The organism is Nocardioides jishulii (assembly GCF_006007965.1).
Lineage (GTDB): Bacteria > Actinomycetota > Actinomycetes > Propionibacteriales > Nocardioidaceae > Nocardioides > Nocardioides jishulii.
Map to the genome: position 1 here is coordinate 1,304,413 of NZ_CP040748.1, position 56,827 is coordinate 1,361,239.

The 56,827-nt window shown below is 71.5% G+C and carries 53 protein-coding genes (2 of these 53 running past the window's edge); 43 read left to right on the forward strand and 10 right to left on the reverse strand.

Annotation, left to right across the window (positions count from 1 at the left end):
• On the forward strand, positions 1-766 hold the 3' portion of the coding sequence (locus tag FCL41_RS06150; protein ID WP_275403767.1) for a threonine aldolase family protein. The gene continues 248 nt to the left of window position 1, outside the view; only the last 766 of its 1,014 coding nucleotides appear in the window; its start codon lies beyond the left edge, outside the window; the stop codon is at positions 764-766.
• 28 nt (positions 767-794) lie between these two features.
• On the opposite strand, the gene FCL41_RS06155 is transcribed toward FCL41_RS06150, so the two are convergent.
• Genes FCL41_RS06155 through pknB form a run of 3 tightly spaced genes read right to left on the reverse strand, consistent with a single transcriptional unit; the run spans position 795 to position 4,799 of the window.
• Positions 795-1,691: a DMT family transporter gene (locus tag FCL41_RS06155; RefSeq protein WP_137066649.1), complete on the reverse strand. Its 897-nt coding sequence runs from the start codon at positions 1,689-1,691 to the stop codon at positions 795-797.
• Positions 1,688-2,602: a deoxyribonuclease IV gene (locus FCL41_RS06160; protein ID WP_239021808.1), complete on the reverse strand. Its 915-nt coding sequence runs from the start codon at positions 2,600-2,602 to the stop codon at positions 1,688-1,690. The genes FCL41_RS06155 and FCL41_RS06160 overlap by 4 nt, the downstream gene beginning before the upstream one ends.
• 58 nt (positions 2,603-2,660) lie before the next feature.
• Complete coding sequence (gene pknB, locus FCL41_RS06165; protein WP_239021809.1) at positions 2,661-4,799, reverse strand: Stk1 family PASTA domain-containing Ser/Thr kinase; 2,139 nt, start codon at positions 4,797-4,799, stop codon at positions 2,661-2,663.
• A gap of 149 nt (positions 4,800-4,948) precedes the next feature.
• Between pknB and FCL41_RS06170 the strand changes: the two genes are divergently transcribed.
• Entirely contained in the window at positions 4,949-5,320 is a 372-nt protein-coding gene (locus tag FCL41_RS06170) for an Rv2175c family DNA-binding protein (protein ID WP_137066650.1), read from the forward strand.
• A 61-nt stretch (positions 5,321-5,381) separates the two neighbouring features.
• Here FCL41_RS06170 and FCL41_RS06175 read toward each other — a convergent pair whose 3' ends face one another.
• Positions 5,382-6,464: a polyprenyl synthetase family protein gene (locus FCL41_RS06175; RefSeq protein ID WP_239021810.1), complete on the reverse strand. Its 1,083-nt coding sequence runs from the start codon at positions 6,462-6,464 to the stop codon at positions 5,382-5,384.
• Positions 6,465-6,598: 134 nt separating this feature from the next.
• Between FCL41_RS06175 and FCL41_RS06180 the strand changes: the two genes are divergently transcribed.
• Complete coding sequence (locus FCL41_RS06180; protein WP_170970300.1) at positions 6,599-7,204, forward strand: SIMPL domain-containing protein; 606 nt, start codon at positions 6,599-6,601, stop codon at positions 7,202-7,204.
• 18 nt (positions 7,205-7,222) lie between these two features.
• On the opposite strand, the gene FCL41_RS06185 is transcribed toward FCL41_RS06180, so the two are convergent.
• From FCL41_RS06185 to FCL41_RS06195, 3 genes are read right to left on the reverse strand one after another with little or no spacing between them, the layout of a single operon-like run.
• Positions 7,223-8,530 (reverse strand): phytoene desaturase family protein, encoded by a 1,308-nt coding sequence (locus FCL41_RS06185; protein ID WP_137066653.1) that lies wholly within the window; start codon positions 8,528-8,530, stop codon positions 7,223-7,225.
• Positions 8,531-8,551: 21 nt separating this feature from the next.
• Positions 8,552-8,905, reverse strand: coding sequence for an ArsC/Spx/MgsR family protein (locus tag FCL41_RS06190; RefSeq protein WP_137066654.1), 354 nt, complete (start codon positions 8,903-8,905; stop codon positions 8,552-8,554).
• Between the two features lie 42 nt (positions 8,906-8,947).
• On the reverse strand, positions 8,948-9,421 hold the full coding sequence (locus tag FCL41_RS06195) for a YbaK/EbsC family protein (RefSeq protein ID WP_137066655.1): 474 nt from the start codon (positions 9,419-9,421) through the stop codon (positions 8,948-8,950).
• A gap of 86 nt (positions 9,422-9,507) precedes the next feature.
• Between FCL41_RS06195 and FCL41_RS06200 the strand changes: the two genes are divergently transcribed.
• The 7 genes from FCL41_RS06200 (at position 9,508) to FCL41_RS06230 (ending at position 17,301) form a co-directional block, all read left to right on the forward strand.
• On the forward strand, positions 9,508-9,972 hold the full coding sequence (locus FCL41_RS06200; RefSeq protein WP_137066656.1) for a hypothetical protein: 465 nt from the start codon (positions 9,508-9,510) through the stop codon (positions 9,970-9,972).
• A gap of 257 nt (positions 9,973-10,229) precedes the next feature.
• Positions 10,230-10,625: a DUF6504 family protein gene (locus FCL41_RS06205; RefSeq protein ID WP_137066657.1), complete on the forward strand. Its 396-nt coding sequence runs from the start codon at positions 10,230-10,232 to the stop codon at positions 10,623-10,625.
• A 23-nt stretch (positions 10,626-10,648) separates the two neighbouring features.
• A complete protein-coding gene (locus FCL41_RS06210) occupies positions 10,649-11,149 on the forward strand; it encodes an SAV_6107 family HEPN domain-containing protein (RefSeq protein WP_137066658.1) in 501 nt (166 codons plus the stop codon).
• Positions 11,139-14,819, forward strand: a complete 3,681-nt coding sequence (locus FCL41_RS06215; RefSeq protein ID WP_137066659.1) for a DNA polymerase III subunit alpha — start codon at positions 11,139-11,141, stop codon at positions 14,817-14,819. The genes FCL41_RS06210 and FCL41_RS06215 overlap by 11 nt, the downstream gene beginning before the upstream one ends.
• A 31-nt stretch (positions 14,820-14,850) precedes the next feature.
• The gene (locus FCL41_RS06220) at positions 14,851-15,573 is read left to right on the forward strand and encodes a methyltransferase domain-containing protein (RefSeq protein ID WP_137066660.1); all 723 of its coding nucleotides are present in this window, start codon (positions 14,851-14,853) and stop codon (positions 15,571-15,573) included.
• Positions 15,574-15,597: 24 nt separating this feature from the next.
• A complete protein-coding gene (dinB, locus tag FCL41_RS06225) occupies positions 15,598-16,779 on the forward strand; it encodes a DNA polymerase IV (RefSeq protein WP_137066661.1) in 1,182 nt (393 codons plus the stop codon).
• Positions 16,780-16,869: 90 nt separating this feature from the next.
• On the forward strand, positions 16,870-17,301 hold the full coding sequence (locus FCL41_RS06230) for a DUF3040 domain-containing protein (RefSeq protein WP_137066662.1): 432 nt from the start codon (positions 16,870-16,872) through the stop codon (positions 17,299-17,301).
• A gap of 43 nt (positions 17,302-17,344) precedes the next feature.
• On the opposite strand, the gene FCL41_RS06235 is transcribed toward FCL41_RS06230, so the two are convergent.
• From FCL41_RS06235 to FCL41_RS06245, 3 genes are read right to left on the reverse strand one after another with little or no spacing between them, the layout of a single operon-like run.
• A complete protein-coding gene (locus tag FCL41_RS06235) occupies positions 17,345-19,624 on the reverse strand; it encodes a transglutaminase TgpA family protein (RefSeq protein WP_137066663.1) in 2,280 nt (759 codons plus the stop codon).
• Complete coding sequence (locus tag FCL41_RS06240; RefSeq protein ID WP_137066664.1) at positions 19,621-20,859, reverse strand: DUF58 domain-containing protein; 1,239 nt, start codon at positions 20,857-20,859, stop codon at positions 19,621-19,623. The genes FCL41_RS06235 and FCL41_RS06240 overlap by 4 nt, the downstream gene beginning before the upstream one ends.
• On the reverse strand, positions 20,852-21,820 hold the full coding sequence (locus FCL41_RS06245; RefSeq protein WP_137066891.1) for an AAA family ATPase: 969 nt from the start codon (positions 21,818-21,820) through the stop codon (positions 20,852-20,854). The genes FCL41_RS06240 and FCL41_RS06245 overlap by 8 nt, the downstream gene beginning before the upstream one ends.
• 466 nt (positions 21,821-22,286) lie before the next feature.
• On the opposite strand from FCL41_RS06245, the gene mraZ reads away from it, so the two are divergent.
• The 33 genes from mraZ to FCL41_RS06405 all read left to right on the forward strand — a co-directional run.
• Entirely contained in the window at positions 22,287-22,715 is a 429-nt protein-coding gene (gene mraZ / locus FCL41_RS06250) for a division/cell wall cluster transcriptional repressor MraZ (protein ID WP_137066665.1), read from the forward strand.
• Positions 22,716-22,956: 241 nt separating this feature from the next.
• A complete protein-coding gene (locus tag FCL41_RS16985; protein WP_170970301.1) occupies positions 22,957-23,109 on the forward strand; it encodes a hypothetical protein in 153 nt (50 codons plus the stop codon).
• A gap of 3 nt (positions 23,110-23,112) precedes the next feature.
• Positions 23,113-24,078 (forward strand): 16S rRNA (cytosine(1402)-N(4))-methyltransferase RsmH, encoded by a 966-nt coding sequence (gene rsmH / locus FCL41_RS06255; protein WP_137066666.1) that lies wholly within the window; start codon positions 23,113-23,115, stop codon positions 24,076-24,078.
• Positions 24,075-24,572 carry a cell division protein FtsL gene (gene ftsL / locus FCL41_RS06260; protein ID WP_137066667.1) on the forward strand — a complete coding sequence of 166 codons (498 nt, stop codon included), beginning with the start codon at positions 24,075-24,077 and terminating at the stop codon, positions 24,570-24,572. The genes rsmH and ftsL overlap by 4 nt, the downstream gene beginning before the upstream one ends.
• Positions 24,573-24,729: 157 nt before the next feature.
• Positions 24,730-26,499: a peptidoglycan D,D-transpeptidase FtsI family protein gene (locus FCL41_RS06265; RefSeq protein WP_239021811.1), complete on the forward strand. Its 1,770-nt coding sequence runs from the start codon at positions 24,730-24,732 to the stop codon at positions 26,497-26,499.
• 44 nt (positions 26,500-26,543) lie between these two features.
• Positions 26,544-28,079 carry a UDP-N-acetylmuramoyl-L-alanyl-D-glutamate--2,6-diaminopimelate ligase gene (locus FCL41_RS06270; RefSeq protein ID WP_137066668.1) on the forward strand — a complete coding sequence of 512 codons (1,536 nt, stop codon included), beginning with the start codon at positions 26,544-26,546 and terminating at the stop codon, positions 28,077-28,079.
• Positions 28,080-28,084: 5 nt separating this feature from the next.
• The gene (locus FCL41_RS06275; protein ID WP_239021855.1) at positions 28,085-29,476 is read left to right on the forward strand and encodes a UDP-N-acetylmuramoyl-tripeptide--D-alanyl-D-alanine ligase; all 1,392 of its coding nucleotides are present in this window, start codon (positions 28,085-28,087) and stop codon (positions 29,474-29,476) included.
• Complete coding sequence (mraY, locus tag FCL41_RS06280) at positions 29,473-30,546, forward strand: phospho-N-acetylmuramoyl-pentapeptide-transferase (RefSeq protein ID WP_137066670.1); 1,074 nt, start codon at positions 29,473-29,475, stop codon at positions 30,544-30,546. The genes FCL41_RS06275 and mraY overlap by 4 nt, the downstream gene beginning before the upstream one ends.
• The gene (locus FCL41_RS06285; protein ID WP_137066671.1) at positions 30,543-31,571 is read left to right on the forward strand and encodes a Mur ligase family protein; all 1,029 of its coding nucleotides are present in this window, start codon (positions 30,543-30,545) and stop codon (positions 31,569-31,571) included. The genes mraY and FCL41_RS06285 overlap by 4 nt, the downstream gene beginning before the upstream one ends.
• Before the next feature lie 114 nt (positions 31,572-31,685).
• The gene (gene ftsW / locus FCL41_RS06290) at positions 31,686-32,936 is read left to right on the forward strand and encodes a putative lipid II flippase FtsW (RefSeq protein WP_137066672.1); all 1,251 of its coding nucleotides are present in this window, start codon (positions 31,686-31,688) and stop codon (positions 32,934-32,936) included.
• Positions 32,937-32,948: 12 nt separating this feature from the next.
• Positions 32,949-34,019 carry an undecaprenyldiphospho-muramoylpentapeptide beta-N-acetylglucosaminyltransferase gene (gene murG / locus FCL41_RS06295; protein WP_137066673.1) on the forward strand — a complete coding sequence of 357 codons (1,071 nt, stop codon included), beginning with the start codon at positions 32,949-32,951 and terminating at the stop codon, positions 34,017-34,019.
• Positions 34,016-35,455: a UDP-N-acetylmuramate--L-alanine ligase gene (gene murC / locus FCL41_RS06300; protein ID WP_137066674.1), complete on the forward strand. Its 1,440-nt coding sequence runs from the start codon at positions 34,016-34,018 to the stop codon at positions 35,453-35,455. Before murG ends, murC begins: the two co-directional genes overlap by 4 nt.
• Before the next feature lie 18 nt (positions 35,456-35,473).
• Entirely contained in the window at positions 35,474-36,247 is a 774-nt protein-coding gene (locus FCL41_RS06305; RefSeq protein WP_137066675.1) for a cell division protein FtsQ/DivIB, read from the forward strand.
• Between the two features lie 231 nt (positions 36,248-36,478).
• Positions 36,479-37,729, forward strand: a complete 1,251-nt coding sequence (ftsZ, locus tag FCL41_RS06310) for a cell division protein FtsZ (RefSeq protein ID WP_137066676.1) — start codon at positions 36,479-36,481, stop codon at positions 37,727-37,729.
• A gap of 8 nt (positions 37,730-37,737) precedes the next feature.
• Positions 37,738-38,439, forward strand: coding sequence for a purine nucleoside phosphorylase YfiH/LACC1 family protein (locus tag FCL41_RS06315; protein WP_137066677.1), 702 nt, complete (start codon positions 37,738-37,740; stop codon positions 38,437-38,439).
• Positions 38,436-39,137 (forward strand): YggS family pyridoxal phosphate-dependent enzyme, encoded by a 702-nt coding sequence (locus FCL41_RS06320; protein ID WP_137066678.1) that lies wholly within the window; start codon positions 38,436-38,438, stop codon positions 39,135-39,137. The genes FCL41_RS06315 and FCL41_RS06320 overlap by 4 nt, the downstream gene beginning before the upstream one ends.
• Before the next feature lie 58 nt (positions 39,138-39,195).
• Positions 39,196-39,678: a cell division protein SepF gene (locus tag FCL41_RS06325; protein ID WP_137066679.1), complete on the forward strand. Its 483-nt coding sequence runs from the start codon at positions 39,196-39,198 to the stop codon at positions 39,676-39,678.
• Between the two features lie 3 nt (positions 39,679-39,681).
• Positions 39,682-39,975, forward strand: coding sequence for a YggT family protein (locus tag FCL41_RS06330; RefSeq protein WP_137066680.1), 294 nt, complete (start codon positions 39,682-39,684; stop codon positions 39,973-39,975).
• Between the two features lie 128 nt (positions 39,976-40,103).
• Positions 40,104-40,877 (forward strand): DivIVA domain-containing protein, encoded by a 774-nt coding sequence (locus FCL41_RS06335; RefSeq protein ID WP_239021812.1) that lies wholly within the window; start codon positions 40,104-40,106, stop codon positions 40,875-40,877.
• A 216-nt stretch (positions 40,878-41,093) separates the two neighbouring features.
• Positions 41,094-41,546, forward strand: a complete 453-nt coding sequence (locus FCL41_RS06340; protein ID WP_137066681.1) for a TraR/DksA family transcriptional regulator — start codon at positions 41,094-41,096, stop codon at positions 41,544-41,546.
• A complete protein-coding gene (locus FCL41_RS06345; protein ID WP_137066682.1) occupies positions 41,519-42,097 on the forward strand; it encodes a signal peptidase II in 579 nt (192 codons plus the stop codon). The genes FCL41_RS06340 and FCL41_RS06345 overlap by 28 nt, the downstream gene beginning before the upstream one ends.
• Positions 42,094-43,026, forward strand: a complete 933-nt coding sequence (locus tag FCL41_RS06350) for an RluA family pseudouridine synthase (protein ID WP_137066683.1) — start codon at positions 42,094-42,096, stop codon at positions 43,024-43,026. The genes FCL41_RS06345 and FCL41_RS06350 overlap by 4 nt, the downstream gene beginning before the upstream one ends.
• 61 nt (positions 43,027-43,087) lie before the next feature.
• The gene (locus FCL41_RS06355) at positions 43,088-43,525 is read left to right on the forward strand and encodes a GNAT family N-acetyltransferase (RefSeq protein ID WP_137066684.1); all 438 of its coding nucleotides are present in this window, start codon (positions 43,088-43,090) and stop codon (positions 43,523-43,525) included.
• A 152-nt stretch (positions 43,526-43,677) separates the two neighbouring features.
• Positions 43,678-47,238: a DNA polymerase III subunit alpha gene (dnaE, locus tag FCL41_RS06360; protein ID WP_137066685.1), complete on the forward strand. Its 3,561-nt coding sequence runs from the start codon at positions 43,678-43,680 to the stop codon at positions 47,236-47,238.
• On the forward strand, positions 47,235-47,804 hold the full coding sequence (locus FCL41_RS06365; protein WP_137066686.1) for a hypothetical protein: 570 nt from the start codon (positions 47,235-47,237) through the stop codon (positions 47,802-47,804). Before dnaE ends, FCL41_RS06365 begins: the two co-directional genes overlap by 4 nt.
• A gap of 70 nt (positions 47,805-47,874) precedes the next feature.
• Positions 47,875-49,182 carry a histidinol dehydrogenase gene (gene hisD, locus FCL41_RS06370; protein WP_137066687.1) on the forward strand — a complete coding sequence of 436 codons (1,308 nt, stop codon included), beginning with the start codon at positions 47,875-47,877 and terminating at the stop codon, positions 49,180-49,182.
• Positions 49,179-50,300 (forward strand): histidinol-phosphate transaminase, encoded by a 1,122-nt coding sequence (locus FCL41_RS06375; RefSeq protein WP_137066688.1) that lies wholly within the window; start codon positions 49,179-49,181, stop codon positions 50,298-50,300. Before hisD ends, FCL41_RS06375 begins: the two co-directional genes overlap by 4 nt.
• Positions 50,297-50,947: an imidazoleglycerol-phosphate dehydratase HisB gene (gene hisB / locus FCL41_RS06380; RefSeq protein WP_137066689.1), complete on the forward strand. Its 651-nt coding sequence runs from the start codon at positions 50,297-50,299 to the stop codon at positions 50,945-50,947. Before FCL41_RS06375 ends, hisB begins: the two co-directional genes overlap by 4 nt.
• 2 nt (positions 50,948-50,949) lie before the next feature.
• Positions 50,950-51,579, forward strand: a complete 630-nt coding sequence (gene hisH, locus FCL41_RS06385) for an imidazole glycerol phosphate synthase subunit HisH (RefSeq protein ID WP_137066894.1) — start codon at positions 50,950-50,952, stop codon at positions 51,577-51,579.
• A 46-nt stretch (positions 51,580-51,625) separates the two neighbouring features.
• Positions 51,626-52,378, forward strand: a complete 753-nt coding sequence (gene priA, locus FCL41_RS06390) for a bifunctional 1-(5-phosphoribosyl)-5-((5-phosphoribosylamino)methylideneamino)imidazole-4-carboxamide isomerase/phosphoribosylanthranilate isomerase PriA (protein ID WP_137066690.1) — start codon at positions 51,626-51,628, stop codon at positions 52,376-52,378.
• On the forward strand, positions 52,375-53,136 hold the full coding sequence (gene hisF, locus FCL41_RS06395) for an imidazole glycerol phosphate synthase subunit HisF (RefSeq protein ID WP_137066691.1): 762 nt from the start codon (positions 52,375-52,377) through the stop codon (positions 53,134-53,136). Before priA ends, hisF begins: the two co-directional genes overlap by 4 nt.
• 298 nt (positions 53,137-53,434) lie before the next feature.
• Positions 53,435-55,171, forward strand: a complete 1,737-nt coding sequence (locus FCL41_RS06400; protein ID WP_239021813.1) for an ABC transporter ATP-binding protein — start codon at positions 53,435-53,437, stop codon at positions 55,169-55,171.
• Positions 55,168-56,827, forward strand: partial view of an ABC transporter ATP-binding protein gene (locus FCL41_RS06405; protein WP_137066693.1) — the 5' portion only. The gene runs 155 nt beyond the window's last position; 1,660 of the gene's 1,815 nt are visible here — the first part of the coding sequence; it begins with the start codon at positions 55,168-55,170; the stop codon falls past the right edge of the window. The genes FCL41_RS06400 and FCL41_RS06405 overlap by 4 nt, the downstream gene beginning before the upstream one ends.

Here is a 56,827-nt window from a genome sequence, read left to right on the forward strand (position 1 = left end):
CTCGGCCCACATCGCGCGCGCCGAGCTCGGGGCCCACGCTGTCTACAACCAGGTGACGATGCGCACCTGGACGCACCCGCGTGGTCAGGTCGACCTCGACGCCGTGCGTCACCTGCACGCACCGGACATGGGGCCGTTCTTCGTGCCGACCGCTGCCGTGTCGGTGGAGAACACCCACAACTTCGCTGGCGGCGCCGTGACCGGGATAGACGACCTTCGGGCACTGCGCGGCTGGGCGGACGAGGTGGGTTGCGCGGTGCACCTCGACGGCGCCCGGATCTGGAACGCCCACGTCGCCACGGGCACGTCCCTGCGCGACTACGGAACGATTGCCGACGTGCTGGCCGTCTGCCTCTCCAAGGGGCTGGGCGCCCCGGTGGGCTCGCTCCTGGTGGGGTCGACCGAGGCGATGACCGAGGCACGGGTGTGGCGCAAGCGGATGGGTGGCGGCATGCGTCAGGTCGGCGTGCTCGCGGCCGCGGGCCTGTACGCCCTCGACCGCCACGTCGAGCGGCTGGCCACCGACCACGCCCACGCCCGGCTGCTCGCGAAGGCCTGCGGCGTCGACCCGACGACCGTGGACACCAACATCGTGGTCCTCGAGCACCACGACGCCCTGGGCTTCGTCGACGCGGCGGCGCGCGAGGGCGTACGCGTCTCGGCCGTCGGTCCGCGCACCGTACGCCTGGTCACGCACCTGGGTGTCGACGAGGCCGGTGCCCGGCGAGCGGCGACGGTGCTGGCGCGCCTGGTCGAGGCCGTCTGACGACCGAGCCTCCGGGCTCTGACCCGACTCACACGGTGAGGTGCGTGACCTCGCCCTCGATCGGGCGTCGGCTCGGGACCAGCTCGACCACCAGCATGGCCGTCAGGACCATCGCACCGCCCAGCAGCAGCCGCGAGGTCAGTGACTCCCCGCCCAGCGCAACCGCGAACGCGGCCGCGAAGACCGGCTCCATGCTCATGATGATCGCGCACCGCGTCGGTGGTAGGTGCGCCTGTGCCCACGTCTGGACGAAGAGGGCAGCGGCGCCCGCGACCAGCGCCATGTAGAGCATCGACGTCCAGTCCTCGGCCGTGGCCGGCAGGACGATGCCGTCGGGGACGGTGGCGACGAAGCAGATGGCGGCAATCACCATCAGCTGGACGATCGACATGCCCATCGCCTCGGAGGGGCGCGACCAGGCGCCCAGGCCGACGATGTGCAGGGCGTAGAGGGCGGCGGCCACCAGGGTGAGGGACTCGCCGTAGCCCAGGGCGAACTCGCCGCGCATCGTGAGCAGCCACAGGCCTGCGGTGGCCAGCGCCACCGCGCCCCAGGTCACCCCGCTGATGCGCGTACGCAGCAGGAGGGCGGCGAAGATCGGGGTCAGCACGACGTACATGCCGGTGACGAAGCCGCTCACGCTGGCGGGGGTGTGGGCCAGCCCGGCGGTCTGGAGGATCTGGGCGACCCCGTAGAGCAGGCCGAGCACCAGGGCGTGGCGCCGGGAGTCGCGCGAGAGGCGGCCCAGTGCGCGGGGCGCGACGAGCAGCATGGCGAGGCTCGCGATGGCGAAGCGCACCGCGAGGAAGTCGAGGGTCGGGACCCGGTCCAGGAGGTCCTTGATGAGGAAGAACGTCGAACCCCACGAAGCCGTCATGGCGACGAGCGCGAGCGTCGCCACCAGCGTGGTGCCCCGACGACTCATCCGTGGGCCTGCTCGCGCAACTTCTTGAGCAGCGGGATGTCGGTGTTGCCCGCGTCCCTCGAGCCCGGGGTCTCCAGGATGAACGGCACGCCCTCCAGCCCCGGGTGGGCGAAGAGCTCGCTGAAGGCGCCCGTGCCGATGTGGCCCTCGCCGATGCGCTGGTGGCGGTCCTTGAAGGCGCCGCGTACGTCCATCGAGTCGTTGGCGTGCACCAGGCGCAGACGTCCCGGACCGCCGATCTCGATGATCCGGTCGACGGTGGCCGTGGCGCCGCCCTCGTCGTCGAGCGGGGCGCCGGCGGCGAAGACGTGGCAGGTGTCGAGGCAGATGCCCGCGCGCGGGTGGTCGTCGACCGCGGCGAGGTAGGGGACGAGGTCCTCGACCCCGGCACAGAGGCTGCGCCCCTGGCCGGCGGTGGGCTCGAGCAGCAGCCACGGCGCGTCCTCGTCACCGAGCGCCTCCAGGAGGGGGAGCAGGCCGTCGCGGACCTGCCGCATGGCGCTGGCGTGCCGCTCCGTGCTCCCGGTCGGGTCGACGAACGACCCCGTGTGCACGACGACGCCCTCGGCGCCGATCTCGGCCGCGCGGCGCAGGTTGTGCGCCAGCACGGCGACGGACTTCTCGTACGTCGCGGGCGTGGGGGAGCCGAGGTTCACGAGGTAGGGGGCGTGCACGAAGACCCGCATGCCCCGTGCGGCGGTGGCCTCGCGGAAGGCCGCGTCCACGCGCGGGTCGCCGGCGGAGTGGGCCCAACCGCGGGGATTGCCGACGAAGACCTGGATGGTCTCCGCCTCGATCTCGACGGCGGACGCGAGGGCTCCGGCGACGAGCCCTTTGCCCACCTGGACGTGGGTACCGACGGGGTTGCGCAGGGCGGAGGGGGAGAGCGAGGGGAAGGACTGCTTCAGCACCGGACAACTCTAGGGCTGACATCCGCCCGTCCGGCGGCCGGGGAGCCGGAGGAGGGGTTCAGATCAGGAAGAGCGTGACCGTGAAGCCCTTGGGCACCATCTCGCCGGCGCCGGGGTCGCTGCTGAGCACGAAGCCGAGGCCGATGTACTGGCCTGAGCGCTCGACCTTCACGGTGAAGCCGAGCGCCTCGAGCCGCTCCTTGGCCGCCTTCTCCCCCTGGGCGATCACCCGCGGCATCTGCACGAGCTCTGGCCCCTTGGAGACGACCAGCTTCACGGTGTCGCCCTTGAAGAGCGTGCCGCTCGTGGGGCTCTGGCTGATCACCACGCCCTCGGCGACGTCGTCGTCGAAGACCCGCTCGGTGTCGACCTCGAGACCGGCGCCGGTGAGTGCTGCGGTCGCCTTGTCGGCCTTCTTGCCGGTCCAGTCGTCGAGCTCGACCGGCTCCCGGCCCTTGCTCACCACCACGTTGACCGCGGTGCCCGGGCGCAGCGTGGCGCCGGCCTTGGGGTTGCTGGAGATGACCTGCCCCTCGGGGACGGTCTCGTGGTAACGGTCGACCTGACGTCCGAACTCGAGCTTCATCCTCTCGAGGGCTGCTTGGGCCTCGTCGACCGACAGGCCGGACAGCTTCGGGACGTCGTAGCGCTCCGGGCCGCGGGAGAGCGAGAGCACCACGGTGTCGCCGGGGAGCACCCGGTCGCCGGGGCCAGGGTCGGTGGAGACGACGTCGTCGACGGGCACGTCCTCGCTGTAGGAGGGGTCACCCACCTCGACCTCCAGACCGGCCGCCTCGAGCGCCTCGACGGCTGCGGCCCGGTCCATGCCCAGCACCGACGGCGTGGTCGTGTAGCGGGCGAACCCGAACCACCACGAGGCGAGGCCGACGGCCACCACGAGGAGCAGGGAGAGCAGCAGCACCAGCGGGCCGCGACGAGAGCGTCGCCTGGTCGACGGCGTACGCGGGAGGTCCGGCTCGGGGACAGGCAGCCGGGCGATGCCTGGCGCGGCGGCCACCGACGACCCCGCGAAGTCGTGCGGGACCTGGATCTGCTGGGTGCGGTCACTGACCGCGACACCGAGGTCGTCGCTGTGCCCCACGACGGTGGTGCGCTCGCTGGGCGCCTCGAAGAACGACTCGAACGTTGTGTCCGAGTCCCTCGTCGCCCTGGCGTCGTCGCCCGTGGTCGAGGGGGACTCGAGGTCGGCGAAGCCGTCGCTGTCGGCCTCCATCTCGACGGGCAACGGGGAGACGACCGGCAGCGGGCGCAGGTCGGTCTCGAGCTCGGGGTCCTCAGTGATCCCGTCACGCAGCGTCTGGGCGACCCGCCGCACCTGGTGCAGGAGGACTCCGGCGTCAGCCGGGCGCTGGTCCTTGTCGCGGGCGGTGGCGCGCGCGACCAGGGCGTCGACGTACGCAGGCAGCCCCGGCACCCGCGCCGAGGGTGCAGGGACGTCCTCGTGCACGTGCTTGTAGGCGACCTGGATCTGGGTCTCGCCCTCGTGGGGCTTCGCGCCGGTGAGGAGCTCGTAGAGGAGCACGCCGGCGGCGTACACGTCGGCGCGGGCATCGGCCTGTCCCTGGACGACCAGCTCGGGGGCGAGGTAGGAGACGGTGCCGATGACGACGCCGGTCGCGGTGTGGTGGGAGGTGGCGCTGACCGCCTTGGCGAGGCCGAAGTCGGCCACCTTGACCGACGTCGACTCCGGGCCTTCGCCGATGAGCACGTTCTCGGGCTTGACGTCACGGTGCACGATCCCGGCGCGGTGGGCTGCCGCGAGGGCTGCCAGCACGGGCTCGATGAGCGCGAGGGCCCGGGCTGCCCCCAACGGCGCCTCGTCGCGGATCACGTCGCGCAGGGTGCGGCCGGGCACGTACTCCATGGCCAGGAAGACGGTGCCGTCGTCCTCGCCCTGGTCGTAGACCGCCACGACGTTGGGGTGGGAGAGCTGGGCAGCCGCGCGGGCCTCGCGCACGAAGCGGTCGGCGAAGTCGTTGCCGTCGCCCAGGCCCTGGTGCATCACCTTGACCGCCACGGTGCGTTCGAGGCGGAGGTCGACGGCTTCGTAGACACCGGCCATGCCGCCCCGAGCGATGCGGCGCACGATGCGGTAACGCCCGTCGAGCACCCGCCCGCGCAGGGGGTCGGGGGGGTCCGCAGCGGCGCGCCGGCGCGTGGACTCGTCTGACTCCACGATCGACCTCCGGGGGAAAACGGGCTGGGACGGACGGCGCCCGGGGCTGGTGGGCGCGGGCCGTGGGGCAATCGTAGTGATCGCCCCACGAATCGCGGTGTCCGCAGTCCAGTTCCGGCGTGGCGCGAGGGGGTGGCACCATGGAGCACATGAACGACGGACCCCTCTCCTCCGCAGACCTCGACGCCCTCGTCCCGACGTGGATCGACTGGGCAGGAGCGGCGGCCCAGCTGGGCGTCTCGGTGGGACGCGTACGCACGATGATCCGTGAGCACGAGCTGGCCGCGGCCGTGCCGCGTCCCGGCGCCGGGCAGCAGATCCCCGCTGACTTCCTCCAGGAGGGCGAGGTCGTGAAGGGACTGCCCGGCCTCCTCACCGTGCTGCACGACGGGGGCTACGACGACCGCGAGTGCATCGCGTGGCTCTACACCGACCTGGACCTGCCGGGCCGTCCGATCGACGCCCTGCGGGAGAACCGCGGCTCCGAGGTCAAGCGTCGCGCCCAGTCGATGGCCTTCTGACCGACTGCCCCCTGCTGGAGTCGCAGCGCCGCCGGGGGCGCAGCCTCGCTGGAGGGTCGCTCTAGAAGACCCGCTGCGTCGCCAGACCGGCGAGCCGGCGCAGGGCCACGGTCGCACCGGCGTCGAACCCGGCGGCATCGAGTCGCTCGACTGCCCGGTCGGAGAGCTCGGTGATCTTCCGTTCCACGGCGTCTGCGGCGCCGGAAGCCTGGATGATCGCCCGCAGCTCGGCCACATGGGTGTCGTCGAGCGGCGTGCCGAGGGCGGCGTCGAGCGTGGCGGCGCCGGCCTCGTCGGATCCGTCGAGGGCCAGTGCCACCAGCACGGTGCGCTTGCCCTCGACCAGGTCGTCACCGGCGGGCTTGCCGGTGGTCGCGGGGTCCCCGAAGACGCCGAGGAGGTCGTCGCGCAGCTGGAACGCCTCACCGAGCGGGAGTCCGAACTCCGTGAGCGTGTCGAGCTGCTGCTCGGTGGCACCGGCCAGCGCGGCGCCGATGTGCAGGGGCCGTTCGATGGAGTACTTGGCCGACTTGTAGCGCAGCACCGTCATGGCGGTCTCGACGTCGGCGTGGGCGCGGGCCTGCACCGAGACGTCCAGGAACTGGCCCGCGATCACCTCGGTGCGACAGAGGGCGAAGACCTCGAGGGCGGGAGCGACCCGCTCGAAGGAGAGGCCGCAGCGGCGCAGGAGCTCGCCCGACCAGGCCAGCAGCAGGTCGCCCAGCAGGATCGCTGCGGCGGCACCGTACTGCTCCGCGTCGCCTCGCCAGCCGGCCGCCACGTGCTCGGCCTCGAGCGCCTTGTGGGTGGCCGGACGGCCCCGACGGGTGTCCGAGGCGTCCATCAGGTCGTCGTGGACCAGGGCGCTGGCCTGCAGCAGCTCCATGGCGGCACAGGCCCGGAGCAGCGCACGCTCGTCCTCCACCTCGGGCTGGATGGCCCGGTAGCCCCACCAGCAGAACGCTGCCCGGAAGCGCTTGCCTCCGTCGAGGGCGACCCTGGCCTCGGTGAGCAGCCGTGCCGCGTCGGGGCCCAGCGGCGCCAGACGGGTCTCCTGCTCGTCGAGGAACTCGTCCAGGGTGGACTGGAGGGCGGTGCGGAACGCCTCGGCGTCCCACTCGGCAGGCTGGGTAGGCGCGGGCACGGCCCCGAGCCTAGCCATGGCCCGCGGGCGCGCCCACCCTGCGTCGCAGGATGTGGGCTCCCGGCAGAGCTGACCGAAACCGGTCACGTGCTGACCGGACCGACCCGGGGTCGGTGCTGACTACGCTGGCCGCCATGCAGAGGACCGTCACCGTCACCGGCCACGGCGTCGCCCACGTGGTCCCCGACCGCGCGGTGCTCCGGGTCACCGCCAGCCATGGCGCCGCCAGCGTCGCCGAGGCCGTCTCCGGCCTGGAGACCGCTGGACGCGCCCTCAGCGAGGTCGCCCATCGGCTCACCGAACCGCGTCACGTCGCGACCACCGGCCTCCAGGTCTGGCCGCGCCACGACCACCAGGGTCGTTCCGACGGCTTCGAGGCACGTCACCAGGTGCGCGTGGTCTGCGCCGACCTCGGGACCGCCGCCGCGCTGGTCACGGCCCTGGCCGAGCGGGTGGGCGATGCCCTGCGCGTCGACTCCCTAGCCCTGGAGGTCGGCGACCCCTCCGACGCCGAGGAGCGGGCGCGCGAGCTGGCGTACGCCGACGCCCGGGGACGCGCCGAGCACCTCGCGGGGCTCGACGGGGCCGGGATCGGTGACCTGGTGGCGGTCGTGGAGGGAGATCCGGCCGGACCCGGACCCGGAGCAGGGGTGCCACATGCCAGGGCTGCCGAGATGGGGCTCGAGCCGGGCGAGCAGGAGGTCCGCGTCCGGGTCACTGGCACCTGGCAGCTGATCTGATCGGCTGGCAGGGCTGGCTCAGGCCGGTCCGACGGCCTGCGCGACGAGGGCGCCCGAGAGACCGGTGAAGGGCAGGCCCGCGCCCGGGGTCGCGTGCGCACCGGCGGCGTACAACCCCGCCACCGGGGTGGTGGGGCCGAGGCGCCGGCGCACCGTGTCGCGTCCCCGCCACTGCGTGCCCAACGGTGAGCCGCCCCACGCCTCGGCCAGGTCCGCGGGTGAGCGCTCCACACGGGTGACCACGCGCCCGCGGAGGTCGACGCCGCGCTCGGCCAGCAGGTCGACGACGTCGACCGACGCCCGTCCGCGGTGCTGCACGGTGAGCACGCTGTGCCCCTCGGGGGCAGCGCCGCCGTGGCGCAGCACCAGGGTGGGGTCCCCGTGGAGCACGGTCTCGCCGGCCACGGCCACCCACTCGGGCAGGTCGCCGGAGACCCCGAGGTGGACCAACGTCGGCAACGAGGTCGACGTCGTACGCCGCACGTAGGGCCGCAGCGCGGGGAAGTGGTGCGGGTCGGTGGCGCAGACCACCGCGTCGGCCTCGACGTCGCCCGCGTCGGTGCGCACGCCACGGACCCGTTTACCCGAGAGGAGCACGTCGCGCACTCCGGTGGCGGTGCGGACGTCGACCTTGCGTGTCGCCAGGCGCTTCGTCATCACCTCGCCGAGCGCGCCGAGCCCGCCCTCGACGGTCCAGGCGCCGAACTTCTGCTCGACGTAGGAGACGGTGCCCAGCCACGCCGGGACCTTGGCGAGGTCGTGCCCGTCGGCGAGGAAGGGGTGGCCGGCGACCAGAGCCAGCCGCTGGTCGCCGAAGGCACGCCTGAAGGTGCGGGCGAGCGTCGCGCGCGAGCGCAGCAGCGCGACGGCGTCGCGGTGCGCGAGGCCCGGGTCCCAGGGCCGCTCGAGGTAGTCCTTGCGCAACCGCTCCCAGACCTCACCCAGCCCGTCGACGTGGTCGACCCACTGCTGGCCGAGGCCGGCGCCGAGGCCCTCGAAGGCCTGCTTCTGCGCGGCGCGGGAACCACCGGTCAGCGAGAGGGAGGTGCCGTCGGCGAAGCGGTGCTCGCGGATGACCTCCACCGGAACGAGGTCGATCTCCCTCTCGAGGGGACGCCCGGACTTGCGGAAGAGGTCGCGGACCACGGCGGGGAGCAGGGTCGTCGACGGCCCGGTGTCGAAGGTGAACCCTTCGTGGCTGAGCTGTCCGAGGGCGCCGCCGAGGGCCGGGGCGCGGTCGAGCAGCGTCACGGCGTGGCCGAGCTTGGCGAGCCGCGCCGCGCTCGCCATGCCACCGAAACCACCACCGACGACCACCACCTGCATGGCCCTGAGGGTAGCGGCGGCCTACTCGGCGGCGATGACCCTGGCCAGTGACTCGGGGTCGCGGCCCACCACGGTGGTCCCGTCGTCGGCGGTGAGGATCGGCCGCTGGATGGTGCGCGGAGAGGCGGCCAGTGCCGTCAGCCACTCCTGGCGGTGCTCCGCGTCCTTCGGCAGGTCGATCCCCGCCTCACGGGTCTCACGGGGGCGGGCCAGGTCCCACGGCTCGAGACCGAGTCGCGCCACGACCTCACCCAGCTCCTCGGCGCTCGGACGGTCGTCGAGGTAGCGGCGCACCGTGTAGGTCACGCCCGCCTCGTCGAGGGTGGCGAGGGCGGTGCGGCACTTGCTGCAGGCGGGGTTGAGCCAGATCTCCATGGCCCCACTGTGCCCCAGCCGGGGTGGCGTCCGATGCGTGGCTCACTCCATGTCGAGGGGCGTGGCGCCGGTCATGGCGAGCAGCTCGTCGTACGTCGTCGAGTAGACCGCCGACGGGTGGCCGGCTGCTGCCCAGAGCACGTCGTGGCGCTGGAGCCAGGGGTCGATCCAGGTCGGCACCGGCGCGGGATGGGCGAAGGGGGAGACGCCGCCGATCACCTGCCCGGTGTGGGTGCGTACGAAGTCGGGGGTGGCGCGCTCGATCCGCGCCACGCCCAGGTCGCGGGCCACCTTGGTGACGTCGACCCGGTGGGCCCCCGAGGTGAGGAGCAGCACGGGGGAGCCGTTCGCGGAGAAGAGCAGGCTGTTGGCGATGGCCCCGACCTCGCAGCCCAGAGCCTCGGCCGCGAGCGCCGCGGTGTGCACCGATGCGGGCAGCACCACCACGTCGCCGGTACCGTTGCGGCGGGCATGTTCGTCGCGGAAGGCCGCGATCGATGCGTGCTCACTCGTCATGCCGGGACCCTAGCCAGCGTCGCGGCCGGCGTGCGGACGCCACGACGAGGTGTGTCCAGATCCGTCTTCGACGTTGGAGGAACCCCATGACCGAACGGCCGTCCTCGGTCGACCACGCACTGCACGTGGTGATGGCCCTGTCGGTGGTGGCGGGCGTGATCACGTTGTTGACGTGGGTCTTCCGCAGTGACCTGGTCATGGCATGGGCCGAGGGCAACGCCGGCGCGCGCGAGATCATGCAGGAGGGTGGCATCGAGGCTGTCGAGGCCAGCCTGTCCGTGCCCGGGTTCGTGCCGGTCGTGGTGACCTCGTTCGTGGTCCTGCTGATGCTGCTCGGGGTCATGGCCGTCTTCTTCCGTGAGGGCTTCACCTGGGCCAGGGTCTGCCTGGGTGTCATCGCCCTCTTCGGCATCTTCCTCGCCGTGCTCTGCATCGCGAGCGGCATCCCAACGCTCTTCTCCGTGCTCTCCGGCGTGATGATCCTGCTCTGCGTCCTGCTCCTCGTCTTCCTGCTGCACCCCAGCACCACGCGCTACTTCCGCGAGGTCTGAGAGCTCCTTCGACGCCCAGAGGCCGACCACCCCGCTCGGGGTGGTCGGCCTCTGTCGTCGCGCCCCGGACCGCTCTGCTCCTCGGGCTGATTTCTGGGGCTGATTTCTGGGGCTGATTTCTGGTGTTGACCAGGTGTCGGTGGCCGGGTGTACCGTTCTCAGTGTTCGAACAGATGTTCGAATCGGCCTCGGTGGTGGTGACCTCGACCCCATCGCCACCGGGGCTGCCCAGGGTCGTGGACTGCGAGGAGGACGTCATGAGGCGTTACGACGACCCGGTGGAGGTCCGTCGGGGACTGGTGGCCGGGCAGGGGAGCGGACAGTCGCTCCAGGGGCCCGAGCAGTTCCTGTGGCACGGACGGTTGTGGAAGGTGCGCAGCGTGGTGGCCCGCTGGGTGGAGACAGGCGCCTGGTGGCAGTCCTCCCGGGCCCGGTCGGTGATCGGGGAGGAGGTCGGGGAGGCCGACCACCTCCCGCGCCAGCGCGACTGGGACGAGTTCGAGGGCGACCTGCTCGCCGAGCGCGAGCTCTGGCGCGTGGAGGCCGCCCGCCCAGCAGCACGTGAGCCCCAGGAGGGGCCGACCAGTGGGGTCTTCGACCTCTCCTACGACGCGATCGACGGGCGCTGGCAGCTCGTGGGTTGCCTGGACTGACCCGAGATCCGGAGGACGACATGATGAACGCTTCACGACCTGCTGCCCCGCCCGCCCACGCGGTGCGCCCCGGCGACCTGCACCTGCTGCCGGCTGCCACCCACTCCTACCTCACCCGCGCGACCACCTCGTTGCGCGAGGCGGTCATGGCCCCCGACGTGCCGACGCGGTACGCGTGCGCCCACGTCGCCGCGCTGCGGGCCGCCGCTGCGCTCCTGGCGGCCCGGGCGCACCCCGCGCCGAGCCGTCGCCGCCAGAAGAACGCCTGGGTGCTGCTGGCCGAGGTGGCTCCGGAGTTCGCCGAGTGGGCCACCTTCTTCGCCGGCGGTGCGAGCAAGCGCGCCGCCGCCGAGGCTGGGTCGTTGCGCGCGGTGACCGAGCGCGAGGCCGACGACCTGGTGCGGGATGCCGACCGCTTCCTGGCGGTGGTGGAGTCGGCGCTCGGCCTGATGCCTCACGCGCCCGAGACGATCCGCCTCGCGGTGGCCGAGCCCGGATGGTCGGAGCGGACCGGTGCCGCGTGACCCCTTCGTCCACCTCCACGTCGCGTCGGGGCACTCCCTGCAGTACGGCGCCTCGCACCCCTCGGCCCTGGTCGAACGGGCCGCCGAGTGGGGGATGGACCTGCTGGCGCTCACCGACCGGGACGGCACCTACGGGGCGGTGAAGTTCGCCAAGGCGGCCTCGCGGGCGGGCATCCGGCCGGTGCTGGGGGTGGACGTCGCCGTCCGGTCCTCCATGCCGGTCCGCCCAGCGTCGGTCCGCCCCGCACGCGGGCGTACGCCGGTGCGGGGTGGCGCCTATCGCGAGGACCGTTGGCCCCGCGTGACGGTGCTGGCCCGCGACCGCCTCGGCTGGGCCGCCCTGTGCCGACTCGTCTCCGACGTGCACCTCGGCGGCGAGCGGGGCGTACCCGTGGCCGACGTCGAGACGTTGCTGCCGCACGTGGCCGGTGGACACCTGGTGGTGCTCCTGGGGCCGACCTCGGAGGTCGGTGCGGCGGTGGCCGCCCGACGTGACGACCTGGCCCGGGAACACCTCTCGCGATGGTCCCGGGCGGTGGGTCGGGAGAACCTGCGCGTCGAGCTGGTCTCCCACCTGCTCGGAGCCACCGACCAGGGCTGGGGGCCCGGAAGCACGCCCCACGCCGCCCGGATGGCGGGTGTGGCGGGGGAGTCGGGGGTGGAGACGGTGCTGAGCAACGCCGTGCGCCACGCCCGGCGCAGCGACGCGCCCACGGTCGACGTGCTCGACGCGGCACGCCGCCTGGTGGCGCTCGACCAGCGCCACCTCGACCGCGGCAACGCCGAGGGGCACCTCAAGTCCGGAGCCCAGATGGCTGAGGTCGCCGACGAGATCTCCCGGGCCGCCGGCTGGGGCCAGGACGGTGCCGCACGCCTGCTGGCCCGGACCCGGGCGCTGGGGGAGGAATGCGCCCTGGACCCCCGCGAGGACCTCGGGATCGGCCAGGTCCACTTCCCCGAGTTCGAGGTCGTCCGGCGCTCCGGCGTGGCCACCGACGGGATCGGGGCGACGCCGGCCGACGTCCAGCTGCGGGCGCGCTGCGAGTCGGCGCTCGCCTGGCGCTACGGGTCCGCGCCCCGGCAACGGATCTGGAAGCGGCTGCACGACGAGCTCGACGTCATCGAGTCGCTGGGCTACGCCTCCTACTTCCTCGCCGTGAACGAGGTGACCGACCTGATCCGCGACATGGGGGTGCGGTGCGCCGCCCGCGGCTCGGGGGCCGGCAGCCTGGTCAACTACCTGCTCGGGATCTCCGGGGTCGACCCGCTGCGCCACGACCTGCTCATGGAGCGCTTCCTCTCGCCCCTGCGCTCGTCGCTGCCCGACATCGACGTCGACGTCGAGTCCGCCCGTCGGGGGGAGGTCTACGAGGCGATCCTCCAGCGGTTCGGCGGTGACCGGTGCGTCTGCGTCTCGATGACGGAGACCTACCGCGTGCGCCACGCGATCCGTGACGTGGGGGCAGCCCTCGGGATGCCGCCGGGCGAGATCGACGCGATCGCGAAGGCGTTCCCGCACGTCCGGGCCCGCGACGCCAGGTCGGCGTTGCGTGACCTGCCCGAGCTGCGGGCCAGTGGGCTGGCGCAGGGACGCCTGGACCTGATGTTCGCGCTCGTCGAACGGCTGGACGGGCTGCCCCGACATGTCGCCGTCCACCCCTGTGGGGTGCTGCTCTCCGACGCCACGCTGCTCGACCGGACGCCGGTCGAGGCGAGCGCCGCCGGCTACCCGATGAGCCAGTTCGACAAGGACGACGTCGAGGACCTCGGCCTGCTCAAGCTGGACGTGCTCGGGATCCGGATGCAGTCGGCGATGTCGCACGCCGTCGCGGAGATCCGACGCGTCGACCACGTCGAGGTCGACCTCGACGACCAGGAGCAGGTCCCGTTCGACGATCCCGCCACCTACGAGCTGATCAGCAGCGCCCGGACGCTGGGGATCTTCCAGATCGAGTCGCCCGGGCAGCGTGAGCTGGTGGGCAAGTCAGGGATCGAGTCGTTCGAGGAGATCATCACCGACATCTCGCTCTTCCGTCCCGGCCCGGTCAAGAGCGACATGATCACCCCCTACCTGGAGGTGAAGCAGGGGTGGAAGCCAGCGGCCTACCTGCACCCCGACCTGCGTCCGATCCTCGCCTCGACCCACGGGGTGGTCGTCTTCCACGAGCAGGTCATCGAGCTCTTCGCCACCTTGGCCGGCGTGAGCTTCGCCGAGGGTGACGAGAAGCGGCGCGCCATGGGGAGCAGGGAGGGCGTCGAGCAGGTCCGCGACTGGTTCGTTCCCCGAGCCCTGGCCCGTGGCTACGAGGCGCCCTTCGTCGAACGGATCTGGGAGGTGCTCGCGGCGTTCGCCTCCTTCGGGTTCTGCAAGGCCCACGCGGCTGCGTTCGCCCTGCCGACCTACCAGTCGGCCTGGCTCAAGACCCACTGGCCGGCGCACTTCCTCTCCGGGGTGCTGACCCACGACCCGGGCATGTATCCCAAGCGACTGATCCTCGACGACGCTCGCCAGTACGGGGTCGGGGTCCTGCCCCTGGACGTCAACCTCTCCGGGCGCGGCTACACCGTGGAACCCTCCGACGACCCCTCCGGCTACGCCATCCGCCTTGCTCTCTCGGAGGTGCGGGGGATCAGCGACGCCGAGGTCGACCGGATCCTCGCGGGGCGGCCCTACGCGTCGCTGTCGGACCTGTGGCACCGCGCTCCCGTCTCCCGCCCGGTGGCGGAGCGCCTGGTCCTGACCGGTGCCTTCGACGGCGTCCACCGCATCGCGACGTCGGCCGGCGGAGTCGGGGTGCGCGAGCAGGTCACTCGCCGTGACCTGCTGCTCCAGGTGGCCGAGCTGGAGCGGGTCGACCGCTCGGACCGGCGTGCCGCCCGGGGGCGACGTTCCGGTGGGCGGATCGCGGTGGGTGGCGGCGACGTACGCGAGCGGGCTGCGGCGCAGGTGCGCGGCGACCAGGCGCCGGCCCCGGTGGAGTCGGTGCAGCTGGCCCTGGCGATCGACGGGGGCGGTGACACCCCGGTCAGCGGCCTCCCCGAGCTCAGCGTGGGGGAGCGGACGGCGGCGGAGCTGGAGATCCTCGGGCTCGACGTGAGCAGCCACGTGGTCACCGAGTACGCGGAGTTCCTCGACGCCCTCCAGGTCGTCCGCAGCCGTGACCTGCTGCGGTGTCGGAGCAAGGCCGAGGTGCTCGTGGCCGGGGTCAAGGTCGCGACCCAGACCCCGCCGATCCGTTCCGGGCGCCGGGTGGTCTTCCTGACCCTGGACGACTCCACCGGCCCGGTGGACGCCACCTTCTTCGAGGACGCCCAGGGCCCCTACGCCGCCACCGTCTTCTCGACCTGGCTCCTGCTCGTCCGGGGTGAGGTCCGGCGTACGGGACCCCGGGGTGTGTCGCTGCGGGCCACCGGCGCGTGGTCGTTGCCAGAGCTGTACGCCGTGTGGCGCGACGAGCCCACCTCCGAGGCCGGGCTGGCCGCGGTGCGGGCGCGCCTGGCTGCGCCTGCGGTGGAGCCCTCGGTGGACCACCACGACTCCGAGCAGCGCCGGGTGCTGGTGCACAGCAGTGGCTTCCGGATGTCGCCGTACGCCGACGTGAAGCCTGCCGGTGGCGACGGGCTCCCAGCCCGTGCCCTGTGGCACCGCAGCCCGGGGAGTCCCGGATGAGCCCGACGCCATTCGGCCTAGGGTGGGAGGCATGTCAGTCAGCGAACGACGCAGCGCAGCCCGTTCCTCCGTCGTGTGGGGAGCGCTCGAGTCAGTCCTGGAGGGGGCTGACGGACACCAGGTCCTCGACATCGGCGGCGGCACCGGCGGTTTCGCCGTCCGGGTTGCCGCGCTGGGTCACCGGGTCACCGTCGTCGACCCCAGCCCGGATGCCCTGGCGGCGCTCGCCCGTCGCGCCGAGGAGGACGACGTCGACGTGGCGGGTCTGCAGGGCGAGCTCTCCAGCCTCGACTCCCTGGTCGAGCCGAGCAGCGTCGACGTCGTGCTCTGCCACGGTGTCCTGGAGGTCGTCGAGGACCCGGCGCAGGCCCTCGAGGCGATCGCTCGCGTGCTGCGGCCCGGGGGCGTCCTCAGCGTCGTGGTCGCCCAGCGTCATGCTGCCGTCCTGGCCCGAGCCATGGCCGGCCACTTCCAGCAGGCCCGCGAGCTGCTCGAGGGCGGCTCGTCCCGACCCGACGGGACGAAGCCGAACCACCGCTTCACCGCCGACGAGATCAGCGACCTGGTGGCCGGAGCCGGCTTCAGCGTCGGTCCGCTCCACGCGGTCCGCGTCTTCGCCGACCTGGTCCCCGGCTCCCTGGTCGACCTCGAGCCCGGCGCCAGCAGTGCCCTGCTCGAGCTCGAGAAGGCGGTGGCCGGCCGGGCGGAGTACCTGCCGCTGGCGGCACAGGTGCACCTGCTCGCCACCCGCTGAGCACCCCGGTGGGCGGTGGCGCGGATGAGTGCCACCCCCGTCCTGCACGTGGACATGGACGCCTTCTACGCCTCCGTGGCGACCCGTGACCGACCCGACCTGCGCGACCTTCCCGTGATCGTCGGGGGTGGCGGTCGCGGTGTCGTCCTCTCGGCCAACTACCTCGCCCGCCGCAGCGGAGTGGCCTCGGCCATGCCGATGTCGCGGGCACGTCGGCTCTGCCCGGAGGCGGTGGTGCTCCCCCCGGAGTTCGAGGTCTTCGACCAGGTCTCCTTCTCGGTGATGGAGGTCTTCCGGCAGGTGACGCCCCTCGTCGAGGTGCTCTCGCTCGACGAGGCCTTCCTCGAGGTCTCCAGTGCTGCCCGCCGGATGGGCTCGCCGGAGGAGATCGCGGAGTGGATCCGGTCCACGATCCATGACGAGCAACGCATCACCTGCTCGGTGGGGGTGGCCGCGACCCCGGTGGTGGCCAAGCTGGCGAGCCGGCGTGCCAAGCCGGACGGGGTCGTCGTGGTCAGGCCCGACGAGGTGACCGCCTTCCTGCACCCCCTCGACGTGGGGGAGCTGTGGGGCGTGGGGGAGAAGACCAGGGCCCAGCTGCACCGGTTGGGCCTCTTCACGGTCGGCGACCTGGCCCACACTCCGGTACGCACCGTCCAGCGGGCACTGGGTGGGGTCCACGGGGCCCAGCTGCACGCGCTGGCCTGGGGCATCGACCAGCGGGTGCTCACCCCGCGGAGCGGTCCGCACGCCCCCGACCGTTCGATGGGGGCGGACCGTACCTTCGACCGGGACACCGACGATCCGGACGTGGTCGTCACCGAGCTCCTGCGGCTCAGTGCGAAGGTGGCCGGGCGGATGCGCAGCGCGGGCGTCGCCGGTCGCACGGTGACGATCCGGGTCCGGTTCGCCGACTTCACCACGATCACCCGGTCACGGACGTTGCCGGAGGCCACCGACGTCACCGTCGAGGTCCACAGGGTCGCCGTCGCGCTCTTCCGGGCGCTGGGGCTGCAACGCGCCCGCATCCGGCTGGTGGGCGTACGGGTGGAGGGGTTGGTGCCCCGGGAGCAGGTGCACCGGCAGATGCACCTGGGGGAGCGGGAGCACGGGTGGTCGGACGCAGAGCGTGCGATGGACCGGGCCACGCGCCGGTTCGGGTCCAGCGCAGTACGACCGGCACGGCTCCTGGGTGGGGCCGGATGACGAGGTTTTTCCCGGGGTGGCTACCGTGGGAGGCAACGGCTGCCTAGACTTGAAGCGCGGATGCACCGCCTCGGACTCGTGGGAGGAATCGTGCCACTCTCGGAAGAGGAGTTGCGGCTGCTTGAGCAGATGGAGCGTGCTCTCGTCGAGGAGGATCCCAAGTTCGCGCACACCCTGCGCGGCACAGGGGGTCAGCGTGCCTCTCGCCGGCGAGCCATCATTGCCGGTGTCGTCTTCGCGGTGGGTGTCGTCGTCCTCATGACCGGCGCCATCGCTGCCATGCCCGTGGTCGGCGTCGCCGGCTTCGTGGTCATGCTCGTCTCTGCCACGGTGGCAGTCACGGCGCTTCGAGCGCCGAGCAAGCCCGAGCCGGCCCCCCTGCGTGAGACCCCTCAGGGGTTCGGCGTGGTCGACGGTGGTCGTCGGGGCCGGGCCACGAAGGCCCCTCGTGCCAGCCGCTCGCGTCACTCGTTCGTCGAGCGGATGGACGAGCGTTGGCGTCGTCGCCGCGACGGCTACTGACTTCGCCCAGCACCGGCCCGCTGGCGCGGATCCTGGTCGAGGACTAGCGGCGCCAGGTCAGTGACCGCGGCACCCACCGCGCCTTCCACCGCGTGGAGCGGTCGCTCTGCGCCGCCATCGTGTCCACGCACGCCTCCACGTCGGAGGCGAGCGACGGGTCGCGCGGCGGCGTCTGCGTGTCCGGCCGGGCAAAGCGCGAGCGCTCCACGGCCACCACGATCCGCTCCATCCGTCGCGCCACGTCGTCGTCGACGGACGAGGTAGGAGTCTCCTGCGGAGCACACCACTCCAGGACGGTGCGTCCCGTGGCCCGGGGCGAGCGACCGTCCGGCCACGGACGACCCAGGTCGAGCGCGGAGTCGCGCAACTCCTCCCACAGGTCTTCCGGCGCCCCACTCTCAAGGCGTCGGGAGCGACGGCGGGTGCGGATGGTCTGAGGAACCACGCTGAGGGCGCCGATGCCGGTGATGACGAGCAGCCACACCAGCAGGGCGGACCATCCGATGCCGTCGCCGTCGCGTTCCTGCGCCTCCGGCTGGGCCTCCTCGGACTCCGGTGAGGCGCTGGGGGAAGGAGCGGTTGGCGAGGCCGAGGCGGAGGCGGTCGCACTCGGCTCGTCCTCCGGCCTCTCGTCCTGCTGGCTGTGCTCGGGCACGCTCGAGGCGCGCGTCGAGGGAGTCGGCTCGAACCGCACCCACCCGGAGCCGGGGAAGTAGAGCTCGGGCCACGCGTGCAGGTCGTGCGAGGAGAACTCCCACTCGGACGTGCCGACGCGTCGCGGCACCAGGAAGCCGACCGCGACGCGCGCCGGGATCCCGAGGGTCCGCGCCATCACGGCCATCGAGGCTGCGAACTGCTCGCAGTACCCGACCCGACCGCTGGGGTCGAGGAAGGCGACGAGCGCGTTGTTGTCGACGGTCTCGACCCGGTCCAGGCTGTAGGTGAACTCGCTGCGGAACCACGACTGCAGCGCACGGGCCTTGCCGAACCGGGTCAGCTCCTCCTTCGTCACCTCGGTCGTCAGGCGGCGCACGCTCTCGGGCAGTGACGCCGGCAGGGAGGTGAAGAGCGCATCGACCTCGTCGCGTCCGGAGGAGGCAGCATCGAGCCGCACGCTGCTGTACTCCAGGTCGACACCGGTCACCGACCACTTCATGCGCGAGGTGTTGAGGTCGGCGTCGAAGGCCGCGAAGTCCATCGTGTCGACGTCGTAGCGCCAGTCGCCGGGCGCCACCACCTCGGTGGACAGGGGCAGCACCGGGAGCCACCGGGAACGGAAGGCAGGGGTCGCGGTGAAGTCGTACTCGGTCTCGACGCGGCGCAGGCCGGCGTCGATCCCGCGCAACGGCAGGTCGCGCCCGTCCACGTCCTGGATCCGGGTCGCGCTCCGGCCACCGGTGCTCCACTCCTGTCCGTCGAACGCGGACAGGACGGCGGTGCGGACGTACGAGGGCTGGCGGTCCGCCTTGACGCGCATCAGCGGTACGTCGGCCCCGCGGTCGAGGTCACGCCTGAGGTCGACCAGCGGGCTGGTGAGCATGACCTGCTCGACCGGACTGTCGTCGACGCTGCGCCAGGGCTGGACGGGGGAGCGGGGGACCGCGGCGTTGAGCACCGTGACGACCACGATGGCCCCGGCCGTCGCGACGGCCCCGATCCGCACCGCCGAGACCACGCTGGTCGGGCGCCCCGAGACCTCGGTGGCTCCCACCGGGCCGCCGGGCAGCGCCGAGCCCCATCGCACGACGAGGTCGTCGTTGTCGAGGAAGAGCAGGGTGAGGAACCCTGCGGCGACCGCCCCGAAGACGGGCCACGCCACGTCCACGCCGAGGTTGGCCGGCACCAGGTGCAGCGCGAGCAGCACGACGGCACCGAGGGCAACCCGGCGTGCCGTCAACGCGACCAGGTCGAAGAGCACCATGGCGCTGACGCCCACCAGCACGAAGGCGGGAGCCACCGACGGCACGTCGGCCGGGATCGGCGGGGCGTAGCGGTCGGCGGACGTGAGTGCCGCGCCCATCGCGGACTTCAGCTCGTCCCACGTGTCGGGCGTGGGCCAGGGGGAGCCGGTGACCAGGAAGAGGAGCAGGAAGGCTGCGACGACGACCTGGAGGACGGTCACGACGCTGGCGGGGAGGCCGCGCCACCGCGCGGTCGCCCCTGTCGCCGCGAGCACCACGGCCCCGAGGAGCAGCGGGGCGACGTACAGCCCCGGCCGTTCGCTCAGCGGCACCCAGGTGAGCAGCGCGGCCCAGACGGTGAGCGCCCCCACCAGTGAGGTGAGCAGCGAGCGAGGGAACGACGGCGGTCGGTGCAGGGTCATCGCGCCACCTGCTTCCACACGACGTCCAGGTCGTCACCCGGGCCCATCAGGGCTGCGCGCCATCCGGAGCCCGAGAGGGCGAGGAGCGCCTGGTCGGTGCCCGAGCGGCCCGGTGTCACGGGTCGGGCCGACGTCCACGCGTCGACGTCGAGGACGAGCGCGCGGGGGGCGCGGCCGTGACGCTCGAGGCGGGCCAGGGCGTAGTGGTCGGTGCTGTCCAGCGCGCCCAGGACGGCAGCCACCTGCGTCCCGCTGGGCACGCTCATCAGCCACGAGACGTCGAGGGCACGGCTGCTGTCGACGTCGACGACGGCGAGTGCCTCCAGGACGTCGGTGACGTCGTGGCCGTGCGCCACGGACGACGACGCGAGGGGGAGGAGGCCCGTGGCTGTGGCGACCTGGACCTCGTGCCCCTGCTCGGCGAGGTGGACGGCCAGCGACGCCGCGGCGCTCACGGCCGTCTCGAAGGAGGAGGCGGAGCCGCGGCCACGGTGGGCGATCGTGCGCGTGTCGAGGACGACGACGGTCCGTGCCTGCCACGGCTGCTCCTCGCGGCGCACCATGAGCTGGTCGTTGCGCGCCGACGAGGGCCAGTGCACCCGGCGCAGCTCGTCGCCCTGCTGGTACTCGCGCACGGTCACGTCCTCGGCGTGGCCCACCGAGAAGGAACGCGGGCGGCTGTGGCCCGAGCCTGCCCACGCCTGGGCAGGGTCGCCGCTCGTCAGGAGCACCGTGCGGGGCGTGGCGATGAGCTCGGTGGTGCTGTGGAAGGTGCGGCCGAGCTCCACCATGCCGAACGGGTCGGTGACCCGCATGGTCATGGGGCCCACCACGTGCCGTCCGCGCACCTCGGAGCGGACGGGGTAGGACAGGTCACGGCTCCATCCCCGCCCCACCCCCTCCAGGACGAAGCGCGGACGCTGGCCGAGGGCGTAGGGAATGACCTCCTCCAGCAGCAGCGTGCCGGCAGGCACGGTGCCGCCGTTGGAGAGCCGCAGCTGCACGGTGGCCGACTGCCCGGCGACCACCAGGCGCGGCGTCACGGTGCGCCGCAGGGTGAGGTGGTGCTGCGAGCGGCTGAGGAAGAAGGCGGCGGCCAACGGCAGGAGGACGGCCAGGAGGCCCAGCTGCGTCATCACCCACTGGCCGAGGAGGAGGCCGCACACCACAGTGGTGGTCCCCGCCGCCAGGAAGGCCCGGCCGCGGGTCGTCAGCGAGGCGAGGGCGTCACGCACCGGGCTCGCTCGGGACGCGGACCTGCTCCAGGATCGCGTCGAGGACGGCGGCGACGCTGCGCCCGGTCCTGGTCGCCTCCAGGCTCGGCAGGAGTCGGTGGGTCAGGACCGTCCGTGCCAGACGGTGCACGTCGTCGGGCAGCACGTAGTCACGCCCGGCCATGGCCGCGGTCGACTTGGCGGCACGGACGAGCTGGAGGGTCGCGCGCGGCGAGGCACCGAGCAGAAGCTCGGGCGCGGTCCGGGTCGCTGTCGTCAACGCCACCGCGTACCTCTGGACGGCGGGGGAGACGTGCACCTGGTTGACGGTGGCGATGAGCTTGCGGATCTCGGTCACGTCGGTGACCGGCTCGAGGCTGTCGAGGGGGTTGCGTGAGGTGTGCCCGTCGAGCATCGCCAGCTCGGCGGCCTCCAACGGGTAGCCCATCGAGACCTTGGCCATGAAGCGGTCGCGCTGGGCCTCCGGCAGGGCGTAGGTGCCCTCCATCTCCACGGGGTTCTGCGTGGCCACCACCATGAAAGGAGTCTCCAACGGCCATGTCACGTTGTCGACGGTGACCTGACGCTCCTCCATGCACTCCAGCAGGGCCGACTGGGTCTTGGGGGAGGCGCGGTTGATCTCGTCACCCACGACGACGTTGGCGAAGACGCCGCCGGGTCGGAACTCGAACTGGCCGGTGTGACGGTTCCAGATCGACACGCCGGTGACGTCGGAGGGCAGGAGGTCGGGGGTGAACTGGATCCGCCGTACGGTGCCGTCGATGCTGCGGGCCAGCGCCTTGCTGAGCATCGTCTTGCCGACGCCGGGCACGTCCTCGATGAGCAGGTGACCCTCGGCGAGCAGGACCACGAGGGCGGTGTCGACCACCTCGGTCTTGCCGGAGATGACCGTCTCGACGCTGGCGCGCAGTCGGTCGGTGACCTGTCGTAGGGCATCCAGGTCACCGGCCGGGTTGGGCATGGTCACGCTCGCTCGATCTCCTCGTGCCCCGGGGCTGCGTCGTGGCCGACGTGCGTCGCGGTGCGGTCGCTGGGTGTGCATCGTCAACCGTAGACCGCACCTGATCAACCTTCGACACGGATCTTGGGCCAGTTGGTTCAAGAGATTCCGCCACGCGCGCCACGGCCCTCCACCACGCTCCACCAGCGCGCTCCCTCCTCCACCAGCGCTCCACCAACGCTCCCTCCGTGCCTCGACCTCCCCCTCGTGCTCGGCTGGATGGCGCCCCATCCCCCCTCTGACCTGCGCTTTTCCTCCCCGGAGAGGAGGAGGCGTCTCCCTCGTACGCCGACATCTCCCAGGGGGCCGACCCGCCCTGTCGCCGCGGGGCGGCACGTAAAAACCTGCGAACGATGGTTGATCGTGGAGGATCGTGGGGTACTGTGGTGGAAAGTGGTGGAAGGGATGAGTGCGGGGGAGGGGTCGAATGTTCTTCGGCACCTACACGCCCAAGCTCGACGACAAGGGTCGTCTCTTCCTCCCGGCAAAGTTCAGAGAGGAACTGGCGGAGGGTCTCGTCGTGACCAGGGGGCAGGAGCGCTGCCTCACGATCTGGTCGCTCGAGGACTTCGGACGGCTCACCGAACGGCTCCAGCAGGCGCCGGTGACCGTCAAGGGCACCCGTGACTACGTCCGCATGCTGTTCGCGGCCGCAAGCCAGGAGGTGCCCGACAAGCAGGGTCGGATCTCCATCCCTCCCGTGCTCCGCCAGTACGCGTCACTCGACAAGGACGTGGTCGTCATCGGGTCGATGAACCGCATCGAGATCTGGGATCCCACGGCCTGGGCCGAGTACAGCGAACAGCAGGAACAGGTCTTCGCGGATCTCAGTGACGAGGTCTTCCCGGGGGGCTGAGCATCCCGGGTGACCGAGGAGCAGCACACAACTCAACAACGGCGGCGTGGGGCCAGGTCTCGCGCCCGCTCTCGCGAACCGTCTGGGGTCACTTCCCCGGCACCAGAAGGTCTTCCCATCACGAGAGCGGGCAGGGACCTGACCGACACGCCGCCCGACTCGCCCACCGGCGAGTCCACTGTCGACGGGGTCCGTCGGCACCACCACACGGTCACACACGAGCACGCCACGGGAGTTGGACATGAACGGCACGCAGACAGGAGTCGCTCCCGGAGCGCAGCCGCTGCGGGTGCGCGACCAGGCCCGCGACGTGCTCGCCCTGATGGTGTTCACCGCGGCGGCCTCGGGAGCCTGTTCCCTGGCCTTCCTGCTCCTTCTGGTGCTGGGCGAGTAGGGCATGGCCAACTCACGCCACGTCCCGGTGCTCCTCGAGCGGGTCGTCGCGCTGCTCGAGCCGCCCCTCAGCAGGCCCGGTGCCGTCCTGGTGGACTGCACCCTGGGCCTTGGAGGGCACACGGAGGCGGTGCTCGACGCGTTCCCCGGCTGTCGGGTCATCGGGATCGACCGCGACCCGCGCGCCATCGCCCTGGCCAGTGACCGCCTCCGGCCCTTCGGTGACCGGTTCACGCCCGCCCACGCGACGTACGACCAGATCGCCGAGGTCGTCGCCGACGCAGGCCTCGACCACGTCGACGCGGTCTTCTTCGACCTCGGTGTCTCCTCCATGCAGCTGGACGAGCGCGAGCGGGGCTTCGCGTACGCCGAGGACGCACCCCTCGACATGCGCATGAACGACTCGACCGGGTTGACCGCCGCCGACGTGATGAACACCTACTCGCACGCCGACCTCACCCGCGTCCTGCGTGAGTACGGCGAGGAGAAGTTCGCCTCGAAGATCGCCCGTGCCATCGTGCGCGAGCGCGAGAAGGAGCCGTGGACGCGCTCGGGCCGCCTGGTCGAGCTGCTGTACGCGGAGATCCCCGCCCCGGCCCGACGCACCGGTGGGCACCCGGGCAAGCGCACCTTCCAGGCCCTGCGCATGGAGGTCAACGACGAGCTCGGGGTGCTGCGCCGCGCCCTGCCTGCCGCCCTCTCGGTGATCGGCGTCGGGGGCCGCGTGGTCGTGGAGTCCTACCACTCGTTGGAGGACCGCATGGTCAAGAAGGCCTTCGCCGAGGTCACCACCCTCGACGTGCCGCCCGACCTGCCGTTCGTCCCTGAGGGGGCCGAACCCCGCATGAAGCTCGTGATCCGAGGCGCGGAGCAGGCCGACGAGGCCGAGATCGAGCACAACCCCCGAGCAGCCTCGGTCCGCCTGCGGGCCGTGGAACGAGTCCTTCCTGACCCGAGGAGCACCCGATGAGCAGTCCAGCAGTACAGCTGCGCTCGCGCGTCTCCACCCTCGGGGGAGCCGCCGTCGAGAAGGCCCGGCTCACCGTCGTCCCGGTCGCCCGGGCACGAGCGCCACGGGTGCCGTTCATCGTGCTCGTCTCCGTCGTCGCCCTGGCCGGGGTGGTCGGGCTGCTGATGTTCAACACCTCGCTGCAGCAGGCGTCCTTCGCCGAGGCACGGCTCTCCGACAAGGCGGCCGCCCTGGCGGACCGCGAGGAGACCCTGCGCATGGAGCTGGATGACCTGCGCGACCCCCAACGCATCGCCCGGGAGGCGGAAGCCATGGGCATGGTCATCCCGCCAGCGCCGGCCTTCCTCAGGCTCGACGGCACGGTCGTCGGCACCCCCCGGCCCGCCACTCCCGAGGACCGCATCCGGATCAGCCCGCGGCCCCCGGCAATGCCGGCGGACCTGCGACCCCAGATCACCGTCGTCGAGGTCCCGGCGAAGCCTGCCGGCGGCTGAGGCAGCACCGCGTACGACACCCCCTGGTGTGCCTCGCGCCGTGCCGACACACGCCGGTTCCTGCCGCGATGAGGCCGGTGCGACAGGTTCAATGGAGGCACGCCCGGCAGGCGCAGACCGAGCGTCGCCATGACCGAACGGACCGAACGGAGCAGCGTTGTCGACCACCAGCACTCGGGACGCCCGCCCCTTCGGGCGCCGCGGCTCTCCCGTCCTCCGTCTGAGGATCGGCCTGCTGGTGATCGCGGTGGTGCTGTCGTTCTTCGCTGCCCGCCTGCTGCAGCTCCAGGGCCTGGACCCGAAGTCGTACGCGGACATGGCGACCGCCAAGGACGTGGTCGAGCTGACGCTGCCCGCTGCGCGGGGCGACATCCTCGACCGCAACGGCGTGGCCCTGGCCGGATCGGTCAACGGACGGATGATCATCGCTGACCCGCTCCGCACCGCCGATCGGGCGCCCGAGCTGGCGACCCTGCTGGCCAACGAGCTCGACCTCGACTACTTCCGGACGCTCGAGAAGCTGCGTCGCGACGGCAGTCGCTTCCAGTACATCGCCCGCCGCGTCCCGGCCGCCACCGCTCGTGAGGTGCTCGACAAGGTCAACAAGGCGAAGTTCAAGGGCCTCAGCACCGAGAACGAGCCGATCCGCGACTACCCGGCCGGCGACGTCGCCGCCAACCTCGTGGGTTTCATGGGCACCGACGAGCCCCTCGCGGGCTTCGAGCGCAGCTTCAACGGCCACCTGTCCGGCAAGGACGGGGAGACCCGCTACACCCAGGGCAAGGGCTACCGCGTGCCGTTGGCGGAGAACTCCACGGTGAAGCCGGTCGACGGCCAGGAGCTGCGGACGACGATCGACCGCGACCTGCAGTGGTACACGCAGAAGGTGCTGGCGCAGGCGGTCGAGGACTACCGCGCCAAGTCCGGCGTCGCCGTCGTCATGGACACGCGCACCGGCGAGCTCCTGGCCGTGGCCGACGCACCGACCTTCAACGCCAACAAGCCGCTGGAGAGCGACGAGGAGGACCTCGGGTCGCGCGCCTTCAGCGACGTCTTCGAACCCGGTTCCGTGCAGAAGGTCCTCACCGCTGCCGCGCTCGTCGACGCGGGCAAGGTGACCGCTCGCACCCGGATCAAGGTGCCGCCGCAGCTCCAGCGTCAGGACCGGCCGATCAACGACTGGTTCAGCCACGGCGTGCTGCGCATGACGATGGCCGGGGTGATCGCGCAGTCGTCCAACATCGGGACCGTGCTCGCCGCCGACTCCTTCGGCAAGCGCGCGCTGCACCGCTACCTCTCCGGCTTCGGCCTGGGCCAGCGGACCGACGTGGGGGTGCGCGGCGAGGCCCGCGGCCTGCTGCCGACCCCTGAGCGGATGACGTCGCAGAACAAGGACCGCATCGTCTTCGGCCAGTCGCTCTCGGTCAACGCCGTGCAGATGACGGCGGCCATCAACACGATCGCCAACGGCGGCGAGCGGGTCTCGCCCAGCCTGATCTCCGGCTCCGCCACCACCGACGAGGGCCTCGAGGTCGGCAGTGACCACGCCACCCGCACCCGCGTGGTGAGCCAGAAGGCTGCCCGCGAGACGATGCTGATGATGGAGCGGGTCGTCGACGACGAGGTCGGGGTGGCTCCTCGTGCCCAGGTTCCCGGTTACCGCGTTGCCGGAAAGACGGGCACCGCGCAGCGCGTCAACGAGGAGTGCTCCTGCTACGACGGCTCCTTCTCGCTCTCCTTCGGCGGATTCGCGCCGGCCGACGACCCGCGCTTCACCGTCTACGTCGTCATCCACGCCCCGGGCGTCGACGGCGGAGGTGGCTCCGTGGGTGGCCCTGCCTTCTCCAAGATCATGGCCCGGGCCCTCTCGCACTACGGCGTCCCGCCGACCGGTGGCAAGCCCAACTCGGTCCCGGTGGAGTGGTGAACCGGCCGGGCCACCCCGAGCCGCGCCGCGATAGCCTCTCGAAGATGGTTGCTGAGCAGAAGACGTCCGCGGCCCGCCCGTCGACCCCGCCTCACGCGACGCTCGCTCGAGTGGCGCAGTGGCTGCGCGACCTGGCGGGCGACTCCGCCCACGTGCTCGTCCGGGGTTCCGGTGAGGTGGAGGTCACGGGCCTCACCCTCAGCACCTCCCGCGTCGAGCCCGGTGACCTCTTCGCCGCGCTGCCCGGCCTGCGTACGCACGGGGCGACGTACGCCCCCGAGGCGCTCGCCGCCGGGGCCGTGGCAGTCCTCACCGACCCGGCCGGCGCGGCCCTGCTGCCGCCGGACACCCACGCCGTCGTGGTGGAGGCCCCCCGCCGGTTCCTCGGCGCCCTGGCTGCTCGCCTGCACGGAGACCCCGCCACCTCGATGCGAATGATCGGCGTCACCGGCACCCAGGGCAAGACGACGGTCACGCAGCTGGCCGAGGGTGCGCTGCGCCGCACCGGCACCCCGTCCGCGGTCATCGGCACCGTCGGCACGCGGGTCGCCGGCGAGGACGTGGCGACGGCGCTGACGACGCCGGAGGCACCCGACCTCCAGGCCCTCTTCGCCCGGATGCGCGAGGTCGGCGTGGTCGCCTGCGCGATGGAGGTCTCCAGCCATGCGCTGGTGCTGGGGCGCGTCGACGGCGTGGTCTTCGACGTGGCCACCTTCCTCAACCTCGGCCGGGACCACCTCGACTTCCACGCCGACGTGGAGGAGTACTACACCGCCAAGGCTTCGCTCTTCACGCCCGAGCGCGCCCGTCGTGCCGTCATCAACGTCGACGACGAGCACGGACGCCGACTCGTCGGCGAGACCGAGCTCGAGGTGACCACCTTCTCCGCCCGCGGCGCCGACGCCGACTGGCGGGCCACCGACGTGGTCTGCGGGGCGGACGGCTCCACCTTCCGGCTGCTCGGCCCCGGTGGAGTCGACCTGGCGACCTCGGTCCCTCTTCCCGGTGACTTCAACGTGGCCAACGCGCTCGCGGCGGTGGCCACGTGCGCCGCGGCCGGCTTCGACCCGGCGACCGTGGCCCGGGGGATCGCCGAAGGGCCGGGCGTGCCCGGACGGTTGGAGCGCGTGGACGCGGGGCAGGACTTCTCCGTGGTGGTCGACTACGCGCACAAGCCCGACGCCGTGGAGGCGACGTTGCGCACCCTGCGTCCCCTGACCGACGGACAGCTCATCGTCGTGCTGGGCGCCGGAGGGGACCGCGACCGCGGCAAGCGCCCGCTGATGGGCGAGATCGCTGCCCGGCTGGCCGACGTCTTCGTCGTCACCGACGACAACCCGCGCTCGGAGGACCCTCGCGTCATCCGGGCCGCCGTGCTCGACGGGGTGCACGAGCCTCGTGCCGAGGTGCTGGAGATCGGGGACCGCCGCCGGGCGATCCGCGAGGCCCTGCGCCGCGCGCGACCCGGCGACATCGTGCTGGTCGCGGGCAAGGGCCACGAGTCCGGGCAGGAGGTCGAGGGCGTCGTCACGCCTTTCGACGACCGTGCCGTGGCGCGTGAGGAGCTGGCGCTCCTGTGATCCCGATGACCTTGGCGGAGATCGCCGTCGTCGTGGGCGGGGTGCTCGACGGTGAAGGGGCCGCCGACGTGCTCGTCACCGGACCTGCCTCGATCGACAGCCGTGCCGTGCCCCACGGCGGACTCTTCGTCGCCGTGGTGGGGGAGCGGGTCGACGGCCACGACTACGCGGGCGGAGCCGTGGAGGGCGGGGCGGCAGGTGTCCTCGGCACCCACCCGTGCGGGGTGCCGGCGGTCCTGGTGGCCGACCCCGTCGTCGCGCTCGGTGGGCTGGCGCGGCACGTGCTCGACCAGCTCGACGGCGTGACCGTGCTGGCGATGACCGGGTCGCAGGGCAAGACGGGGACCAAGGACTACCTGGCCGCGCTGCTCGCTCCCGAGGGGCCGACGGTCGCCACAGCGGGCAACAACAACAACGAGCTCGGTGTCCCGCTCACGGTCCTGCGTGCCGACGCCACCACCCGCTACCTCGTCGTGGAGATGGGGGCGCGCGGTGTGGGCCACATTGCCGCACTCTGCGAGATCGCCCCGCCGCAGGTGGCCGCCGTCCTCAACATCGGCACGGCCCACGTCGGGGAGTTCGGCAGCCGGGAGATGATCGCGGTGGCCAAGGGCGAGATCCTCGAGGCGCTCCCTCCCGAGGGCACCGCGGTGCTCAACGCCGGCGACCCGCTCACCTCGGCCATGGGCGTACGCACCCGCGCGACCGTGATGAGCTTCGGCGTCGACGCCGAGCTCGCCGGCGTCGCGTGGCGCGACCTCCGGCTCGATCCCACCGGTCGCGCCAGCTTCGAGCTGGGGCACGACGGGCACTGGGTGCCCGTCCACCTGACGCAGATCGGCGTCCACCAGGTCGAGAACGCCGCCGCTGCGGCCGCCATGGCCCTCGCGGTGGGCGTCAGCCTGGACGACGTCGCGCAGCGCCTGTCGTCGGTCGCCGACGTCTCGCGATGGCGGATGGAGCCGCACGTGCGTGCGGACGGACTGCTCGTGGTCAACGACGCCTACAACGCCAACCCTGAGTCGATGTCGGCCGCGGTGCGCACGCTCGCGCACCTGGGCCGGTCACGCGAGGGCCGCAGCATCGCCGTGCTCGGCGTGATGCGCGAGCTCGGTGCCCGTTCGGAGGAGGGGCACCGACGCGTCGGCCAGGTGGTCGCCGAGTCAGGCGTCGACGTCCTCGTCACGGTCGGACCGGAGGCCGCGGCCGTGGCCGAGGGTGCGAAGGCCGATCCTGCCTGGCGCGGTGAGGCGATCGTCACGGCGAGCCGGGACGAGGCACTGTCCTGGGTGCGGGAGAATGTGACGGCCGCCGACGCGGTACTGGTCAAGGCATCACGCGGTGCGGCTCTCGAGCACATCGTCGAAGGAATCCTGGAAGGAACTGCTGACCGATGAGAGCCATCCTGTTCGCAGGCGGACTCGCCCTCATCCTGTCGCTGCTCGGAACCCGAGTGGCGATCACGATGCTGTCGCGACGCGGATACGGGCAGGAGATCCGCGAGGACGGCCCCACGTCGCACCACACCAAGCGCGGGACGCCGACGATGGGCGGCATCGTCATCATCGGTGCCTCCGTGCTCGCCTACTTCGCGGCGAAGCTCGCCACCGGCACCGTCCCGTCCGCCTCGGCGTGGCTCCTGCTCTTCCTCTTCGTCGGGCTCGGCACGGTGGGCTTCCTCGACGACTTCATCAAGATCGTCAAGCAGCGCAGCCTGGGGCTGCGCAGCAAGGCCAAGATGATCGGCCAGACTGTGGTGGCCGTCGCCTTCGGTGCCCTGGCGCTCTCGCCCATGCTGGAGGACGACCGTGGTCAGACCCCGGCGTCGCACCACATCTCCTTCCTGCGCGACTTCGACCGCTGGGAGGTCCCGACGGTCCTCCTGGTCCTGTTCATCTGGTTCATGGTCACCGGCTTCAGCAACGCGGTGAACCTGACCGACGGTCTGGACGGCCTGGCAGCGGGCGCGACCACGCTGGTCTTCGGCGCGTTCGTCCTGGTCAACGTGTGGCAGTACAACCAGTCCTGCGCCCTCTCACCCTCCGCCTCCTGCTACGAGGTGCGTGACCCGCTCGACCTGGCGGTGGTCTCCGCCGCGATCATGGGGGCGACCTTCGGGTTCTTGTGGTGGAACGCCTCACCGGCCCAGATCTTCATGGGTGACACCGGTTCGCTGGCCCTGGGTGGCGCGCTGGCCGGACTCGCGATCCTGACCCGCACCGAGCTGCTGCTGGTCATCATCGGTGGCCTCTTCGTCATCGAGACGCTCTCGGTGATGCTCCAGGTTGGCTGGTTCAAGGCGACGAAGGGCAAACGCATCTTCCGGATGGCGCCCTTGCACCACCACTTCGAGATGCTCGGCTGGGAGCAGGTGACCGTGGTCATCCGCTTCTGGATCATCGCGGGCTTCTTCGTGGCTGCCGGCATCGGCCTCTTCTACGCCGAATGGGTGGCGGGCATCGGATGAGCGGCCCCGACCTCGACGCCCTGACGAGCAAGGACTCGTGGGCCGGCGTACGTGCCGTCGTCGCGGGATTCAGCGTGGCGGGCTTCGCCTCCACGGACAACCTCACGCACCTGGGGGCCGAGGTCGTCGCGCTCGACGAGCGTCGTGACCCCGAGCTCGAGGAGAAGGCCGAGCTCCTCGGGGTGCTGGGGGCAGACGTACGCCTGGGTGACGGCGTCACCGACCTGCTGCCCCCCGACGTCGACCTGCTGGTGGTCTCGCCGGGATGGCGACCGGACTCCAGCCTCGTCCTCCAGGCCCACGAGCGCGGCATCCGCGTGTGGGGTGAGGTCGAGCTGGCGTGGCGGCTGCGCAACCCCGACCACCAGACGCCCTGGCTCGCGGTGACGGGTGCCCAAGGACGCGGCACGACCGTGTGCATGCTCGACGAGATCCTGCGCGCTGCCGGGCTGCGCTCGGTCGCTGCCGGGGGCGTCGGCCTGTCGCTGGTCGAGGTGGTGATGGACCCTGAGCCCTACGACGTGATCGCCGTCGACATCTCCAGCCAGCAGCTGCACCACACCTACTCGATGCAGGCCGAGTCGGCCGCCGTGCTCGGGATGGGCCCGCAGACCGAGGTGGACTTCCCCGACTGGCACCCCTCCTACGAGGCGTGGCTGGCCGACACGGCCAAGGTGTACCAAGGGGTCGAGAAGGCGTGCGTCTACAACGTGGCCGACGAGCGCACCCGCCGGATGGTCGAGGAGGCCGACGTCGTGGAGGGTGCTCGCGCCATCGGGTTCACCTTCGGGATGCCGTCGGTGGGCATGGTCGGGCTGGTCGAGGAGATCGTCGCCGACCGGGCCTTCATCGCACAGCGTGACACCAGCGCGGCCGAGCTCTTCACCATGGGCGACCTGGCCTCCAACGAGCCTGAGTTCGTCACCTCCGCCCTTGCGGCGGCGACGCTCGCCCGCGCCCACGGCGTCAGCCAGGTCGCGGTCCGTGACGGTCTGCGCGCGTTCCGGCCCGGCCACAGCGGCTGACGCGCACCGGCGCCCGAGGCGTCGGTGAGCGACACGCGGCCCGGGGGTCCGGGGATTGCTGCGCGCGTTGACGAGACTGGAGACCACAGCCGTAACAGGGAACAGAGGAGACGCATGGCCACGGTCACTCAGGAGGGCGACACCTCCCGCGTGGGCGTGCCCGAGTCCCTGGCGGCCCGGGTGCGCGCAGCCCTGGACCACCCGCTGAGCGCGTACTACCTGTTGGTGGGTGCCTCGGCGCTGCTGCTGGTGATCGGGCTGATCATGGTCACGAGCTCGTCCAGCGTCTTCGCCTACCGCACGAGCGGTGACTCCTACTCGATCGTCAAGCGGCAGCTGATGTGGGTCGTGATCGCGCTTCCGCTGGCGTGGGCCGCCACGCGAGTGCCTCTCGCCGTGGTGCGCAAGGTGGCCTGGGCGGGTTTCGCCCTGGCGGTGCTGCTGCTCTCCCTGGTCCGCGTCCCTGGTCTCGGCGTCGAGGTCAACGGCAACACCAACTGGCTCGCGCTGGGGCCGATCACCATGCAGCCCTCCGAGGTCGCCAAGTTCGCGCTGGTCATCTGGGCCGCCCACATGTTCGCGAAGAAGGAGCACCTGCTCCACCGGACGTCCCACCTGCTCATCCCGGTGGCCCCCGGCATCGGGCTGGTCACGGGACTGGTCGTGCTGGGTCACGACCTGGGCACCGCCCTCGTGTTCGGGGGGATCCTGATGGCCCTGCTGTGGGTGGCAGGGCTCGACTGGCGCTACTTCGTCTTCGGCTTCAGCGGGATGGTCGCGCTCGCGTTCCTGGCGGCCTCGACCAGCCTTGAGCGCAAGGAGCGCCTGACCAGCTTCGTCGACCCGCTGCAGAACTACCACGACAACGGGTGGCAGCCCTCCCACGGACTCTTCGCCCTGGCCAGCGGCGGGTGGTTCGGCAACGGCATCGGTGACTCGACGCAGAAGTGGGGCGACCTGCCGGAGGCGCACACGGACTTCATCTTCGCCGTGCTCGGTGAGGAGCTCGGCCTGGTCGGCACGGTGCTGGTGGTGGCACTCTTCGGAGTCATCGCCTTCGCCGGGGTGCGTCTGGCCGTGCAGACCGAGGACCCCTTCGTGCGCTACGCCTCCTTCGGCATCGTGGCCTGGCTGCTGGGCCAGATGATCATCAACGTGGGCATGGTCCTGGCCGTGCTGCCCGTCATCGGCATCCCGCTGCCGCTGATCTCCTACGGCGGCTCGGCGCTGGTGCCCTCGCTCGTCGCGCTGGGCCTGCTCGTCGGGTTCGCCCGCCGTGAGCCCGAGGCGGCGGCCCTGCTCGAAGCGCGTCGGTCGCACACCTCCGGGGTGTCAGCCCCCTCGACGGCGTCCTCGACCTCCTAGGCTGGGGGCACCATGCATGTCCTTCTCGCCGGTGGTGGAACCGCCGGACACACCTCGCCCCTGCTCGCCACTGCGGACGCCCTGAGGCGGCTCGCTCCTGAGACCGTGATCACCTGCCTGGGCACCAGCCAGGGCCTGGAGGCACGGCTCGTCCCCGAGGCCGGCCTGCCACTGGAGCTCGTCCCCAAGGTGCCCCTCCCGCGCAAGCCGGGCAAGGAGCTGCTCCAGGTGCCGGGCAAGCTGCTCGCAGCCCGACGCGCTGCGCTCGAGGTGGTCGACCGGGTCCGGCCCGACGTCGTGGTGGGCTTCGGCGGCTACGTCTCGGTGCCCGCCTACCTGGCTGCCCGCAGCCGCAAGCTGCCGATCGTGGTCCACGAGGGCAACGCGCTGGCCGGCATCGCCAACAAGCTCGGTGCCCGGCTGACCACCCATGTGGCGACCTCGTTCCCGAGCACGAAGATCCCGCACGGCACCTACCTGGGACTCCCGGTCCGGCGGATGATCTCCACCCTCGACCGCGCAGCGCTGCGTGCCGAGGCCCGCGCGACCTTCGGCCTCGACCCGGACCGCCCGACGCTGCTGGTCACCGGCGGCTCCCAGGGAGCGGCCCGGATCAACGCCGCGGTCGCCGCTGCGGCTGACGCCCTCGCCCTTGCCGGCGTCCAGGTTCTCCACGTGGTCGGCCCGCGACAGACCCTCGCCGCGCCCATCACCGGCGTGCCCTACGTCGTCCTCAACTACGTCGACCGCATGGACCTCGCGTACGCGGCGGCGGACGCCGTGCTGTGCCGCGCTGGTTCCAACACCGTCACCGAGGTCTCCGGCGTCGGCCTGCCCGCGATCTACGTGCCGCTGCCCTTCGGCAATGGCGAGCAGGCGCTCAACGCCCGTCCCGTGGTGGACGCGGGGGGTGGCCTGCTCGTGGCCGACGGCGACCTCACGCCCGAGTGGGTGCGCGCTGAGGTGCCCCGCCTGCTGACCGACCCGGGGCGTCTGGCCCGGATGGGCGCAGCCGCCTCCGACGTCATCCCCCTCGACGCCGACGAGAAGCTGGCACGCATGATCCTGGAGGTCGCGCGATGAAGGTCCCCGTCCCCGACGAGATCCTCCCGGCCGAGCAGCTCGGCCGTGTCCACTTCGTCGGCATCGGTGGGGCAGGGCTCTCCGCCATCGCGCGCATCATGCTCGAGCGTGGAGTCACCGTCTCCGGCAGCGACGGCACCGATTCACCCACGCTCGCCGCGCTGCGCGAGATGGGTGCCGACGTGCACGTGGGTCACGCAGCCACGCACGTGGCGGGCGCCGACACCGTGATCGTCTCCACCGCCGTGCGTGAGGACAACCCCGAGGTCGTGGCCGCCCTCGCGGCAGGGGTGCGACTCTGGCCCCGCTCGGCCGGACTGGCCTCGGTGATGGTCGGCAAGCGCACCGTCGCCGTGGCCGGCACCCACGGCAAGACGACCACCACGTCGCTGCTCACCTCGGCGCTCCAGGCCGCGGGCGCCGACCCGACGTACGCGGTTGGCGGCGACTTCGCCGCCACCGGCACCAACGCCCACGACGGCAGTGGTGACCTCTTCGTCGCCGAGGCGGACGAGTCCGACGGCGCCTTCCTGGTCTACCGCCCCTTCGGCGCCGTGGTGACCAACGTGGAGGCCGACCACCTCGACCACTTCGGCACCGAGGAGGCCTACCGGGCCGCCTTCGACTTCTTCCTGACCCGCATCGAGGACGGCGGCTTCCTGGTCGTCGTGGTCGACGACCCGGGCGCCGCAGCACTCGCCGGGGCCGCCGAGTCCCGCGGGATCGCGGTCCTGCGCGTGGGTGAGTCGGACCGGGCCGACCTGCGTCTGACCGACCTCGAGTTCGTGGGCAACCGGTCGTCGGCGAGCGTCACCGTCTCCGGCCCGTTGGCCCACCTGGCAGGGGCTGGCGGTGCGTTGGGGCGCCTCGAGCTGCAGATCCCCGGTCGCCACTACCTGCTCGACGCTGCCGCGGCGTTGGCAGCCGGCCTGCAGGTGGGCCACGACTTCGTCGACCTCGCGCGCGGGCTCGCGGGCTTCACCGGCACCCGGCGTCGGATGGAACGCAAGGGCGAGGCAGCCGGCGTGCGGGTCTACGACTCCTACGCCCACCACCCCGTCGAGATCGCGGGCGACCTCCAGGCCGCCCGTGCGCTGGCGGGGGAGGGGCGAGTGGTGGTGGCGTTCCAGCCGCACCTCGTCTCGCGGACACGGATCTTCGGGGCCGAGATGGGCCGCGCCCTGGAGGCAGCCGACGAGGTGGTCGTGCTCGACGTCCACCTGGCGCGCGAGGACGCCGATCCGGAAGTCACCGGCGCCCTGGTCGCCGACGCCTGCGGGCTCGGCGAGGACCGGGTGGCCTACGTCCCCGACTTCGACGCCGTGCCGGACGAGCTCGTACGCCGTGCGCGTCCCGGCGACCTGGTGCTCACCCTGGGGGCCGGCACCGTGACCCAGCTGGGTCCGCGCGTGCTCGACCTGCTGGGTGGGGCCTGAGTCGACGATGGACCCCCGATGAGATCAGGGACGAAGGAACGGACCGCCGCGCAGGCCGAGGCCGCCGAGGCGCGTGCCGAGGAGCGGATGCGTCGGCGCTTCGCGCGCCGCCAGTGGGCGCGGCGCTGGGGCGTGTGGCGTCCTCTGCTTGCCCTGCTCGCCTTCGTGGTGGTGGTTGCGGCCGGCGTGTGGCTGGTCTGGTTCTCCGACGTCCTGGCGGTCGAGAAGGTGTCGGTCTCGGGCACCGACCACCTCAGCGCCTCCGAGGTCCGGGCGGCGGCGGACGTACCGATGGGTCGTCCGCTGGCACGGCTGGACCTGGCCGGGGCCGAGCGTCGTGTCGAGAGCCTGGCGGCGGTCGAGGCAGTCCGCGTCGAGCGTGTCTGGCCGCGCGGGGTCCGCGTGGTGGTGACCGAGCGCAGCGCCGTCGCGGTCGTCGAGATCGGAGGTCGGGTCCGCGGGATGGACGCCGAGGGGGTGGTCTTCCGCGACTACGCGAAGGTTCCCAAGAACCTGCCCCGCGTCCGGGTGGTCGGTTCCGTCGACCGCGAGGCCCTGGAGGAGGCGGCCACCGTCCTGTCGGCCATGCCTGACGACCTCGCCAGGATCGTTCGTCGCGTCGACGTGCAGACGATCGACCACATCTCGTTGGTGCTGCGGGGGGACCGCACGGTGCTGTGGGGGAGCGGGGAGTTCTCCGAGGACAAGGCCGCGGTGCTCGCCGCGCTGCTCAAGGCGCAGAAGGCGACCTCGTACGACGTCAGCGTCCCGGGTCAGCCCGTCGTCCAGTAGGGCCGGGGACGCAGGTTTTTTTCTTTCTGACCACGCGCGGCGTGTCCTGACTGATGTGGGTGGCAGTCGCTGCCTACTGTTTTGCTCAGCACGAGGTTGACATAACTATAACCCTCAGGCTCACGGTTAGGGTTCCGCGAGATGAGGCTGTCAGCCCCTGACCGACTTCCGAAGCACTAGAGACACCTGGACCCCGGGGCAGGACCGGATCCAAACAGAAGGGCGTGGACCGTGGCAGCAGCCCAGAACTACCTGGCGATCATCAAGGTCGTTGGCATCGGAGGAGGCGGCGTCAACGCCGTCAACCGCATGATCGAGGTCGGCCTCAAGGGCGTCGAGTTCATCGCGATCAACACCGACGCGCAGGCGTTGCTGATGAGCGACGCCGACGTCAAGCTCGACATCGGCCGTGAGCTCACCCGTGGCCTGGGCGCCGGAGCGCAGCCCGAGGTCGGCGCCAAGGCCGCCGAGGACCACGCGGACGAGATCGAAGAGGTGCTCAAGGGTGCCGACATGGTCTTCGTCACCGCTGGTGAGGGTGGTGGCACCGGGACCGGTGGCGCGCCCGTCGTGGCGCGCATCGCCCGCTCGCTGGGCGCCCTGACGATCGGTGTGGTCACCCGCCCCTTCGCCTTCGAGGGTCGTCGTCGTGCCGGTTCCGCGGAGGAGGGCATCAGCCGCCTGCGTGAAGAGGTCGACACCCTCATCGTCATCCCGAACGACCGCCTGCTCTCGATCAGCGACCGCAACGTCTCGATCCTGGACGCCTTCAAGCAGGCCGACCAGGTCCTCCTGCAGGGTGTCTCGGGCATCACCGACCTGATCACCACTCCCGGCCTGATCAACCTCGACTTCGCGGACGTCAAGTCGGTCATGGCGAACGCCGGTTCGGCCCTGATGGGCATCGGTTCCGCCCGGGGCGAGGACCGCGCCGTCGCAGCCGCCGAGATGGCCGTCTCCAGCCCGCTGCTCGAGGCCTCCATCGAGGGTGCCCACGGCGTCCTGCTCTCCATCGCCGGTGGTTCGGACCTCGGTCTCTTCGAGATCAACGAGGCAGCAGCCCTGGTCTCGGAGGCGGCCGACCTGGACGCCAACATCATCTTCGGTGCCACCATCGACGACGCCCTCGGTGACGAGGTGCGCGTGACGGTCATCGCCGCCGGCTTCGACGGTGGCATGCCGAAGCGCCGCGAGAACGTCTCGGGCCTCAACCGTCCGGTGCAGTCGCAGGCCGACACCCGCCGGGCTGCGCAGCAGATCGCCCAGGGTGGCGACCAGAACGGCCACAACGGCCGTGGCGGTCAGGACAACCACCAGGGAGGTCAGGGCGGCCAGGGCAACCCTGCGCCCGCCTCGCGACCCGCGGCTCCGGCCCAGCCGGCGCCGGTCGGTCAGGCCGCTCCGCAGGCAGAGCGTCCCCGGGTCCAGCGGAAGGTCGAGTTCGACGACGACGAGCTGGACGTCCCCGACTTCCTGAAGTGAGTGGCGCCATGTTCTCCGCACGGAGGACGTGGTCGGTGCAGTCGACCTCGACGACGGTGGAGGTCGCCTTCACCGACGCGTCCGTCGACTTCGCCGAAGGGCCTGGGCGCGACCCGCGTCGGCTCGCGGACTCGCTCGCCCTGGTCTCCGCCGAGATCGGCGTCCCCGTGGCCCGGATGCACCAGGTCCACGGCCGTGACGTCGCCGTCGTCTCCGACGCCGACGACGTTCCCACGGCCGACGTCCTCGTCACCGCGACCCCGGGCCTGGCCCTGATGACCAGGGCTGCCGACTGCGTGCCCGTGCTCCTCGCCGCGCCCGCGACCGGTCGGGTGGCGGCGGTGCACGCGGGGCGTGAAGGCGTCGTACGCGGTGCCGTGACTGCGGCGGTCGAGGCTCTTCGCAACGCCGAGGCGCCGGGGGAGACGGTCCACGCCTGGATCGGCCCCCACGTCTGCGGACGGTGCTACGAGGTGCCCGAGGAGATGCAGGACGCCGTCGCCGAGGTGGTGCCCGCGACGCGGTCGGAGAGCTCATGGGGCACGACCGCCCTCGACCTCGGGGCGGGCGTGCGCGCTCAGCTCGACGCCCTCGGGGTGGCCCACGAGACCGTGGGTGGCTGCACGTACGAGGACGACTCGCTGTGGTCGCACCGCCGTGGCGGTGCCGCCGCCGGTCGTCTCGCCGGACTCGTCTGGATCGCACCATGACGGCCCGGGTCGACGAGCTGCGCGCGGGCCTGGAGGCGGTGCGTGAGCGCATGGACCGCGCCTGCGAGGCTGCGGGGCGGGCGCGCGACGAGGTCAACCTCGTCGTCGTCACCAAGTACTTCCCGGCCAGCGACGTGCGACTGCTGGCTGACCTCGGCGTCACCGACGTCGGGGAGAACAGGCACCAGGAGGCTGAGCAGAAGGCGCAGGAGTGTGCCGACCTGGACCTCCGCTGGCACTTCATCGGCGGCCTCCAGAGCAACAAGGCGGCCGCGGTGGCGGCGTACGCCCACGTCGTCGAGTCGGTCGACCGACCCAAGCTGGTCGCGCCCCTGTCGCGCGGCGCGGCAGGGCGCCCGGAACCGGTGGACGTGCTCCTCCAGGTGAGCCTCGACCCTCCTGGTGCCAGCCACCGTGCCGGCGCCGACCCGGGTGCCCTGCCGGCGTTGTCCGACGCCGTCGCGGCTGCCGACCACCTCCGGCTCGCCGGACTGATGGCGGTGGCGCCGTTGGGGGAGGACCCCGCAGTCGCCTTCGCCCGGCTGGCGGAGGTCAGGAGGAGCGTGCTCTCCGACCACCCGGAAGCCACCGTGCTCTCCGCGGGGATGAGTGGTGACCTCGAGCAGGCGATCGCCCACGGCGCGACACACGTACGCGTCGGCTCGGCGATCCTCGGTCCGAGGCCAGTGATCTTGTAATGTCAAAATTCAGTGGCGTGCCCATGACGGGCACCACGATGTACCGGAGGAATGGCTCATGAGCGGCGCGATGCGCAGGATCGGCGAGTACCTCGGCCTGCTCGAGGACACCGGTCGGTACGACGACTACGCGGACGACGGTGCCGCAGACACCGAGACCACGATGGCTGGCCCGGTCACCGACCGTCGCCCCGCCCCGGTCTCCGACCTGGCCGAGCGCCGCCGCCCGGCGCCGGTCCCGACCCCGACGACGGTGACTGAATTGAGCAGGATCACGACCCTCCACCCGCGCACCTACAACGAGGCTCGCACCGTCGGTGAGAACTTCCGCGAGGGCGTCCCGGTGATCATGAACCTGTCCGACATGGACGACGCCGACGCCAAGCGCCTGGTCGACTTCGCCGCCGGCCTGGTCTTCGCGACCCGCGGCAGCATCGAGCGGATCACCAACAAGGTCTTCCTGCTCTCCCCGCCCAACGTGACCGTGTCGACCGAGGAGAAGGAGCGCCTCGTCGAGGGCGGCTTCTTCAACCAGAGCTGAGTAATGACTGCTGTCGGATCGGTCCTCTATGCGATCGTCTGGGTCTTCCTGATCCTGCTCATCATCCGCCTCGTGGTGGACTGGGTGCAGGTCTTCGCCCGCCAGTGGGTGCCCACCGGGGTGCTCCTGGTGGTGCTCGAGGGCGTCTACACGGCGACGGACCCGCCGATCAAGCTCGTACGCCGCTGGGTGCCCGTCGTGCGCATCGGTCCGGTGGGCCTCGACCTGAGCTTCATGCTCGTGTTCATCGCCTGCTGGCTGCTGCTCATCGTCATCAGCGGCGTCTTCGCCCTGTGATCTCCTTCTCCCTCGGGAGAAGGAATCGCGCCTGAGCCGTCCATCTGGACGCACCAGCCACACGGGTGCTTCACCATGCGCCGAGTTCTGGCGCTATTGTTCCCACAGTCAGAACCAAAAGTTTGTCGATGAAGAGATTGGGTGAGGTCATGCCGCTGACGCCTGAGGACGTGAGCAACAAGCGCTTTACCCCTGTCCGGCTCCGCGAGGGCTATGACATGGGTGAAGTCGACCAGTTCTTGGACGAGGTCGAGGCGGAGCTCGCTCGGTTGACCAAGGAGAACGACGATCTGCGCGCCAAGCTGGCCGCTGCGCAGAACGCGGCCACCGCCGCCCCGTCGCCGTACGCGATCAAGGAGCCGGAGCCCGAGCGCGTGGCTCCCCAGCCCGTCTACACGCCGGAGCCGGCGCCCGTGGTCGCGGCCCAGCCGCCTGCGCCGGAGACCCTGCGGGTCGAGACCGTCGCCGAGGCGTCCAACGCCGCGGCTCGCCTGCTCGAGATCGCCACGCGCAACGCCGACGAGCTCGTCGACAGCGCCAAGAACGAGGCCGACCGCATCGTCGGCGAGGCTCGCACCAAGGCCGAACGCCTGGAGTCGGAGTCGAAGGGCAAGGCCGACCGCCTCGAGGCCGAGGCTCGTCAGCGTGCCCAGATGCTCGACTCCGAGACCGCTGAGCGTCGTACGCAGATGTTCGGTGCCCTGGAGACCGAGCGCGACAAGCTCAACGGCGAGGTCGAGACCCTGCGGTCGTTCGAGCGTGAGTACCGCTCGCGCCTGAAGACCTACTTCTCCCAGCAGCTGGAGGCCCTCGAGGGCACCGGCAGCCTGGAGAACCCCACCTCGGGTGATGCGCCGGCGCCGAAGCGCCTGCGTTCGATCCTGGGCGACGACGAGGGCTGAGGCTCACACAGGTTCTGCACCCAGCGGCCGGCGCCCCAACGGGCTCCGGCCGCTGAGTCGTACCCGGATGCGGAACGACTCCCGGAACGGCCGGACGTCGCGTCGTCGGCGTTGCGTGGTCGGGACCATTGAGTCAGGGCCCCGGACGCACTAACGTCCATCGCAGCCTGTGTGGTCGTTGCCACACGCGGATCGTCTCCAAGGGGGAGTCACACGATGGTCCCAAGCACCCGCAAGAGCGTCACCACGAAGAAGGTCCCCACCTCGGAGTTCGCCGCGGCCCTCGCGGTGAAGGAGGGGGAGGCCCGATGGAGCTCGAAGGAGCTCCACGAGGTCCTCGTCGACCTCCATGACCATCGTCAGCGACTCGTCAAGATGATGGACCTGCAGGAACGCGAGCTCACCGGCCTCATGAAGGACGCCGGAGACGGCGCCGGTCACGACCAGGCCGACGTGGGGGCGACCAGCTTCGAGCGGGACCAGGAGCTGACCCTGATGAACGGCGAGCGCGAGATGCTGGCGCAGATCGACCGCGCGTTGTCGCGCATCGACGCGGGCACGTACGGCGTCTGCGAGTCGTGCGGGGATGCCATCGGCAAGATGAGGGTCATGGCGTTCCCCCGTGCCACACTGTGCCTGTCATGCAAGCAGCGCGAGGAGCGTCGCTGAGCCCCAGCGACCACACGACGGGTTTCTCCGTCCCCCACTGGTCCCTGTTCGCCGTCACCGCCCTCGTGGGATACCTGGTCGACCAGGTCACCAAGGCGTGGGCGTTGTCGGCCCTGGATGACCGGATCATCGACGTCATCGGCAACTGGTTCACCCTGCGGCTGGTCTTCAACCCGGGGGCGGCCTTCAGCACCGGCGCCGAGTTCACGATCGTCTTCACCTGCCTGGCGGCGGTGGCAGCCGTCACGGTGCTCTACCTCTCACGCCGCTTGGCGAGCAAGGTCTGGGCCCTGGGCCTGGGCGCGCTGCTGGCGGGAGTCTGCGGCAACCTGACCGACCGGGTCTTCCGCGAGCCGGAGCCCTTCCACGGCCACGTGATCGACTTCCTGAGCTTCGGCGACTTCCCGGTCTTCAACGTCGCCGACGTGCTGATCAACGTCGCCGCCGCCGTGATCATCCTGCAGAGCCTGCGGGGCGTGGCGCTCGACGGCACCCGCGACACCCATGACGCCGAGGCCGAGGGTGTCGATTTGAACGAGGAGAACCGATGAACGCCGACCACCGCACCGTGCTGATCCCCGAGGGGCTCGCGGGCGAGCGCGTCGACGCCGCCATGGCGCGGATGTTCGGCCTCTCGCGCACCCGCTCGGCCGACCTGATCGCTGCCGGCCACGTCCACCTCGACGGCGTCCTGGTGGCCAAGAGCGAACGGGTGCACCCAGGCGAGATGCTCGAGGTGGTCATCCCCGTCGAGACGGATCCGCTCGAGGTCGTGCCCGAGCTCGTCGAGGCCATCAAGATCATTCACGACGACGACGCCATCGTGGTGGTCGACAAGCCCGTGGGCGTCGCCGTGCACCCGAGCCCGGGCTGGTCGGGACCGACCGTGGTGGGCCACCTCGCCGGCGCGGGCTTCCGGATCTCCACCTCCGGCGCCTCCGAGCGGCAGGGGATCGTCCAGCGTCTCGACGTCGGCACGTCGGGCGTGATGGTCATCTGCAAGTCCGAGCGGGCCTACTCCGTGCTCAAGAACGCGTTCCGCCACCGCACGGTGGACAAGACGTACCACGCCCTGGTCCAGGGCCACCCGGACCCGCTCCAGGGCACCGTCGACGCCCCGATCGGTCGCCACCCCAAGTTCGACTACAAGTTCGCCGTGATGGCCGACGGCCGTCAGAGCGTCACGCACTACGAGACGCTCGAGGCGCACCGCTTCGCCAGCCTCCTCGAGATCCACCTCGAGACCGGTCGTACGCACCAGATCCGGGTGCACATGTCCGCCCTGAAGCACCCCTGCGTGGGCGACATCACCTACGGGGCCGACCCCACCCTGGCCCGCCGGGTCGGGCTGGAGCGCCAGTGGCTGCACGCGGTGAAGCTCGGCTTCGAGCACCCCGAGTCCGGCGAGTACGTGGAGTACGAGTCGAGCTATCCCGACGACCTCGCGCACGCGCTCGACGTCATCCGTGACGAGCGCTGAGCCGCACCCTCGTACTGACGGGGTCGTCCTCCGTCCGGCGACCCCGGACGACCTTGCGGCGATGGTCGAGGTGCACGTGCGCGCCCGGGCCGCTGCACCCATGCCACCCGCGCCGGCGCGCGACGTCGTGGCCGCACGGCTCGCCGCCGGCTGGGAGGACGACGACTTCTGGGTCGCGCAGGCGTGCCTCGGCGGTCGTCCGGCGCAGGTCGTCGGGTACGTCCGCTTCGTGCGGCCCGACGACCACCGGGTCGGCTGGCTCGACGACCTCTACGTCCTGCCCGAGGCCTCCGGGGCAGGGGTCGGCACCGCGTTGCTCGACGTGGTCAAGGCCCACCTGGGTGACGGGTTCGGGCTGTGGGCATTCACCTCCAACCGGCCGGCCCGGCGCTTCTACGCGGCGCAGGGGCTGGTCGAGGTCGAGGCGCTGACGGCCGAGGAGTCGCCCACCGGTCAGGCCGAGGTCCGCCTGGCATGGCCACCGAATCGGGGCGGCTGACTCGGCAGGGCCCTGTCGACTCCCCGCTGTCGGTTCCCTCGCCTAGTCTTGGACCTCCGAGGTCCGCCGGTGCGCGGGGCTCGACCCTCGTACAACTCGACCTCGTCGCCCACTCGGCGTGGTCACCCTCGGAAGGAGCCACCGAACCCCTCATGTCGGTCGCCAACGACTCGTTCGCCCACCTGCACGTCCACACCGAGTACTCGATGCTGGACGGTGCCTCGCTCCTCGACGGGCTCTTCTCCCGTGTCTCCAACCTGGGCATGACGTCGATCGCGATGACCGACCACGGCAACCTGCACGGCGCGTTCGACTTCTGGAAGAAGGCGAACAAGTACGGCGTGAAGCCGATCATCGGCATCGAGGCCTACCTCACCCCGGGGACGCCCCGCGGCGAGCGTCGACGGGTGAAGTGGGGGCGCGGCGGTGCCGCCGAGGAGGGTGGCGACGACGTCGCCGGCGGTGGTGCCTACACCCACATGACGATGTGGGCCGAGGACACCCCCGGGATGCACAACCTCTTCCGGCTCTCGTCGCGCTCCAGCCTGGAGGGCTACTTCTACAAGCCCCGGATGGACAAGGAGATCCTGGCCGAGCACAGCAAGGGCCTGATCGTCTCGACCGGTTGCCCGAGCGGGGCGATCCAGACGCGCCTGAGGCTGGGGCAGTACGAGGAGGCCGTGCGTGAGGCCGGTGAGCTCCAGGACATCTTCGGCAAGGACAACGTCTTCCTCGAGCTGATGGACCACGGCATCTCCATCGAGAAGCGGGTCCGCGACGACCTCCTGCGTCTGGGCAAGGAGATGGGCCTCCCGCCCATCGCGACCAACGACTCGCACTACAACAACCCCGAGGACGCCGACGCCCACGACGCGTTGATCTGCGTCGCGTCGGGCAAGCGGCTCTCCGACCCCAACCGGCTCAAGTTCGACGGGGGCGGCTACTACATCAAGTCGGCGGCCGAGATGCGGGCGTTGTGGGCCGACGAGTTCGGCATGCCGGAGGCGTGCGACAACACCCTGCTCATCGCCGAGCGGTGCAACATCGAGTTCACCGAGTCGACCGGTGGCTACATGGCACGCGCGCAGATCCCGGCGGGGGAGACCGAGGAGTCGTGGTTCCGCAAGGAGGTGTGGCGCGGGATCGAGTTCCGCTACCCGGGCGAGCGGCTCACCCAGGAGGTCAAGGACCGCGTCGAGATGGAGCTCGGCGTGGTGGCCCAGAAGGGCTACTGCGGCTACTTCCTGGTGGTGGCCGACTTCATCCAGTGGTCCAAGGCGAACGGGATCCGCGTCGGTCCCGGCCGTGGTTCCGGTGCGGGCTCCATCGCGGCGTACGCCCTGCAGATCACCGACCTCGACCCTCTGGAGCACGGGCTCTTCTTCGAGCGGTTCCTCAACCCCGAGCGTCCCTCGATGCCCGACTTCGACATCGACTTCGACGACGCCCGGCGCGGTGAGGTCATCCAGTACGTCACCGAGAAGTACGGCGCCGAGCGCGTCGCCCAGATCGCCACCTTCGGCCGTCTCAAGGCCAAGGCCGCGATCAAGGACGCGGCCCGCGTGCTCGACCACGGCTTCGCCATCGGCGACCGGATCACCAAGGCGCTGCCCGCCGACGTGATGGGCAAGGGCGTCCCGCTCAAGGAGCTCTTCAACGAGCAGCACAAGCGCTACGGCGAGGGCGGCGAGTTCCGCGCACTCTTCGAGCAGGACCACGACGTCCGCACGATCTACAACACCGCGGTGGGTCTGGAGGGCCAGATCCGCAACTGGGGCGTCCACGCCGCCGGCGTGATCATGTCCAGCGAGCCGCTGATCGACATCGTCCCGATCATGGCCCGTCCGCAGGACGGTGCCGTCATCACCCAGTTCGACTACCCCATGTGCGAGTCGCTGGGGCTGGTCAAGATGGACTTCCTCGGCCTCTCCAACCTGCGCATCCTCGAGGACGCGGTGGCCAACATCCGGGCCAACCGCGACGAGGAGGTCGTCCTGGAGGAGCTCCCGTTCGACGACCGGGCCACGTACGAGCTGATGGGCCGGGGCGACACCTTGGGCGTCTTCCAGCTCGATGGTGGCGGCATGCGGGCGTTGCTGCGCTCGCTGCTGCCCGACCAGTTCGCCGACATCACCGCGGTCTCCGCGCTCTACCGCCCGGGCCCGATGGGCGCCGACTCGCACAACAAGTACGCGCGGCGCAAGAACGGCCGTGAGCCGATCGAGCCGATCCACCCCGCGCTCGCCGAGCCGCTCGAGTCGGTGCTGGGGGAGACGTACGGCCTGATCGTCTACCAGGAGCAGGTGATGGCGATCGCCCAGGTCCTCGCCGGCTTCACCCTGGGCGCGGCAGACAATCTCCGTCGCGCGATGGGCAAGAAGAAGAAGGAGGAGCTGGACAAGCAGTACGCCGGCTTCCAGGCGGGCATGCTGGAGCGGGGATACCCCCAGGATGCGATTGACACGCTGTGGGAGATCCTGCTCCCGTTCTCCGACTACGCCTTCAACAAGTCGCACTCGGCCGCCTACGGCGTCATCACCTACTGGACCGCCTACCTCAAGGCGAACTACCCGACCGAGTACATGGCCGCGCTCCTCACGTCCGTCAAGGACGACAAGGACAAGATGGCGATCTACCTCAACGAGTGCCGCAAGATGAAGATCCAGGTGCTCCCGCCCGACGTCAACGAGTCCTCGGCCAACTTCACCGCCGTGGGTCGCGACATCCGCTTCGGCCTCACCGCGATCCGCAACGTCGGCGCCAACGTGGTCGACGGCATCATCGAGGGCCGCACGTCCCAGGGGCGCTACGCCGACTTCAACGACTTCATGGCCAAGGTGCCGCCGCTGGTCTGCAACAAGCGCGTCATCGACTCCCTGATCAAGGCGGGCGCGTTCGACGACATGAAGCACCGGCGCCGTGCGCTCCAGGTCATCCACGAGTCGGCCGTCGACCAGTACGTCGACATCAAGAAGAACGAGGCGATCGGCCAGGACTCGCTCTTCGCCGGACTGATGGACGAGGACGACAGCGGCGGGTTCGGCGTGACGGTGACGATCCCCGAGATCGACGAGTGGGACAAGATGACGCTGCTGGGCCACGAGCGCGAGATGCTCGGCCTCTACGTCTCCGACCACCCCTTGAGCGGGCTCGAGCACGTGCTCTCCAACGGCACTGACTGCACGATCGGCCAGCTGCTCACCGACGAGGAGCGACCCCACGGCGCCACCGTCACCGTGTCGGGCCTGGTCACCCAGGTCCAGCGCAAGATCACCAAGCGCGGCGACGCCTGGGCGACCCTGACCCTGGAGGACCTGGAGGGTGGCATCGAGGTGCTGCTGTTCCCGAGCTCCTACCAGCTGGCCGCCCCGCACCTCATGCAGGACGCGATCATCCGGGTGAAGGGCCAGCTGTCGCGCGACAAGGAACAGCCCGAGCTGCGCGGACAGGAGGTCACGGTCCCCGACCTCAGCGACGGTCCGAGCGGTCCGGTCGTGGTCTCGCTGCCCGCGACCCGGTGCACCCAGCCGGTGGTCGAGTCGCTGCGTGACGTGCTCGCGGCGCACCCGGGCATGACGGAGGTCCACCTCCGGTTGATGTCGCGATCCTCCACGACCGTGATGAAGCTCGACGACCGACTGAGGGTGACCCCGACCTCGGCGCTCTTCGCCGACCTGAAGCAGCTCCTGGGCCCAGGGTGCCTGGGCCAGTGACGAGCCCCGAGGGTCCGTCGGAGGACCACCCCCAGTCCGATGGACGTGAGTCGTGGCGCCGACGCGCGCTGGTCCTCGTGGGCCTGCTGGTCGTCGGTGCCGCCTCGGGGGCGCTGCTCGGCGTGCTGTGGGAGCTCGTCTGGACGCCACCCACCGGCGCGGCCTGGAAGGGCGAGTTCTACCTGGACCGCAGTGGCCTCACCGAGGAGGTCGACGCGACCGCCTGGTTCACCGTCATCGGTCTGGTCGGTGGCCTGCTCCTCGGCGGCCTGGCTGCCCGTTTCGTCCGGTCGTCGCCCCTGGTGGTGCTGGCCGGAGTCCTGCTCGGCGCACTGCTGCAGGCCTGGGTGATGTACCTCGTCGGACACCTCCTCGGCCCGCCGGACCCCAGCGCCCTCGCGCGTACCGCCGGCGACTGGGATCCGATCGTCTCCGACCTGCGGCTGGCCGGTGTCGAGCACCTGTGGTGGCCCTTCGCCTCGACCGCCGCTCTCGCCCCGGCGGTGGGCGCGATGATCAGCGTGATCGGCATCTTCCTCGGCGGGACGCGTCGCCCCCGGGCCTGACCCGGTGACGCCCGGCCGTCGGGTGGATATCGGTGGGCGTCGCGGCGATGCCTCCACCTATCATTGAGCCATGATCCGCCGCATCGACCTCCGCGAGGCCACGCCCTCGATCGACTACCGCACGAGCCTGCCCCGTGCCGAGTTCGACGTCGAGGCGGCCACCCATGTCGTGCGCCCGATCATCGACGACGTCCGTGAGCGCGGTGTCGAGGCTGTCCTCGACCTCACCGAGCGCTTCGACGGCGTACGCCTGGACGACGTCGTCGTGCCCGCCGCGATCCTCGAGGAGTCGCTGCGCGACCTGGCCCCCGACGTACGCGCCGCCTTGGAGGAGTCGGTGCGCCGGCTCCGTACGACGTGCGAGGCGGACCTCGAGCCCGACCGCGTGATCGAGGTGGCTCCCGGCGCCGTGATCACCCACCGCAGGGTTCCGGTCGACCGCGTCGGCCTCTACGTCCCCGGCGGGGTGGCCCCCCTGGTGTCCACCGTCGTGATGAACGTGGTTCCCGCGCAGGCCGCTGGCGTGCGGTCCATCGCGCTGGCGACTCCGCCGCAGCGTGAGACCGGCCTGCCCGACCGTACGACGCTCGCGGCCTGCGCGCTGCTGGGCGTCGACGAGGTCTACGTGGCCGGTGGCGCCCAGGCCGTCGCGATGCTCGCCCTGGGGGCGGGCCCGTGCCGTCCGGTCGACATGGTCATCGGCCCCGGCAACCTCTACGTCACGGCCGCCAAGCGTCTGCTGCGCGGCGTGGTGGGCATCGACTCCGAGGCCGGTCCCAGCGAGATCGCGATCCTCGCGGACGAGACCGCCGACCCGGTGTTCGTCGCCGCCGACCTGATGACCGAGGCGGAGCACGGTGGGACCTCGGCGGCCGTGCTGGTCACCGACTCGCTCGAGCTGGCCGACGCCGTGGAGGTGCAGCTCGACAAGCAGGTCGCCGACGCGCCGCACGGCCAGCGCATCGCCGACGCGCTCGGCGGACCGCAGTCGGCCATCGTGCTGGTCAACGACATCGACCAGGGCCTGGAGGTCGTCAACGCCTACGCGAGCGAGCACCTGGAGATCCACACCCGCGACGCCGCGGCGGTCGCGGCCCAGGTCCGCAACGCCGGCGCCGTCTTCATCGGCTCCTACTCGCCCGTGGCGGTCGGCGACTACTGCGCCGGCTCCAACCACGTGCTGCCCACTGGCGGCTGCGCCTGCCACTCCTCCGGCCTGTCGGTCTCGGCGTTCCTCAAGGAGATGCACGTCGTCGACTACTCGCGCGAGGCCTTGGCGCAGGTGGCCGCCCACGTGGAGACCCTGGCCCGGGCCGAGGACCTGCCCACGCACGGTGCGGGCGTGACGGTGCGGTTCCAGGACGGTGCGGACGCGTGAGCAGCCTCACCTGGCCCCCGCTGCGCGACGCGCTGGTGGGGGAGGAGCCCTACGGCGCCCCCCAGCTCGACGTGGCCGTGGCCCTCAACACCAACGAGAACCCCTACGGCCCCTCGGCGGAGGCCGCCGACGACATCGCCGAGGCCGTGCGGTCTGCCGCCCTCGGCCTCAACCGCTACCCCGACCGTGAGTTCACCGAGCTCCGTTCGGCGCTGACCGACTACCTCAACACCGACGGCGGGCAGGACCTGACGCCGGACATGGTGTGGGCCGCCAACGGCTCCAACGAGGTCATGATGCAGATCCTCCAGGCCTTCGGTGGCCCGGGTCGCACCGCCGTCTCGTTCGCCCCGACGTACGCGATGTACCCCGAGTACGCCCGTAACTCGCTCACCGAGTGGGTCGCGGGTCGGCGTGAGGACGACTTCAGCCTCGACCTGGAGGCGGCGCGCCGCCTCGTCGAGGAGGTGCGGCCGGCCGTGGTGCTGCTCCCCAGCCCCAACAACCCGACAGGCACGGCGTTGCCGCCCGAAGCCATCTCGGTGCTGTGCGAAGCGGCCGGCAACGGCATCGTGGTCATCGACGAGGCCTACGGGGAGTTCCGGCGCGAGGGGGTGCCCAGTGCCCTCGAGCTGATCGGCACGCACCGCAACCTCGTGGTCACCCGCACCATGTCGAAGGCGTTCGCGCTGGCCGGTGCCCGCCTGGGCTACCTGGCCGCCAGGCCCGAGGTCGTCGACGCGCTGCGGATCGTGCGCCTGCCCTACCACCTCTCCGCGGTCACCCAGGCCACGGCGCTGGCGGCGCTTCGCCACGCGGACGAGCTGCTCGCCAAGGTCGCAGACCTGCGCGCCGAGCGGGACGCGTGCGTCGAGTGGCTCCGCACCCAGGGTCTCCGGGTCGCCGACTCCGACGCCAACTTCGTCCTCTTCGGCACGTTCGCCGACCGCCACGCCGTCTGGCAGGGCCTGCTCGATGCCGGGGTACTGATCCGCGAGACCGGCCCCGAGGGCTGGCTGCGGGTCTCCGTCGGCACGCCCGCCGAGATGGCCGCCTTCCGTGAGGCCCTCACCGCCGTGATGGCCGACCCCTCCACCACCGTCAAGGAGAACCGATGAGCCGCACCGCCCGGATCGAGCGTCGTACCAAGGAGTCCTCGGTCCTCGTCGAGGTGAACATCGACGGCACCGGCCGGACCGACGTGTCCACCGGGGTCGGCTTCTTCGACCACATGCTCGACGCGTTCGGCCGTCACTCGCTGGTCGACCTGACCGTGAAGACCGAGGGTGACACCCACATCGACGCGCACCACACCGTCGAGGACACCGCGATCATCCTGGGCCAGGCCCTGCGCCAGGCCCTGGGCGACAAGCGAGGCATCCGCCGCTTCGGCGACGCCACCGTGCCGCTCGACGAGGCGCTGGTCCAGGGTGTCGTCGACCTGTCGGGTCGTCCCTACTGCGTGCACACCGGTGAGCCCGAAGGGCAGATCTACGTCGCCATCGGCGGCGACTACCAGGGTTCGCTGACCCGCCACGTCTTCGAGTCGATCTCGTTCCACGCCCAGATCGCCCTGCACGTGCGCGTCCTGGCTGGCCGCGACCCGCACCACCTGGTCGAGGCCCAGTTCAAGGCGTTCGCGCGCGCCTTCCGCGACGCCGCGGCCATCGACCCGCGCGAGACCGGGGTCCCCTCGACCAAGGGCACCCTCGAAGGTGACGGAGTGGGCGATGGCGTGGGTGGCGGGACCGAGGCGCTGTCGTGAGCATGCCCTCGGTCGTCGTCCTCGACTACGGGTCCGGCAACCTCCGCTCTGCCGTGCGCGCCGTCGAGCGCGCGGGCGCCGACGTCACCTTGACGAGTGACTTCCAGACGGCGCTGGACGCCGACGGCCTGCTGGTGCCGGGGGTGGGTGCGTACGACGCCTGCATGCGGGGCCTGCGCGCCATCAAGGGTGAGCGCATCATCGGGCGCCGGCTCTCCGGCGGGCGTCCCGTGATGGGCATCTGCGTCGGCATGCAGATCCTCTTCGCCAAGGGCGTCGAGCACGGCGTCGAGACCGAGGGCTGCGACGAGTGGCCCGGCACGGTCGAGCGCCTCCAGGCGCCCGTCGTGCCCCACATGGGTTGGAACACCGTCGACGTCCCCGCCGGAAGCCAGCTCTTCGCGGGCGCCGAGGACGAGCGCTTCTACTTCGTGCACTCCTACGGGGTGCGCGAGTGGGAGCTGGTGACCAACGACCGCACGACCGCCCCGCTGGTGACGTGGGCCGAGCACGGCGGCGACCGCTTCGTCGCAGCCGTGGAGAACGGACCCCTGTGGGCCACCCAGTTCCACCCCGAGAAGTCCGGTGACGCCGGAGCAACGCTGCTGCGCAACTGGGTCCAGACACTGTGACCCACCCGGCTGAGGCGGCCGGTGCTGCCCCGACGAAGGACCTTCCATGACTGACTACCTGCAACTCCTCCCTGCCGTGGACATCTCCGGCGGCCAGGCCGTCCAGCTCTCCCAGGGCGTGGCCGGCACGGGCGGCCAGTACGGCGACCCGGTCGAGGCCGCCCTGCGCTGGCAGGAGGCCGGCGCCGAGTGGCTCCACCTCGTCGACCTCGACGCTGCCTTCGGCAAGGGCGACAACTCCGCCCTCAAGACCGAGATCGTGCGTCGCCTCGACATCAAGGTCGAGATGACCGGCGGCATCCGCGACGACGAGTCGCTCGCGCGGGCGATGGAGACCGGCTGCGCGCGAGTCAACATCGGCACCGCTGCGATCGAGCACCCGGGGTGGTGCGCCCGCGCGATCGCGCAGTACGGCGACCGCATCGCGATCGCCCTCGACGTACGCGGCACGACGCTGGCCGGTCGTGGCTGGACCAGCGAGGGCGGCGACCTCTACGAGACGTTGGCCCGGCTCGACGCCGAGGGGTGTGCCCGCTACGTCGTCACCGACGTCAACAAGGACGGCATGCTCCAGGGCCCCAACACCGAGCTGCTCCGCAACGTGTGCGCAGCCACCGACCGTCCGGTCGTGGCCTCCGGCGGCATCAGCACCCTGGACGACATTCGGGCGCTGGCCGAGCTCGTGCCGCTCGGCGTCGAGGGCGCGATCGCCGGGACTGCCCTGTACGAGGGCCGGTTCACCCTCCAGGAGGCGCTTGCCGTCACCCTGCCGAGCGGCCGCTCGGAGGGTCCGCGATGAGTCTGGCCGTCCGCGTCATCCCGTGCCTCGACGTCGACGGGGGCCGCGTCGTCAAGGGCGTCAACTTCACCGAGCTGCGCGACGCCGGTGACCCCGTCGAGCTGGCCCGGCTGTACGACGCCGAGGGCGCCGACGAGCTGACCTTCCTCGACATCTCCGCCTCCCACCAGGGCCGCGCGACGACCATGGAGATCGTCTCCCGCACTGCCGAGCAGGTCTTCATCCCGCTCACGGTCGGGGGTGGCGTCTCCAGCGTGGCCGACGTCGACCAACTGCTGCGCGCGGGGGCCGACAAGGTCGCCATGAACACGGCGGCGATCCGTCGGCCGGAGCTCATCTCCGAGGTGGCCGAACGCTTCGGCAGCCAGGTCCTGGTCCTCTCGGTCGACGCCCGGCGCGCGCCCGGCACCGACTCCGGCTTCGAGGTGACGACCCACGGTGGACGCCAGTCGGCCGGGATCGACGCCATTGCCTGGGCGGCCCGGGTGGCTGAGCTCGGTGCGGGGGAGATCCTGCTCAACTCGATGGACGCCGACGGGACCCGTGACGGGTTCGACCTCGAGATCATCCGGGCCGTGCGCCGTGAGGTGAACATCCCCGTGATCGCCTCGGGTGGCGCGGGCTCGCTCGAGCACTTCTCGCCCGCCGTCGACGCGGGGGCGGACGCGGTGCTGGCCGCCAGCGTCTTCCACTTCGGGACCCTGCGCATCGGTGACGTGAAGCAGGCCCTCGCGGCCGACGGCCACCCCGTCCGCTGACGCCTTCCCCGCGGGGGCTCGCCTCGGGGGGAATGGACCCGTCGCCGTCGGGGTTGGGGCCAGAGTCACCGCGTACGCCCCACGAGGGCGCCCGGAGCCGACGCGCCCCCGGTCGCGCCCCGATCACCGCGTTGCACCCGATCACCGCGTTGCACCCGATCGAACAGGAGCCCCGACCCTGAGCACCACCACGAGCGAAGCGACGACGTCGCCGCCGCCGAGCGGGTCCCCAGCCGACGCGCCGGCGGCGCCCGCACGACGTGCCTCCACCACGTGGGCCGGTTTCCGGGTCCTGGGCGTGGCCGTGCGCCGCGAGCCGTGGGTCTTCGCACTCTCCACGGTCGGCAGCGTGCTCTTCGCCGTCCTGACCGTGGCCGACGCGTGGGTCCTGGGCTGGTCGACCGACCACGTCGTCGTCCCCGCCTTCGAGAACGGTGAGATCGGCGCCTCGATGCTCTGGGCCGTCGTCGCCCTCTTCGTCGGCGTCGCCCTGCTCCGTGCGGTGGGCATCGTGGCCCGACGTCTGGGAGCCGGCATCATGCAGTACCGGATGCAGGCCCACACCCGGCGCGAGGTCACCCGCAAGTACCTCGAGCTGCCGATGGAGTGGCACCAGCGCCACCCCACCGGCCAGCTCCTCTCCAACGCCTCCAGCGACGTGGAGGCGGCATGGGCCCCGATCGCGCCCTTCCCGATGGCGCTCGGCACCGTCGTGATGATGGTGATCGCAGTCGTGCAGATGCTCGCCGCCGACCTGGTCCTGGCCCTCGTGGGGCTGCTCGTCTTTCCGGCTGTCCTGGTGGCCAACGTGGTCTACCAGCGTCTTGCCTCACCCCTGATGACCCGGGCCCAGCGCCTGCGCGCCGAGGTCGCGGAGGTCGCCCACGAGTCCTTCGACGGCGCCATGGTGGTCAAGACGCTGGGGCGCGAGGGGGAGGAGACCGCACGGTTCGCCACCAAGGTGGAGGAGCTGCGCGAGGTCAACACCCGCGCCGGTCGCGTCCGAGCCGCCTTCGACCCGGTGCTGGCGGCCCTGCCCAACCTCGGCGTGCTGGTCGTCCTCGCCGTGGGTGTCGCCCGCGTGCAGTCCGGCGCCACCGACGCCGGTGACGTCGTCACCGTCGCCTACCTCCTCACCATCGTCTCCTTCCCGATCCGCGCGATCGGCTGGCTGCTGGGTGAGTTCCCCCGCAGCGTCGTGGGCTACGAGCGCACCCGGGCCGTGCTCGAGGCGACCGGCAGCATGCCCCACGGCGCAGCGCCCGCCCCCGACGGAGCCACCGGCGCACACCTCACCGTGGAGGGTGTGGAGTACGCCTACGACGAGACCCCGGTGCTGCGGGGCGTCGACTTCGAGGCGGCGCCGGGGCACAGCGTCGCCGTGGTCGGCTCCACCGCCTCGGGCAAGAGCACGCTGACCCAGCTGCTGGCCCGCCTGATGGATCCCGACGCCGGAACCATCCGCATCGACGGGGTCGACCTGCGTGACCTCGCCCCCGGCGAGCTCTCCCGCGTGGTGGCCGTCGTGCCGCAGACCGCCTTCCTCTTCGACGACACCGTGCGGGGCAACGTGACCCTGGGCGCCGACGTCAGCGACGACGAGGTGTGGTCGGTGCTGCGCACCGCCCAGGCCGAGGAGTTCGTACGCGCACTGCCCCTGGGCCTCGACACGCCGCTGGGGGAGCGCGGCACCTCGCTCTCCGGTGGCCAGCGCCAGCGCCTGTCGTTGGCCCGCGCGCTGCTGCGCCGGCCCCGACTCCTGGTGCTCGACGACGCCACCAGCGCGGTGGACCCCGAGGTCGAGCAGCGGATCCTGGCCTCGCTGCGGTCCGGCGCGGCCGGTGACACCACGTTGGTCGTCGTGGCCTACCGCAAGGCCACCATCGCACTGGCCGACGAGGTGGTGCACCTGGAGAACGGTCGCGTCGTCGACCGCGGCCCGCATGCCGACCTGCTCGCGCGCAACGCGTCGTACGCCCGCTTGGTCAACGCCTACGAGCAGCCGCGCGCGGCCGCCGAGGAGGTGCTCGGATGAGCTTGCGACCCGGTGCGACCGGACCTGTCGGCAGCCAGGTCTCCTCGGGCGAGGAGATCGGCGCCGTCGAGACGATCCGTCGCGGCATCGCCCAGACCCCCGAGCTCGTGCACGGGATCGGCTGGACCCTCTTCTTCGCGGTCGTGGCCTCGCTCGGCCAGGTCATCGTGCCCATCGCCGTGCAGCAGACGCTCGACCGTGGGCTCAACGCCCCCGGTGGGCCGGACCTGTCGTTCGTGACGTGGATGGGCGTCGCGGCCTTCTTCGGCCTCGTCGTCACCAGCGTGGCGTCGTACTTCATGACGTCGCGGCTCTTCACGACCAGTGAGCGCGGCCTGGCCACGCTGCGCACCAAGGCGTTCCGCCACATCCACGACCTCTCGCTGCTCACCCAGAGCACGGAGCGTCGTGGGGCGCTGGTCTCGCGCGTCACCAGTGACGTCGACCAGGTCAGCCAGTTCCTCGTCTACGGCGGGCTGCTGCTGGTGATCAGCGTCGGCCAGGTGCTCGTGGCGACCGTGATCATGGCCGTCTACTCGTGGCAGCTGTGCCTGGTGGTCTGGCTCTGCTTCGCGCCGCTCTTCATCTCCATCCGCTACTTCCAGCGCAAGCTCTCCGACGCCTACGGGCTCGTGCGCCGTCAGGCCGGCGCCATGCTGTCGGCGGTCTCCGAGCCTGTCGTCGGCGCCTCGGTGGTCCGGTCGTACGCGGTGCAGGAGCGCACCCAGGACCGCATCGACGAGGCGATCGACGGCTTCAAGGCCGCGAGCACCAGGGCCCAGCAGTTCACGGTCATCTCGTTCTCCCTGGGCGGGATCTCCGCCGGCCTGGCCAACGCGGGTGTCCTGGTGATCGGCGTGCTCCTGGGCCTCACCGGCGAGATGACGGCAGGAACCGTCCTCGCCTTCGCCTTCCTGGTGACGCTCTTCGTGGGCCCGGTGCAGATGGGCACCCAGATCATCACCGACGCGCAGAACGCCATCGCCAGCTGGCGTCGGGTGATCGGCATCCTCGAAACCCCCGCCGACGTGGTCGACCCCGGTGAGGACGCCACGCACCTGCCGCGCGGCCCCATGGACGTCCGCTTCGAGGACGTCTCCTTCGCCTACCCCGGCGGTCCGTTGGTGCTGCGTGACGTCGACCTCGAGTTCCGGGCCGGGACCCGGGTGGCGATCGTCGGCGAGACCGGGTCGGGCAAGTCCACCTTCGCCAAGCTCCTCACCCGCCTCATGGACCCCACCACCGGACGCGTCCTGCTCGACGGCGTCGACGTGCGCGAGGTGGCCCACTCCAGCCTGCGCCGCGGCGTGGTGCTGGTGCCGCAGGAGGGATTCCTCTTCGACGACACCATCGCCGCCAACGTGCGCTACGGCCGACTGGAGGCCACGGAGGAGGAGATCGTCCGTGCCGCCGAGGAGCTCGGACTCGCCGACTGGCTCGCGGGCCTGCCCTCGGGCGTACGCACCATGGTCGGTCAGCGCGGAGAGTCGCTGTCGGCGGGTGAGCGGCAGCTCGTCGCGCTGCTCCGGGCCCACCTGGCCGATCCCGACCTGCTGGTCCTGGACGAGGCCACGAGTGCCGTCGACCCCGAGCTCGAGGTGCGCATCGGGCGGGCGCTCGAGCGCCTCATGACGGGACGGACCTCGGTCACCATCG

Coding starts and splice junctions, on each gene's coding strand:
- FCL41_RS06155 (WP_137066649.1), bottom strand. CDS start 1,691: ATGAGTCGTCGGGGCACCACGCTGGTGGCGACGCTCGCGCTCGTCGCC.
- FCL41_RS06170 (WP_137066650.1), top strand. CDS start 4,949: ATGAACGACGGACCCCTCTCCTCCGCAGACCTCGACGCCCTCGTCCCG.
- FCL41_RS06180 (WP_170970300.1), top strand. CDS start 6,599: ATGCAGAGGACCGTCACCGTCACCGGCCACGGCGTCGCCCACGTGGTC.
- FCL41_RS06185 (WP_137066653.1), bottom strand. CDS start 8,530: ATGCAGGTGGTGGTCGTCGGTGGTGGTTTCGGTGGCATGGCGAGCGCG.
- FCL41_RS06190 (WP_137066654.1), bottom strand. CDS start 8,905: ATGGAGATCTGGCTCAACCCCGCCTGCAGCAAGTGCCGCACCGCCCTC.
- FCL41_RS06195 (WP_137066655.1), bottom strand. CDS start 9,421: ATGACGAGTGAGCACGCATCGATCGCGGCCTTCCGCGACGAACATGCC.
- FCL41_RS06200 (WP_137066656.1), top strand. CDS start 9,508: ATGACCGAACGGCCGTCCTCGGTCGACCACGCACTGCACGTGGTGATG.
- FCL41_RS06205 (WP_137066657.1), top strand. CDS start 10,230: ATGAGGCGTTACGACGACCCGGTGGAGGTCCGTCGGGGACTGGTGGCC.
- FCL41_RS06210 (WP_137066658.1), top strand. CDS start 10,649: ATGAACGCTTCACGACCTGCTGCCCCGCCCGCCCACGCGGTGCGCCCC.
- FCL41_RS06220 (WP_137066660.1), top strand. CDS start 14,851: ATGTCAGTCAGCGAACGACGCAGCGCAGCCCGTTCCTCCGTCGTGTGG.
- dinB (WP_137066661.1), top strand. CDS start 15,598: ATGAGTGCCACCCCCGTCCTGCACGTGGACATGGACGCCTTCTACGCC.
- FCL41_RS06235 (WP_137066663.1), bottom strand. CDS start 19,624: ATGACCCTGCACCGACCGCCGTCGTTCCCTCGCTCGCTGCTCACCTCA.
- FCL41_RS06245 (WP_137066891.1), bottom strand. CDS start 21,820: ATGCCCAACCCGGCCGGTGACCTGGATGCCCTACGACAGGTCACCGAC.
- mraZ (WP_137066665.1), top strand. CDS start 22,287: ATGTTCTTCGGCACCTACACGCCCAAGCTCGACGACAAGGGTCGTCTC.
- FCL41_RS16985 (WP_170970301.1), top strand. CDS start 22,957: ATGAACGGCACGCAGACAGGAGTCGCTCCCGGAGCGCAGCCGCTGCGG.
- rsmH (WP_137066666.1), top strand. CDS start 23,113: ATGGCCAACTCACGCCACGTCCCGGTGCTCCTCGAGCGGGTCGTCGCG.
- ftsL (WP_137066667.1), top strand. CDS start 24,075: ATGAGCAGTCCAGCAGTACAGCTGCGCTCGCGCGTCTCCACCCTCGGG.
- FCL41_RS06270 (WP_137066668.1), top strand. CDS start 26,544: ATGGTTGCTGAGCAGAAGACGTCCGCGGCCCGCCCGTCGACCCCGCCT.
- FCL41_RS06275 (WP_239021855.1), top strand. CDS start 28,085: ATGACCTTGGCGGAGATCGCCGTCGTCGTGGGCGGGGTGCTCGACGGT.
- mraY (WP_137066670.1), top strand. CDS start 29,473: ATGAGAGCCATCCTGTTCGCAGGCGGACTCGCCCTCATCCTGTCGCTG.
- FCL41_RS06285 (WP_137066671.1), top strand. CDS start 30,543: ATGAGCGGCCCCGACCTCGACGCCCTGACGAGCAAGGACTCGTGGGCC.
- ftsW (WP_137066672.1), top strand. CDS start 31,686: ATGGCCACGGTCACTCAGGAGGGCGACACCTCCCGCGTGGGCGTGCCC.
- murG (WP_137066673.1), top strand. CDS start 32,949: ATGCATGTCCTTCTCGCCGGTGGTGGAACCGCCGGACACACCTCGCCC.
- murC (WP_137066674.1), top strand. CDS start 34,016: ATGAAGGTCCCCGTCCCCGACGAGATCCTCCCGGCCGAGCAGCTCGGC.
- FCL41_RS06305 (WP_137066675.1), top strand. CDS start 35,474: ATGAGATCAGGGACGAAGGAACGGACCGCCGCGCAGGCCGAGGCCGCC.
- FCL41_RS06315 (WP_137066677.1), top strand. CDS start 37,738: ATGTTCTCCGCACGGAGGACGTGGTCGGTGCAGTCGACCTCGACGACG.
- FCL41_RS06320 (WP_137066678.1), top strand. CDS start 38,436: ATGACGGCCCGGGTCGACGAGCTGCGCGCGGGCCTGGAGGCGGTGCGT.
- FCL41_RS06325 (WP_137066679.1), top strand. CDS start 39,196: ATGAGCGGCGCGATGCGCAGGATCGGCGAGTACCTCGGCCTGCTCGAG.
- FCL41_RS06330 (WP_137066680.1), top strand. CDS start 39,682: ATGACTGCTGTCGGATCGGTCCTCTATGCGATCGTCTGGGTCTTCCTG.
- FCL41_RS06335 (WP_239021812.1), top strand. CDS start 40,104: ATGAAGAGATTGGGTGAGGTCATGCCGCTGACGCCTGAGGACGTGAGC.
- FCL41_RS06340 (WP_137066681.1), top strand. CDS start 41,094: ATGGTCCCAAGCACCCGCAAGAGCGTCACCACGAAGAAGGTCCCCACC.
- FCL41_RS06345 (WP_137066682.1), top strand. CDS start 41,519: ATGCAAGCAGCGCGAGGAGCGTCGCTGAGCCCCAGCGACCACACGACG.
- FCL41_RS06350 (WP_137066683.1), top strand. CDS start 42,094: ATGAACGCCGACCACCGCACCGTGCTGATCCCCGAGGGGCTCGCGGGC.
- FCL41_RS06355 (WP_137066684.1), top strand. CDS start 43,088: ATGGTCGAGGTGCACGTGCGCGCCCGGGCCGCTGCACCCATGCCACCC.
- dnaE (WP_137066685.1), top strand. CDS start 43,678: ATGTCGGTCGCCAACGACTCGTTCGCCCACCTGCACGTCCACACCGAG.
- hisD (WP_137066687.1), top strand. CDS start 47,875: ATGATCCGCCGCATCGACCTCCGCGAGGCCACGCCCTCGATCGACTAC.
- hisB (WP_137066689.1), top strand. CDS start 50,297: ATGAGCCGCACCGCCCGGATCGAGCGTCGTACCAAGGAGTCCTCGGTC.
- hisH (WP_137066894.1), top strand. CDS start 50,950: ATGCCCTCGGTCGTCGTCCTCGACTACGGGTCCGGCAACCTCCGCTCT.
- priA (WP_137066690.1), top strand. CDS start 51,626: ATGACTGACTACCTGCAACTCCTCCCTGCCGTGGACATCTCCGGCGGC.
- hisF (WP_137066691.1), top strand. CDS start 52,375: ATGAGTCTGGCCGTCCGCGTCATCCCGTGCCTCGACGTCGACGGGGGC.